Origin of the sequence: Pararhizobium arenae (genome assembly GCF_001931685.1) — a bacterium.
GTDB lineage: Bacteria > Pseudomonadota > Alphaproteobacteria > Rhizobiales > Rhizobiaceae > Pararhizobium > Pararhizobium arenae.
In genome coordinates, this window is sequence record NZ_MOOY01000007.1 from 285943 (window position 1) to 342681 (window position 56739).

Consider the following 56739-nt stretch of genomic DNA (forward strand, 5'->3'; position numbering starts at 1 on the left):
GCGCCTTGCTGTCGATGCGGCCGAGCGCATGGCTGGCCTTACCATCGACAGCCTGATCGTCAATGTTTCGGCCGGCCGCCTACAGAGCGACATCTACACCGCCTCCATCGATCTCGGTGGTCAGGAAGTTGAAGAGGCCGACCTGAAGAAGGTGCTGGCCGCTGCCGCCCACCAGTCCCAGCGCCAGGACCGTGTCGTCCTGCACTCGCTGCCGACCGGTTACTCGCTCGACGGCGAACGCGGCATCCGCGATCCCATGGCGATGTTCGGCGACCAGCTCGGCGTCGACATGCACATGCTGACGGCCGAGCGTGCAGCCCTCAAGAACCTCGAGCTCTGCATCAACCGCGCCCACCTCTCGGTCGAAGGCATTGTCGCCACCCCTTACGCCAGCGGCCTTGCTGCTCTGGTGGATGACGAAGTCGAACTCGGCTGCGCCGCCATCGACATGGGCGGCGGCACCACGACGATCTCCGTTTTCGCTGAAGGCAAGCTGGTACATGCCGACGCTGTCTCGCTCGGCGGTCATCACGTCACCACCGATCTGGCCCGTGGCCTCTCCACCCGCATCGAGGATGCGGAGCGTCTGAAGGTCGTGCACGGCTCGGCCCTGCCGGCAAGCGCCGACGAGCGTGACATCGTTACCGTGCCGCCGATCGGCGAGGACGAGCGCGACCAGCCGACCCATGTGCCGCGTGCACTCGTGTCGCGCATCGTCCGCGCCCGCATTGAAGAGACGCTGGAACTGATCCGCGACCGCATCCAGCGTTCGGGCTTCTCGCCCATCGTCGGCAAGCGCGTGGTTTTGACGGGCGGCGCCAGCCAGCTTACCGGCCTGCCGGAAGCAGCCCGCCGCATTCTGGCGCGCAATGTTCGCATCGGCCGTCCTCTCGGCGTCTCCGGTCTTCCGGCGGCTGCCAAGGGCCCGGCATTTTCTACCGCGGTTGGTCTGATGATCTATCCGCAGGTCGCAGAGATGGAAACCCACGCATCGCAGGGCGGTCTGCTCTCGTCGCTGTCGGGTGGACAGGGTCGCATCGCCCGCGTCGGGCAGTGGCTCAAGGAAAGCTTTTGAATGTCTCGCGGCCCGCTCAGGTAAAGCGGGCTCGGGGAAGGACTACTAAAGATTTGGCCGGCTCGGCAAGGCGGCCAGAAACCAGGAAGGAACGGGTACCATGACTATCAACTTGCAAAAGCCGGATATCACCGAGCTGAAGCCCCGCATCACCGTCTTCGGTGTTGGCGGCGGCGGCGGCAACGCCGTCAACAACATGATTACCGCTGGCCTCCAGGGCGTCGATTTCGTCGTCGCCAACACGGATGCCCAGGCGCTGACCATGACCAAAGCCGAACGCATCATCCAGATGGGCGTGCAGGTCACCGAAGGTCTCGGCGCAGGCTCGCAGCCGGAAGTCGGCCGTGCAGCCGCTGAAGAGTGCATCGACGAGATCATCGATCACCTGCAGGGCACCCACATGTGTTTCGTCACCGCCGGCATGGGCGGCGGCACCGGCACGGGTGCCGCTCCGATCGTGGCTCAGGCTGCCCGCAACAAGGGTATCCTGACCGTCGGCGTTGTCACCAAGCCGTTCCAGTTTGAAGGCGCACGTCGCATGCGTCTCGCCGATCAGGGCATCGCCGAGCTGCAGAAGTCGGTCGATACCCTTATCGTCATCCCGAACCAGAACCTCTTCCGGATCGCCAACGACAAGACGACCTTCGCGGACGCCTTCGCCATGGCCGACCAGGTTCTCTATTCGGGTGTTGCCTGCATCACCGACCTGATGGTCAAGGAAGGCCTCATCAACCTCGACTTCGCCGACGTCCGTTCGGTGATGCGCGAGATGGGCCGCGCCATGATGGGCACCGGCGAAGCATCCGGCGAAGGCCGCGCAATGGCCGCTGCGGAAGCCGCGATCGCCAACCCGCTGCTCGACGAAACCTCGATGAAGGGCGCCCAGGGCCTCTTGATCTCGATCACCGGCGGCCGTGACCTCACCCTCTTCGAAGTCGACGAAGCTGCAACCCGCATCCGTGAAGAAGTCGATCCGGACGCCAACATCATCCTCGGCGCAACCTTCGATGAAGAACTCGAAGGCCTGATCCGCGTTTCTGTTGTCGCGACCGGCATCGACCGCACGGCCGCGGAGGTGGCTGACCGTTCCGCCAGCTTTCGCCCGGTAGCAGCCGCAAAGCCGATCGTCCGTCCGTCGGCCGCCATCCCGGCCGCTCCGGTACAGGTCCAGCAGCCGACCGTGGCCCAGGTTCAGCCGGCTCCGGTTGCAGCGCAGCCTGCGCCTCAGCCGACTTCGGATGCCGACGCGATCGCCAAGGCCATCCGCGAAGCAGAACTCGAGCGCGAACTGTTCTTGCAGAATCACGCCCGTTCGGCTGCTCCGGTCGCCCAGCCGCAGGAAGAATTCCGCCCGCAGAGCCGTCTTTTTGCCGGCGCTGCCCCCGTCGAACAGGTCGCACCGCAGCCGGCTCCGGTTGCCCAGCGTCCGGTCGAAATGCCTGTGCAGCAGCCGGCCCCGCAGCCGGTTCTCCGTCAGGAACCCGTCGTCGCCCGCCAGGAGCCTGTCGCTCCGGTTATTCGTCAGCAGGCCGAGCAGGCCCGCATGCCGAAGGTCGAAGACTTTCCGCCGATGGTGAAGGCCGAAGCCGAGCATCGCGCTCAGCCGGCGCCGCAGGAAGATCGTGGTCCGATGGGTCTGTTGAAGCGGATCACCAATTCGCTGGGGCGTCGTGACGAGGAAGGTCACGCCGTTACCGCGGATATGACCGCCGGTGCGCCGACGGCGGCTTCCCAGCAGCGTCGTCCGCTGTCGCCGGAAGCCAGCGTCTATGCACCGCGTCGGGCATCTCTCGACGATCGTGCCCGGCTTGCTCCGCAGCCGCGCGCTCACGAGGACGATCAGCTCGAAATCCCGGCGTTCCTGCGCCGTCAGTCGAACTGATTTTCTACCCACCTTCCACCTTGCCGAATGCCCGGGTTAACGCCCGGGCATTTTTTATGAATTGATCAATGTTTTCATGGTCTAATTCCATGTGTCGATTGCGTAACAAACCGAAAGAAACAGTGATTTGGTTTGGCGCTCGCAGGCCATTATGTTGAGAGTCGGGACTATAGGGGCACATGCGATTTCATCTATCGCTGGCTTGAGATGATCCGGCTGGCAGCGCGAAGGCGTTGTCGATCGTGGGTTTCTTATGGCCAAGGCTTCGGTCCCGCTGAGATTCTGACTGGCGGTCCCTGATGCGGCCGCCGCGCATAATAAGGCAAAGAGCATGGTACTTGGAATTGGGCAGCTTGGTTTTCAGACGACGATCGCAAGCGCCGTCACATTGTCCGGTATTGGCGTGCATTCGGGCAGCGAAGTTTCCATCACCTTCCATCCGTCCGAAGCCGATAGCGGCATCGTCTTCCAGCGCATGAACGGCGACACCGTCGTCAGCGAATACAAGGCCGTGTCCTCCGAAGTCGGCAACACTGATCTCTGCACGATCCTCGGCTTCACGCCGGCAACCTTCATCGCAACGATCGAGCACGTCATGGCTGCGATCTACGCGCTTGGCCTCGACAACCTGCTGATCGAAGTGCAGGGCGCCGAGATGCCGATCATGGACGGCAGCTCCGCGCCGTTCATCGAAGCCTTCGAGCGGGCCGGTATCCGCGCGCTTGCCACCAAGCGCCGTTACATCCGAATCCTGAAGCCGGTTCGCATCGAATCGGGCGCTTCCTGGTCGGAGTTCGTTCCCTATGAGGGTGGCATGCGCTTCGAGGTGGAGATCGATTTCGATTGCCCGCTGATCGGCCGCCAGTCCTGGAAGGGCGACATGACCCCCTCGGCTTTCAAGAACGAGCTGTCGCGTGCCCGTACCTTCGGCTTCATGCGAGATGTCGAGAAGATGTGGGCCGCCGGCCGCGGTCTCGGCTCCTCGCTTGAAAACTCGGTTGTCATCTCCGACGACAACACGGTCATCAATGTCGAGGGCCTGCGCTACGCCAAGGACGAGTTCGTGCGCCACAAGACGCTTGACGCCGTTGGCGACCTTGCGCTCGCCGGCATGCCGTTCCTCGGCTGCTACCGTTCCTATCGTGGTGGCCACAAGATGAACGCCAACGCCCTGAAGGCGCTGATGAGCGATCCGACGGCTTACGAGATCGTCGAAAGCACGCCGCAGCGTCAGCGTCCAGCCGTTCGTGAAGCGATCGCTGCCAGCGCGCAGTAATCGTTTTTCGACGCCAAAGGTGCGTTGCATTCAAAGAGATACGAAAAGCCGGCTTTTTGCCGGCTTTTTCGCAAGATGCCTGCCACAAAATTGCGTTATTCGCTGATCATGACGTTGCGGGCGTGTTGCATCTTGATCTAAAACGCGGTTCATAGGCGGCGGTTGCCTTACCGGCGCACAAGTGGGATTTTCTAATGGTATTTGCAGGCCAGGTTGACATGAAGAAGATGGCGCGCGTTGCTTCAATCGCGCTTACAGCATCGATAACCGGCCTGTTGCTGACATCGTGCCAGAACGATCCCGACATCGACATCACGAAGCTGACCGCCGAAACCGACCCGCCGGAGGTCCTGTACAATCAGGGCCTCGCCAACCTGCAGGCCGGCAAGACGACGGAAGCGGCCCGCAAGTTCGATGCGGTGGATCAGCAGCATCCGTTCTCTGAATATGCACGCAAGGCGCTGGTGATGAAGGCCTTTGTTGCCTACCGCAATGGCCAGAACCAGGACGCGATCAACGCGGCCAACCGTTATCTCAATCTCTACCCGCAGTCGGAAGATTCCGCCTACGCCCAGTATATCGTCGGTCTTGCCTATTCCAAGCAGATCCCGTCGGTCACGCAGGACCAGAAGCCGGCCCAGAACACCATCGAAGCCATGCAGAAGGTCGTCGATAACTACCCGGACTCGGAATATGTCGAGGATGCGCAGGCCAAGATCCGTTTCGCCAAGGACCAGCTCGCCGGCAAGGAAATGCAGGTCGGGCGATACTATCTGGAGCGCAAGGAATATCTTGCGGCTGTGACGCGCTTCCGCACCGTCGTCGAGAAGTATCCGACCACGAACCAGATCGAAGAAGCGCTCGCACGCCTCGTCGAGACCTATTTCGCCATGGGCATCGTGAGCGAGGCGCAGACCGCGGCCGCGGTTCTCGGCAACAACTACCCGGACAGCCAATGGTACGCCGACAGCTACAAGCTCCTGCAGACCGGCGGGCTTGAGCCGCGTGAAAACTCGGGTTCCTGGCTCTCGCGTGCCGGCAAGAGGCTGATCGGCGCCTGAGGCGGCCTGCCGTTACCCTGTTGCGAATCGGGCTTGGCTGCGGCAGTTTGCGGCCGCAACTGGCCTTGGTTTGAAGCTCAATCTTCACAGACCGGGCCCTGGGAGAACTGAAACCGGATGCTTTCACAGCTCTCGATCCGCGATATCGTCCTGATCGAACGGCTTGATCTTTCCTTCGAGACCGGCCTTTCCGTGCTGACCGGCGAGACCGGTGCGGGCAAATCCATTCTTCTCGACAGTCTTTCGCTGGCCCTTGGCGGCCGCGGCGATGGTTCCCTCGTGCGCCATGGCGGCGACAAGGGGCAGGTGACGGCGGTGTTCGACGTCGCCGGCAATCATCCCGCGCGGCTGCTCGTGCGCGACAACGGTATCGATGACGACGGCGACCTGATCTTCCGCCGGGTGCAGAACACCGACGGCCGCACCAAGGCCTATATCAACGACCAGCCGGTTTCCGTGCAGCTCATGCGCCAGGCCGGCCAACTGCTTGTGGAGATCCACGGCCAGCACGACGACCGCGCGCTTGTCGATACCCACGCGCATCGCACGCTGCTGGATGCCTTCGGTGGCCTCGCCGAGGAGGCGCTGGGTGTGGCCGAGCTTTACCGCGTCTGGAAGGATGCCGAACGGACCCTGCGAAAGCACCGCGAAAAGGTGGAAGCCGCCGCCCGCGAAGCCGATTATCTGCGCTCCTCTGTTGAAGAGCTTGAAACCTTGTCGCCGCAGGATGGCGAAGAGGACGAACTGGCCGAACGCCGCGCCACCATGATGAAGGCGGAGCGTATCGCCGTCGATATCAACGAAGCCAGCGAGTTCCTGAACGGCAATGCGTCACCCGTGCCGCTGATCGCCTCGCTGGTCCGCCGGCTGGAGCGCAAGAGCCACGAGGCACCGGGTCTGCTAGAAGAGACCGTGGAATACCTCGACACGGCACTCAATCATCTTTCAGACGCGCAAATGGCGGTCGAAACTGCCTTGCGCAAGACGGAATACGACCCGAAGGAGCAGGAGCGGGTCGAGGAGCGTCTGTTCGCCCTGCGCGCCGCTGCCCGCAAATATTCGGTTCCGGTCGCCAACCTGCCGGCGCTTGCCGTCAAGATGATTTCCGATCTCGCCGATCTCGATGCCGGCGAAGAAAAGCTGAAGCAGCTCGAAGGCCAGCTGACGCTGACGAAATCCGTCTACGATTCCGCCGCCAAGCTTCTCTCGGAAAAGCGCCACAACACCGCCACGGCCCTGTCCGAAGCGGTCATGGCCGAGCTTCCCGCGCTGAAGCTGGAGCGGGCGCGCTTCATGGTCGAGGTCTCCAGCGATCCCGCCAATGCGGCCGCCGAAGGCATCGATATCGTCGAGTTCCACGTCCAGACGAACCCCGGAACCCGTCCGGGCCCGATCATGAAGGTGGCCTCCGGCGGCGAACTCTCGCGCTTCCTCCTGGCGCTGAAGGTGGCGCTTGCCGATCGCGGCTCGGCTCCGACCCTCGTCTTCGACGAAATCGACACCGGCGTCGGCGGCGCAGTGGCGGATGCGATCGGCCAGCGGCTGAAGCGCCTGTCGGACAAGGTGCAGGTGCTGTCCGTCACCCACGCCCCGCAGGTTGCAGCCCGCGCCGCAACCCATCTGCTGATTTCCAAGGGGCCGACGACTGAAAAATCCGAAACCATCGCCACCCGCGTTGCCCGCATGGACGACAAGGCCCGCACCGAGGAGATCGCCCGCATGCTCGCCGGCGCTTCCGTCACGGAAGAGGCGAGGGCGGCTGCGGCACGGCTGCTGGCGGGGAACGGGTAGGGAGCTGCATTCAGAGTTATGTGGAGACTTAATTTTGAGCGTGTTTACCAAGGCCCTTATTTTTTGGAAGTTTTCAAAAGCTGATGAGAAAGCGACCATCCTGTTTATACTGACAGGTATGGGGCTGTTGTACGTTAGATTTGTCGTAGATTACGATTCAATAAAATCGCCCGGTTTTGCATTTGTTTTACTGTGTGTGGGGACGCCATTTTTTGTAACCGCATCGGCTGTCTTTATTTATAAAGTGTACAGTGCGTCGCAACGTCGTTTTATTTCCAGCATGGCTGACGAAAAATAGTACGGCCTGCGGCATGGATTTGTGGTGGAAGCGCAAGTTGCGTGCGGAAGCAATGACCACAAAGCCCTCTTCCCATCCCCCCATTTTCCTCTAAAACCACTCCCGCATTCGAGGAGTCTCCGCAATGTCGACCGCCGTTGAAAATCTCACCTTGGAAGAGGCCGCAGCCGAGCTGGAGCGTCTGGCGAAGGAACTCGCCCGTCACGATGCGCTCTACCACGGCAAGGATGCGCCGGAGATTTCGGATGCCGACTACGACGCCCTGAAGCGGCGCAACGAGGAGATCGAGGCGCGTTTCCCCGAACTCGTCCGCACCGACAGTCCCTCGAAGAAGGTGGGTGCGGCGCCTTCTGGCATCTTCCAGCAGATCGTCCACGCCCGGCCGATGCTCTCTCTCGACAACACGTTTTCCGACGAGGACGTGCGCGATTTCATCAACAGCGTCTACCGCTTCCTCGGCCGCCTGCCGGACAATTCCATTGCCTTTACTGCCGAGCCCAAGATCGACGGCCTTTCCATGTCGCTGCGCTATGAAAACGGCAAGCTCGTCAGCGCCGCCACCCGCGGCGATGGCACGACAGGCGAAAACGTCACCGCCAATATCCGCACGATCAAGGAAATCCCTGACACCCTTCCGCCCGGCGTGCCTCCCGTCGTCGAAGTGCGCGGCGAAGTCTATATGGGAAAGAGCGACTTTCTCGCGCTGAATGCCCAGATGGAAGCCGAGGGCAGGCAGACCTATGTCAATCCGCGCAACACGGCCGCGGGCTCGCTGCGCCAGCTCGATCCGACGATCACCGCCAGCCGCAAGCTGAAATTCTTCGCCTATGCCTGGGGTGAAATTTCGGAGCCGAACGATCTGCCGAAGACGCAGTACGATATGGTGCAAACCTTCAAGACATGGGGTTTCCCGGTCAATCCGCTGATGAAGCGGCTGTCCTCCGTCGAGGCGATCATCGAGCATTACAATGAGATCGGTCTGAAGCGCCCCGATCTCGACTATGATATCGATGGCGTCGTCTACAAGGTCGATCAATTAGACCTGCAGCAGCGCCTCGGCTTCCGCTCCCGCTCGCCCCGCTGGGCGACGGCGCACAAATTCCCGGCCGAACAGGCCTTCACGACCGTTGAAAACATCGACATCCAGGTCGGTCGCACCGGCGCGCTGACCCCGGTCGCCCGGCTCACGCCCGTCACCGTCGGCGGCGTCGTCGTCACCAATGCGACGCTGCACAATGCCGATTATATCGAAGGCATCGGCAACAGCGGCGAGCGCATTCGCGAGCCGGACCACGATATCCGTATCGGCGATACCGTCATCGTCCAGCGGGCGGGGGACGTGATCCCGCAGGTGCTGGATGTGGTCATGGAAAAGCGACCGTCAGACGCTGTGCGCTACGAGTTTCCGAAAATCTGCCCCGTCTGCGGCAGTCATGCGGTGCGCGAACGCAATGAGAAGACCGGCAAGCTCGATTCCGTCACCCGATGCACGGGCGGCTTCGTCTGCCGGGCGCAGGCTGTCGAGCACCTGAAGCATTTCGTCTCCCGTAATGCCTTCGATATCGAGGGCCTGGGCTCCAAACAGATCGATTTCTTCTTCGAGGCGGACGATCCGGCTCTCTCGATCAAGACAGCGCCGGATATCTTCACGCTGCAAGCGCGTCAGGAGGCCTCGCTCACAAAGCTTGAAAACATCGACGGCTTTGGCAAGGTCAGCGTCAGGAAACTCTTCGACGCCATCAACAGCCGCCGCGAGATTGCGCTGCATCGCTTCATCTATGCGCTCGGCATCCGTCATGCCGGTGAAACCACGGCAAAGTTGCTTGCCCGCTCCTATGGCAGCTATGCCGCCTTTTCCGAGGCGATGGCGGCTGCGGCCGTGCCGGGTTCTGAAGCCTGGAACGATCTCAACACCATCGACGGCATCGGCGAGGTCGTCGCGCGCGCCATCGTCGAGTTCTTCAAGGAAGAGCGAAACATGGATGTCGTCTCGCGCCTGCAGCGCGAAGTAACGCCTCTTGACGCCGAAGCTCCCGTCGCAACGTCGAGCCCCGTCGCCGGCAAGACGGTGGTCTTCACCGGATCGTTGGAAAAGATGACCCGCGACGAGGCAAAGGCCATGGCCGAAAGGCTCGGCGCCAAAGTGGCGGGCTCCGTTTCCAAGAAAACGGACCTGCTGGTCGCCGGCCCCGGCGCCGGCTCGAAACTTGAAAAGGCCCGCGAACTCGGCGTTGAAACCACCGACGAGGACGGCTGGTTTACGCTGATCGGTGGGTAACCAGGTAACTTACGGCGGAAAAGCTTTCCTCGGTTTTGACCCTAACCCAGGCTTCCAGCGAAGCGTTCCGCCAGGCGCTTGCGCCGGAAGTGTTCGGCGACGAAATCGATGAAGGCGCGGGTGCGTGCCGGCAGCAGCGTCCGGTTGGCATAGTAGATGGAGATCGGCCCGGCATCGGCATACCATTGCGGCAATACGCGCACGAGCCTGCCGCTTTCCAGATGGGGCAGGGCATCCGGCACCGTGACGATGGTCACCCCAAGCCCCAGCAGAGCCGCGCGCACCATGGCGGCCGGATCGTTGAAGACGAGACTTTCCTTCATCTCCACCATAACCTCGTCACCTGCCACGTTGCGCATCGTCCGCCGCCGGATACGCCCGGTCCGCGTCGCGCGCATCACGATGCCGTCGAGCGCTGCAAGCCCTGATGGATCGAGCGGGTTCACGCGCCCCCGCATATAGTCGGCAGAGGCAACCGCAATCAGATGCGCCGGCGCAAGCGTGCGCGAAACGATGCCCGGCGCCAGATCGAAACCGCCGCCGATTGCCGCATCAAGCCCTTCGGCGATCAGGTCGCTCTGACGGTTCTCGAAGATCCAGTCCGCCCGGATAGCGGGGTAGCGTGCCAGAAAGCCCGGCAGGATCGGCAGAATATGGTCGATGCCGAAATTCGGGCTGAGGCTGACCTTGAGCACGCCGGCCGGTTCGCCCACTTCTCCGGACGCCCCTGAAATCGCCGCCTGCAACCCCTCCAGATTGTCGCGGATCGCCTCAAGGAAACGTTCGCCCTCTTCGGTCAGCGTCAGCTTGCGCGTGCTGCGCTGGAAGAGCCGGATACCGAGGTTCTTTTCCAGCATGGCGACGTTCCGGCTGACCGCCGCAGGCGTCAGCGCAAGCCGGCGGGCCGCCGCCGAGAAGCTTGCCGTCTCGGCGCTGCGGACGAAGGATTCGAGGTTTGCCAGCGTTTCCATTTTCAACGATCACTTGAATTTAATGAAAATCATTACCGACTAATCATAAGGGAATAATGGCGCGATATCTACTCCATCGAAACACCAAACGGAGTAATACACATGACCTCTTCCCTTGAAGGCAAGGTTGCCCTCGTCACGGGCGGTTCCCGCTCCATCGGCGCCGCTGTTGCCAAACGTCTGGCCGCAGACGGTGCTGCCGTCGCCATCACCTATCACGGCTCCCCGGACAAGGCGGCGGCAGTGGTCACGGACATCGAAGCGGGCGGCGGCAAGGCCATCGCGATCCAGGCGGATGCCGGCAACCCCGATGCGGTGCGCTCCGCCGTCGGCAAGACCGTCGAAAGCCTCGGTGGCATCGATATCCTCGTCAACAATGCCGGCATCGCCCTTGGCGGCCCGATCGGCGATATCTCCTTCGAAGATTATGAGCGCATGATCGCGGTCAATGTCACGGGTGTCTTCGTCGCGACGCAGGAGGCGAGCCGTCACATGAAGGAGGGCGGCCGCATCATCCATATCGGCTCCTCCATGGTGCGCTACGCCGCGTTCCCGACGGCCTCGCTCTACACACTGACCAAGGGCGCCGCCGCCGGCTTCAACCGCAGTCTCGTGCGCGATCTCGGGCCCCGCGGCATCACCGTCAACACCGTGCATCCCGGCCCGACCGACACCGACATGAACCCGGACGGCGGCCCGGTCTCCCAGATCGTTGGTCCCGGCATGGCCATCGGCCGTTACGGCAAGCCGCACGAGATCGCAAGCGTCGTTGCCTATATCGCCAGCCCCGAAGCGGCGTTCGTCACCGGCGCCGATATCGTCGCAGACGGCGGCTTCACGGCCTGATGGCCCGCACCGGCGGGCATGAGCCCGCCGGTCCCCGCATCCCCCACATCCATGGCAACCGGCGACGAGACGCTGTCTCCGCCCAGCAAAGGAACTCACATCATGACCATTGGTATCATCGGTTCCGGCAATATCGGTTCCGCCTTCGCCCGCGCGCTTGCCGGCAAGGGCATCGCCGCCACCATCGCAAACAGCCGCGGCCCGGCATCGCTTTCCGGCCTTGCAAACGAACTCAAGCCGCACATCAAGGCCGGCACGGTCGAGGAGGCGGCATCGGCCAATATCGTCCTTGTCGCGGTCAACTGGACAAAGCTGCCCGAGGCGCTTGCCGGATTGCCCGCCTGGAACAATCGCATCGTCATCGACGCGAACAACCCGATCGAGGCCCCGCTGTTCAAACCGGCGGAGCTCAACGGTCGCCTCTCCAGCGAAATCGTCGCTGATCTCGTTCCCGGCGCGCGGCTGGTCAAGGCCTTCAACCACCTCCAGCCACATCTTCTCACAGGGGATCCCGCCGCCGAGGGTGGCCGCCGCGTCCTGTTCTTCTCGGGAGATGCCGCCGCCGCAAAGGCAGATGTGGCCGCGCTGATCGAGCGCCTCGGCTTCTTCGGCATCGATCTTGGTGCCCTCTCCGTCGGTGGCAGGCTGGTCCAGTTTCCCGGCGGCCCGCTTCCCGCGCTAAACCTTGTCAGGTTTGGGTGAAAACCTATGTCGATGCCGCCGCAAGTATCCGTAGCGGCATCGAAAATCGCTGGCGACAGAGGCCATTCATGATGTCACTATGCAGGGCAGGCATCCGCAGAGATGCCGCCAACCGAGGAAACATTCATGAAGCTTGCCACCTTGAAGGATTCCACCCGTGATGGACGGCTCGTTGTCGTCTCCAAGGACCTGACCCGTTGCTCGGAGGTGGGGCACATCGCCCGAACCTTGCAGGCCGCCCTCGATGACTGGGCCCATGTCGGCCCGCGGTTGGAGCGGGTCGCCCAGGGGCTGGAGACCGGTTCTCAGCCGACGATGCGCTTCCATGAACATGATGCGGCCTCGCCCCTGCCGCGCGCCTTCGGGCCCGCTCTCGGCGGTTATTTCGCCGCACCGCGCGATGATCTTTCCGCCGCCTCGGGCAAGATCACTGTCGATGCCCATGGCGTGGTGATCGTCGATGATGTCGCAGCCGGCTCCGATGCGGCAAAGGCCAGCGAGGCGGTGGTTCTGGTAATGTTGGCGGCGACGGTCTCAGTGGATGGCGAGCAGGTCGAAACGGCCTTTTCCCCCGTCGCCGTGACGCCGGATGAGGTTTCCGGCCTTGCGCTCACGCTCAGCGTCAACGTCAAGCCGGTACGAGGCGGGGACGAGGGGCGGCACGGCTTTGGCGATGTTGTGGCGGCGCAGGTGAAGCATCGCGCGCTCGGTGCCGGCAGCATCGTCGATCTGGGAGCGCCGGCGGTCACGACATCGCTCGCTGCCGGTGATCTGTTGCGGCTGGAGGCCAAGGACAGCGCCGGCCACACCATCTTCGGCGCCATCGAGCGAAAAATAGCCTCATCCTAGCATTCGTCTTTGTGCAATCGCGGAATTGTCTTTTTGCAGTGCACGCGCTAGGACATGCCCGCCTGTCGCCGCGCATCGTCGTGAGAGCGGCAGGTCCGGCATTGTCCTTTGCCGGAAGACGGATTGGAGGATCCGGTTATGGAAACCATCACCACCATCGCTGAATTGCGTGCGCGCCTTGCGCCTCTCCGGCTTGCCGGCAAATCCATCGGGCTCGTGCCCACCATGGGATACCTGCATGTCGGCCATATGGAACTTGTGTCGCGCGCGCGTGCATCCAGCGATATCGTTGTCGTCAGCCTGTTCGTGAACCCGCTGCAGTTTGGCGCAAACGAGGATCTGGCGAAGTATCCGCGCAATCTCGAGCGCGATCAGGCGATGCTTGTCGAAGGCGGTGTCGATTTTCTCTTCGCGCCCGGCGTCACGGATATGTATCCGCGCCCCATGGAAGCGGTTGTCGATGTGCCGACCATCGGCAACGAGCTTGAAGGCTCCGTCCGCCCCGGCCATTTCGCCGGCGTGGCGACGGTCGTCACCAAGCTGTTCAACATCGTCCAGCCGGACCGCGCCTTCTTTGGCGAGAAGGATTTTCAGCAGTTGCAACTGATCCGTCGCATGGTCGCCGATCTGGCGCAACCGGTCGAGGTCATCGGCGTGCCGACGGTGCGGGAGGCAGATGGTCTCGCCTGCTCGTCGCGCAATGTCTATCTGACGCCGGAGGAGCGCGCTGCGGCAGTCATCGTCCCGAAGGCGCTGGACGAGGCTTCCCGCCTCATTGCCGAGGGCGTCAACGACGTCGGTGCACTGGAACTGGCGATCACCGAATTCATCGATACAGAGCCGCTGGCGAAGCCCGAGGTGGTCGCGATCCGCGATCCGGAAACGCTGCGAATTGTGAGTGAAATTGGCGAAAAGCCGGTTCTTCTGTTGCTTTTTGTCCGCTTCGGGAGCACGAAACTGCTCGACAACAGGGTTATCGACCCGAAACTTGCGAATTTCTCAAAGGTGGCTTGAATGAGTGTACATGCAGCGAAGCGGCGCCTGGCTCCGGCCGATATAAAGGCACTCAAGGGCGAGCGCCCCATCGTAAGTCTCACGGCCTATACCACGCCGGTCGCCAAGCTTCTCGATCCGCACGTCGATTTCATGCTCGTCGGCGATAGCCTCGGCATGGTGCTTTACGGTCTTGATTCTACCGTCGGCGTCACCGTCGAGATGATGATTGCCCATGGCCAGGCCGTCATGCGCGGCTCGTCCAATGCCTGTGTCGTCGTCGATCTGCCGTTCGGTTCCTATCAGCAGTCGAAGGAACAGGCATTCGAGACGGCGGCCCGTGTGCTCAAAGAAACCGGCTGTTCGGCGGTGAAGCTTGAGGGCGGCGGTGAGATGGCCGAAACGGTGCATTTCCTCACCCAGCGTGGCATTCCCGTGCTCGGTCATGTCGGCCTGATGCCGCAGCTCATCAACACAACGGGCGGCTACCGTTCGCTCGGCCGCAACGACAAGGAAGTCGAGAAAATCCGCAAGGATGCCGCCGCGATCGAGGAGGCGGGTGCCTTCGCCATCGTCATCGAGGGCACGGTCGAGCCCGTAGCGCGCGAGATCACCGCCCAGGTCAAGGTGCCGACCATCGGCATCGGCGCTTCGCCGGCCTGCGACGGCCAGGTGCTGGTGGTGGATGACGTGCTCGGCATCTTCACGGATTTCAAGCCGCGCTTCGTCAAGCACTTCGCCAATCTCGCGCCTTTGATGAGCGAAGCTTTCGCCACCTATGCCGCCGAGGTCAAGGCCCGCAGCTTCCCCGGGCCGGAGCATACGTTCCAGCTCAAGCGGTGATTGTTTCCTTCTCCCCGCTTGCGGGGAGAAGGTGCCCGAAGGGCGGATGAGGGGCGGAATCATCCGACCTCTCAAAGGATGAGAGTTTTGCCTCTCTCCCCGCGAGCGGGGAGAGAGGACGACAACGTTCGGCGCTTGTCCCTGCTCACCACCCCGCCGCCGTCCCGCAGCATCAGCGAAACGGATCGCTTCATCAAACTTATTCAATTGTCGCTTGAAGAAGATCGCCCTATCTCCGGCCCTTCATAACGACAGGGCAGGGCGTTGAGTCTGGTGTCCGTCTTCTCTGGAACCGTCCTCATGTCCAAAGACGAATTTCTACAGGGTGTCCGTCGCGGATTTCCGATCATGCTGGCGGCTTCGCCCTTCGGTGCGCTGTTTGGGGCGCTTGCCATCGATAACGGCTTTTCGATCTTCGATGCCGTTTTCATGAGCCTCACCGTCTATGCCGGCGCCAGCCAGATGGTCGGAATCGAGCTTTTCAATCACAGGGTCCAGCCCTGGCTGATCGTGCTGTCGATCCTCGCGGTCAATTTCCGCCACATCCTCTATTCGGCATCGATTGCCCGCTATATCGGCCACTTCACGCCGTTGCAGAAATTCGTCACCTTCTTCCTGCTGACCGATCCGCAATATGCGGAAACGGAAAAGCGCGGGGAGAGCGGTCTAGCCGTCAGCTTCGCGTGGTATCTTGGTTTCGGAACGATCATCTATGTGCCATGGCAGATCATGACCCTGATCGGCGCGATCTTTGGCCAGATGATCGGCGATCCCAAGGCGATTGGGCTCGATGTGCTGTTGCCGATCTATTTCATGGGGCTGGTTCTGGGTTTCCGCAAGCGTGACCACTGGCTGCCGGTCGTTGCGGTCAGCGCCGCCGCTTCGGTTGGTGCCATGCATTTCGTCGGCTCGCCCTGGCATGTCAGCATCGGTGCCATAGCCGGCGTCATTCTCGCCGCCTGCCTGCCGCTGAAGACGCCGGCCGAAGAGCCGGTCACGCTGGAGCATGAGGTTTAGGACGATGGAAACCGCCGATCACATGCACCTTATCTACATCATCCTCGCGGCGGCCGTTGCCACCTTCATCACCCGCATTGGCGGCTATGTGATGATAACCCAGATGAAGCGCATCCCGCCGCGCATGGAGGCGGCACTCAATGCCGTCCCGGCAGCCGTTCTGACCACACTGGTCGCGCCCGCTTTCGTCTATGGCGGCTGGGATGCCACAGCCTCCATGGCCGTCGCCTTCCTCGTCGGCCTGCGCTTCAGCTCGCTCTGGATGCTGCTGGCCGGCTGGCTGGTGGTGATGGCAATCCGGCATTTCGGCGGGTTTTGAGCGAGTGAACGGACTTAACATCTGCCGCATCACCCCCCTCTGTCAGCTTTGCTGACATCTCCCCCTCAAGGGGGGAGATCGGGAGCGAGAGGCGAACCCCAGTTGATCTCCCCCCTTGAGGGGAAGATGCCCGACAGGGCAGAGGGGGGTAAAGCGCCGCATATGAAGGCTGACTATTTCCGCGCAATCTCCGCCGTCGCAGCCTTCAGCCACTCGCGTGTCTTTTCATCATCCAGCAGCGGCAGTAGCTTTTCGCAGGTTTCGGCGTGATAGGCGTTCAGCCAATCCAGTTCCTCCGCCGTCAATAGCTCCGCTACCACAAGCCGCCGGTCGATCGGGCAAAACGTCAGCGTCTCGAAGCCGAGCATCGGCAGGTCGCCGCCCTCGATCATCTCGGCCGGCAGCACATGCACGAGGTTTTCGATGCGGATGCCGAAGGCGCCGGGGCGGTAGTAGCCGGGCTCGTTGGAGAGGATCATGCCGGGCAGCAGTTCCTGCATCGCCGCCCGCGAAATGCGCTGCGGCCCCTCATGCACGGAAAGATAGGAGCCGACACCGTGGCCGGTGCCATGGGCGAAGTCCGCGCCTGCCTTCCACAGCGCGATGCGGGCGAGCGGATCGAGATCGACACCACGCGAGCCCTTCGGGAAGCGCGCCACCGAAATCGCAATCATGCCTTTGAGGACCAGCGTGAAGAAGCGCCGCTGCTCCTGCGGCACGTTGCCGATTGCGACGGTGCGGGTGATATCGGTGGTGCCGTTGACATACTGGCCGCCGGAATCGATCAGGAACATGCTTCCATCGGCAATGGTGACGTCCGTATCCGTGGTGACGCGGTAGTGCATGATGGCGGCGTGGCCGCCGGCGCCGGCTATGGTGTCGAAGGAGATATCCTTCAGCGGGTTCTGCATGCGCTCGCCGACGCTGCGGCGGCAGGCCTCCAGCTTTTCCGTTGCGGCGATTTCCGTCACCGTTCCGGGCGTGGTCTGGTCGAGCCAGGCGAGGAATTCCACCATCGCCGCTCCGTCCTGCAGGTGGGCGCGCGCCGATCCGTCGAGCTCGGCCCTGTTCTTGCAGGCGCGGGGCAGGCGGGCAGGGTCGATCGCCTCGATGATGGTGCCGCCGCTTTCGCGAATACGCTCGGCCAGCGCGAACGGCGCATGGTCGGGATCAATCATGATGGCAACGCCGCCGGCGGCGAGCGCCGCAACCCGGTCTATGAAGCTTGAAGGTGGTTCGATCTTCGCGAGTTGGGTGAGATAGGCTTCCTCCTCGATCCCCGTCTTGCGCTTGTCGAGAAAGATTTCGGCTGTTCCATCGGCATGCACGATGCCGCGCGCCAGCGGATGCGGCGTGTGCGGCACGTCGCTGCCCCGGATATTGAAGGTCCAGGCGATGGAGGACGGGTCGGTCAGCACCACCGCGGCAGCACCAGCCTTGACCGTCTCTGCGGCCATCGTCGCGATCTTGTCCTTGGCAAGCTGGCCGGCATTTTCGTTGCTCTGGATTTTCACCCGGCCAAGGGGCGCATCTGGCCGGTTCGTCCAGAGGCGGTCGAGCGGATTGTGGTCGAGGAGGACGAGCTTGCCGCCGATCTTCTCCAGCGCCTTCTCCAGTTTGCGTACCTCGGCGCCCGTATGCAGCCAGGGATCGATGCCGAGGCGGAAGCCCTTGGTCCCATGCTTTTCCAGCCAGAGATGCGGCGGCTCGCCGACGAGGTCGCCCCCGGTAAAGACGCTGCCATCCACCTGTTCGGCAAGCTGGGTCACGTAACGGCCATCCACAAAGACAATGACCTGACTCGGCGTCAGCAAGGCGATCCCGGCGGAACCGGTGAAGCCCGTCAACCATGCCAGACGTTCCGCCGAGGCAGGCACATATTCGCCCTGAAACTCGTCAGCGCGCGGCACGAGAAAACCATCGACGCCAAGAGCAGCAAGAGCGGCACGGAGTGCGTCCGTGCGTTCCCGGCCGAATTGCGGGGTGGAGGTGACTTCGAAAGACTGGAACATCGGTTTGCCTGCGATCATGAGCGGGGGGCGATCCCGGCGCGGTCGCGAAAGGATCGTTGACGGCGCACTCTAGCGGACATTGCCCCCATCAAGAAAGTCGCGGCTTATGGCTGTCCTTGATAAATTTCCGGATGATGGCAGCCGTCAGGCGCTGGTTGTCGCGGTTCCATTCGTCGGTGGTATGAAACACCGGCTCGCGCTCATCCCAGCCACTGCAACTGAAATCGGACTGCCGGGCAAAGAAACCGACGAAATCCGTCTCGGTCTTCCATGTCGCCAGAGGCGATCCGGAGTAACTGCCGCCATCCTCCACCTCGCACAGCACGATGCCCTCCGGCCGGCGGAGCAGTCCGTGCCCGCAATAATCCCGATGAAACTGGTGTATTAGTCCCGAATCTTCGTCGCATTGCTGCAAGGCTTTCCAGAGCCCTTCAGCCAACTCCCTGCCAAAGGGCGCATGGCTCAGGCGGTCGCGGCATTCGATCCGTCGCCGCTGCATTTCCTCGCCGGAGGCATGGATAAGCGGGTAGGGCGGCCATGTCGGGTTTTTCGCGGGCCGCTTGCGCAGGCTGCGAAGGGTGACCGCAAGCGCGAAGACGATCACGGCAAGGCAGATCAGCGGTATGACGGTCGCCATGGATTATTCGGCTCAGATCGTTGTCGGCTAGGAAGCATTTATCATACTTATGCGCTCAGCGCATGGCACCTATTCCGACACGGCACTATTCCGCCGGAAAAAATAGTCTATAAACCCGCTCAACGAACTAAGGCAAACACTTCGGTTCCGGCAAATTGCCTGACGGCAACGTGCTGCATGGTTCAAACATAGTCGGTTATCCTTCTCCTCCTCCCTCCGGATGGCCGATTTTGAACCATGAAGAGTCCGCTTGAGCGCTCCTCCTCCTCCTCAAGCTCGCGGACATGGTCGGTTCGCCGACCAACGGGCGATGCTTCGGCATCGCCTTTGTTTTGAAAAGCCGCTTGCCATGATGGCGAGCGGCTTTTTAAGTTTCCGGGTTGCGCTGGCATGCGACAACCGAATTGTGGTTTTCCATATTCCAAGCTAGCTTGTTGAGAGGCAAGGAGATTGGCGCCGCAATGACCACCGAAACGGTTAATCTCGATTTTTTGGTAAAGCAGGCAAAGCTCAACATGGAAGAAATGCGTCTTCTTCGCAAAGACGTTACCGACATGATGATGTTGCTGAATGCCAATTATGAGCTGACAAGGCGGGTCGAGCGCCGGCACGCCGAGCTTCGGGACGATATCGAACTCATGGTGAAAATGGAGCTCGGTGGCTCACTTGCCAACATCCAGACGTCAATAGAGCATTCGCTCTCCCGCATAGACGCGGCCGTCGGCGAGATTTCTCAGCGGGTGGCAATGCTCGAAAGCAAGCCTTGATTGGCTCTCAAGCCCGGTCGAGATGGATCGTCACCCAGCCGTTGCGCCAGATGGTGCGCACATGGCGCAGGTGCTGGGCGTTGTAGGCAGACAGCACCTTCCAGCGCTGCGATGCCAGAATCCCTGAAAGAATGACAGAACCGCCCGGCGCCAAGTGGGCGGCGAGTTTCGGCGCCATCGAGATCAGCGGTCGCGCAAGGATATTGGCGATGATCAGGTCGAAGGGACCGTGGGTATCGAAGGCCGGTGAGTGAAACCCGGCGGCGGTGACGGTCTTGATGCCGGTGACGATGCCGTTGCGCCGGACGTTTTCGGCTGCCACGCGGGTCGCGATCGGGTCGATATCGGTCGCCAGCACCGGAATATGCTTCAGCTTGCGCACGGCGATTGCCAGCACGCCGCTGCCGGTGCCGAGATCGAGCGCGTTGGTCACCCGGCGCGAACGCACCACCTTGTCGATGACTTCAAGGCATCCGGCCGTCGTGCCGTGGTGACCGGTGCCGAAGGCCTGCCCGGCATCGATCTCGATGGCGAGATCGTTTTCCTTCACCTTGTCGCGGTCATGGGAGCCGTGGACAATGAAACGGCCTGCGCGCACCGGCTTCAGGCCTTCGAGCGACTTGGCGATCCAGTCGACATCCGGGATGATTTCGCGTTCAATGGCCGTACCGGGCATATGTGCCTCGATGAGATCGGCGAAACGCGGCCGCATCTCCTCTTCCTCTTCCAGAAGCAGGTAGAGCGAGGCTTCCCAGATATCCTTCTTCTCGTCGATCTCCATGGTGGCGATGGCATAGCCTTCGTCCTCGAAGGCATCGGTCATGTGTCCGAGAATGATCTCCGCCTGCTTTTCGGTCGTGGTGATGTAGAGGCGGATATCGGCCACGGCGGCGTCCTTTGCGTGGGATGGGATCGAAGTTGCGGCGGCTCTACCATGGCGGGCCGCCGAACGCAAAGAAGCGACGGCTATTTTGCGCCGGGAATCCAGGGCGGTGCGGGTGTATCCCTGCCTGAAATGGTGCGGAGCACCGCTCGCGTCGATGCCGGAAACAGCTTCATCCACGGCAGGACGAGCCGCCGTAGCGTCGTCAGGACAGGGTTGCTGAGCGTGACAAAAGCGGTGTTGCGCCGTGTCGCCTGGATCACCGTCTGGATCGCCGGCATTCGAAGGTCCGAATACTCGGCCTCGCGCCCCTCGGAGATCAGCCAGGCGAGCCAGCAGGCATCCTCGATGCCAAGGTTCATGCCGCGGGCGCCGATCGGCGAGTGCACATGCGCCGCGTCTCCGGCCAGAAACACATTGCCCCGCCCCATGGTCTCGACATGGCGAAAGCTGATGCGGAAGGAGGAGACCCAGGGCCGGTCCCTAACGTCGGTCGGATGCTCGATCAGCGTCTCGTAATCCTCCCGCGTCGAGATATAGCGAAGTGTGTCTTCGCTCACGGGAATGCGGGCAAGCACGCCCGGGTTGAGGAAGTTTCCTTCCGCGTAATTGGTCTCCACCGGGTGAATGTAGCGATAGTCCGCGAGGTAAAACGGCATATCCATGCTGTCGCCGGGAAAGGCGAAACCGCAGTTTTCCCGCACCACCGAATGGGCGCCATCGGCGCCAACGAGGATGTCCGGGGACACCGTTTCGGTAGCGCCATCTGCGCGGCGGAGGGTTACCTGCGGTTTTTCCACATCGCCGGACACCGCTTCAACCGCCGTCTGCCATTCGGGAGCGATATGAAGCCGGGAAAGCAGGCCGAGCAGGATGTTTTCCGTCTCTCCTTGAGGCAGGGCATAGAGGGGGGAATATCGCCAGCGCAGCCTTGCCGTATCGACGGTCAGAAGCTGTTTTCCGCGGGAAGCGATCCGGAACCGGTTGATCCGCCGCGCCTTGTGCAGAATCATCGGCGTGGCGCCGCATTCTTCAAGCAACGTCAGCGTGCGGGCGTTGACGCCGAGCGCACGGCTCTCGTTGGCAGGGGTCGGCCCCTTGGCCTTGGCGACGATGCGCGGCCGCAGGCCGCGTCTTGCAAGCTCCAGCGCGAGCGTAAGCCCGACGGGACCCGCGCCGGCGATCAGAATGGACCGTTCAGAGCCTTTCTCCATCGGTCCCCCACCGAAGTTTCGTTATCCCTTCAGCAGGTTCTCCAGCTTCTTGACGGCAACGTCAGGATTTTCACCGTAGGCGATGGTGCCGCTAAAACGGCCATTGGCGTCGAGCAGGAAAACGGATGCTGTATGATCCATCGTATAGTCACCATCCGGCTGGCTTTCGTCCAGCGGAATTTTCTTGGCATAGACGCGGAAGCCCTTGACCATTTCCATCACATCGTTCGCCGGGCCGGAAATGCCGGTGATGCGCTTGGAAACGTTTGAAACATACTGGCCAAGGATCTCCGGCGTATCGCGCTCCGGGTCCACGGAGACGAAGTAGGCCTGCAGCTTGTCACCCTGCGGGTCGACCTTCTCCAGCCAGCCGTTCAATTCGAAGAGGGTGGTGGGGCAGACTTCCGGGCAATGGGTGAAGCCGAAGAACACGGCCGTCGGCTTGCCGGTAAAAGCCTTCTCCGTGATCGGCTGGCCGCTTTGGGAAACCAGCGTGAACGGCACGCCGAACGGGCCGGAGGCCATTTCGCTTTTCGGCGAGGTCATTTCGTAGGTAAACCAGCCGAGGATGGCGGCAACGAAGGCGACAGCGGCCCAGAGTATGATGCGAAGTGTCTTCATGAAGGTGGGTCCGGCTTTCGTTTGGATGTCCCAAGGCGGGTTCGACCAGATAATCCCTAGGCCTCGGTTGCGCAATGCGTTGAAGCAAACGTGATCGGCTATGAAAGAGCGGCAAATTGCAGCACCGTCCGGTGGCCGGCTGCCTTCACATGCACCAGGAAAGGCCTGCGGCAGAAAGCGAGCGGACCATCTCCGCCCCATGGTTCACCCAGCCGATGAAACCCAGCGCAACGAGACCGATCATGGCAAGCGCCAGCGCCCCGCCGATGGCAGGTAGGAAGAGTGGGTGGCGAGCGACGTTCTGCTGCATCGCATGAGAATAGCCGATAAGCCGGGCGCTGAACAGCTTTCGGCCGCGCTCGCAATCACGAGAATTTGGTTACTATTTTAGCAAATGTTTAATTTCTTGCTGAGATCGTGGCAGGGCGCGAGGAGGCTGGTTCCACGTTCGACCTTCCAACGACATGACGTCGAGGGCTGCGCAGCCCAATGCTCAACTTATCGCCAATGTGCCATCGGGCGCCGCGCTGAATGGATATTGCATGACGACGTCACCCAAATTCGACAAGAAACTTTCTGTCAACAGCCGTCTGGCCACCCTTGGCGCCACAGCGCTGCTCGGCTTCGGCTCGATGATCGCCGTCGGCTGGTACGAGAGCAAGATCGTTGATGACGCCCTTGGCCGGGCGGCCGTTGCACAAGCCTCGATCGCTAAGGCCAGCGAACTGCGCCTCACCAGCGTCCAGCTGGTTCTGGTCGCCATGGATACGATCGTCGATCGCGAGGAAGGGGCTGTCGCGCCCGACCGGCTGAAGCAGATTGCCGATTCGATCGCGGCCCTGGAAGCGGGCCGAAACGATATGTTTGCGGTTGCGGAAACCGCGGGCAAACCGGAATTGATGAAGACCTTCGATGCCGATCTTGCCGAACTTAAGAAAGGTATCTCGGTCGATCTGAAAAATCTGGTCGAGACCCGTGCACCGACCGAGCAGTTCGACGCTATCGACGACTTGATCGATGGCGCCGGCGAACGCTTCACCACGACGCTCGGCGATCTCACCGGCGTTGCAGGCGAATTGCTGTCGGCCCGCGTAAAAGAGGCTATGGACAGTTCGTCAACCTCCATTGCCATTCAGATGGCACTCGGTTTCGCCGCCATGCTGTCGCTGCTCGGCATGTTCGTGTTCCACGGCAATGTGCTCCGACGCGGAATCTTTGCCGTGCGCGACAACATGCGCTCCATCCTCAGCGGCGATTATCAGACGACCGTCTCCGGCGTCACCCGCAGCGACGAGATCGGCGAAATGGCGCGCAGCGTCGAGGCGTTCCGACTTGCCGCCGTCGAGAAGCAGGCGCTCGAAGCAGCCGCCGCGGAAAATCGCGACCAGACGGAAGCCGAACGCAAGGAACGCGAGGCGATCCGCAATGCCGAGGCGCGCGATATCGACTATGCAGTCACCCATATCGGTGAGGGTTTGCGCCGCCTGTCGGAAGGCGATCTTTCCTCGACTATCCGCGACCCGTTCCGTCCGGATCTCGAATCGCTTCGCGTCAGCTTCAACCAGACCGTCGAAAAACTTCAGCAGGCACTCGTAAACGTCCGGGAAAACTCGATTTCCATCGATGCCAGCGGCCGCCAGATGCGCGGTGCCGCCGACGACCTTGCCCGCCGCACCGAACAGCAGGCCGCGTCGCTTGAAGAAACCTCCGCCGCTCTCGACCAGATCACGGTGACCGTGCGTACCGCGACCCATCGTGCCGAAGAGGCAAGCCAGATGGTCGAGACGACCCGCGCCAATGCGGAGGAATCCAGCCGCATCGTTGGCGAGGCCATGGATGCCATGAGCCGCATCGAGAATGCCTCGACCGAAATCGGCAAGATCATCAACGTCATCGACGAGATCGCCTTTCAGACCAATCTTCTGGCGTTGAATGCCGGTGTCGAGGCCGCGCGGGCAGGGGAAGCCGGCAAGGGCTTTGCCGTCGTCGCCCAGGAAGTGCGCGAACTCGCCCAGCGCGCGGCCGGTGCCGCAAAGGATATCAAGGCGCTTGTTACCCGCTCCAGCATGGAAGTGGGCACCGGCGTCCAGCTGGTTCAGGCAACCGGAGAGGCACTTGGTCGCATCGCGTCCGAAGTGGTGCGCATCAACGAACACATGGCCTCGATCGTTTCGGCGGCCCGCGAACAGTCGACCGGCCTGCAGGAAATCAACACGGCGGTCGGTCAGCTCGATCAGATGACCCAGCAGAACGCTGCCATGGTCGAGGAAACAAACGCCGCCAGCCACACGCTCGCCCAGGATGCCGAAAATCTCAGCGGCCTGATCGGCCAGTTCAACCTCGGGCAAGCTACGGCCGCCACCGTGACGTCCCGGGCTCCCGTTCGAGCCGCTCCGGCAAGTGCCGCGGCGCGACCCGTTCCGTCCCCCGCCAAGGCCCTGATGGGCAAGCTTGCGGGTGCCTTCAAACCAACCGCATCCCCTGTGCCGAAGGCATCGGGCTCCGCAGAAAATTGGGAAGAATTCTGATCATGTCCAACGCTATCAAACAAACCGGCGCTTATCTTGAAATCGTCTCGTTCCATCTGGGCGATCAGGAATTCTGCATCGACATCATGGCGATCCGCGAAATTCGCGGCTGGGCGCCGGTGACGCCGATGCCACACACTCCGCCCTACGTCCTCGGGCTGATCAACCTGCGCGGCGCCGTGATCCCCGTCATCGACATGGCCTGCCGTCTCGGCATGAAGATGACCGAGCCTTCCGAGCGCTCCGCCATCATCGTCACCGATATCGCCGGCAAGCTGGTTGGCCTGCTGGTCGAGCAGGTTTCGGACATGATGACGATCAAGAGCGAAGATTTGCAGCCGGCGCCGGAAATCATTCCGGAAGCCCAGCGCGCCTTCTGCCGCGGTATCGTCGCCCTGGAAAAGACCATGGTCTGCTTCCTCAACCTCGACACGGTCATTGCCGACGAACTGGCGCAGGCCGCTTAAGTCGCTATTCATCACCTCTGCCTTTCAAACGCCGCCCCTCGTGGGCGGCGTTTCGCCATGTTTGACCGTGGCAATTTCCTGCCTATGTTACGGGTGATTTTGTCTACGAGGATGATGCCCGTGAAATGCCTGCTTCTCATCGATATCCAGAACGGTTTCTGCACCGGCGGCAATCTTGCGGTGCCGGAGGGGGAGGCGGTCGTCCCCGTCGCCAATCGCCTGATATCTGAAGGCGGCTATGACCTGATCGTCGCCTCGCAGGATTGGCATCCTGCCGATCACGGCAGCTTCGCCTCTCAACATCCCGGCAAGGCGCCCTTCGAACTCGGCACGCTGGGCGGAAAGCCGCAGATGATGTGGCCGGATCATTGCGTGCAGGGCAGCGAAGATGCAGAGTTCCATCCCGATCTCGCCGTATCCGCCTTCAACCATGTCCAGCGCAAGGGCATGAATGTCGAGGTCGATAGCTACTCCGCCTTTCGCGATAACGACCGTGCGGCCCTCACGGGACTATCGGATTTTCTGAAGAAGCAGAATATCGATCGGCTCGATATCGCCGGGCTCGCCACCGATTACTGCGTGAAGTTCTCTGCTCTGGATGCCAAGGAAATGCTGCCCGGCGTGACCGTTCGCTTCATCGAGGATGCCAGCCGGGGCATCACCCCGGACGGGGTGAAACAGGCGGTAGACGAAATGACAAAAGCCGGTATTCAGGTCGTCACCAGCGACGAGGTCCTGGCAGCCTGACGGTCACTTCGGTGGGCCGTTTTTCCAGGTTACCGGCTCGTTGAATAGCGGCACGGTGGAGATCGACATCTTGGCCGAGCCATCCGTGAGTTCGCGGGAATGGGCGAGATAGATCAGCGTGTTGTTCGTCTTGTCGTAGATGCGGGTCACTACAAGCTTCTTCCAGACCAATGACAGCCCTTCGCGAAACACTTCCTCACCATCCGACGACAACTCAATGTCACCGATGGTGATGGGACCTGTCTGTTGGCAGGCGATCGCGTTGTTGGACGGATCTTCAAACCAGTTGCCGTTTTTCAGCCTGTCGACCACGCTGCGGTCGAAATAGGTGACATGGCAGGTGACGCCCTGTACCTCCGGGTCCATCACAGCGTCTATTCTTATGTCGTTGCCGAGCCAGTCCACTCCCACCTGGCCGACATTCTCGGCGGCAGCGGGCAAGGCAAAGGTGGTGGCCAGAAGGCCGGCGGCAAGAAGGCGGGTAGCAGAGGTCATGGACAGGCTCCGGGGTTGTCTGCTTGACATAGGCACTTCCCCGGTCGGCGCAAGTGTCAGCCGGTGTCCGAAAGCGGAGGAATGTAGGGACCTTCGCTCGCGGCGCGCATCTGGGCTGCGGCAGCGGCGAGTGCCCGCGCACTCGAGCTGGCGGAGACCGGGGTGCTTTCGGCGATGCTGTAGCGGTCGCGGCCTCGCGCTTTGGCTTCATAGAGCGCCAGGTCAGCCTGCGACATCAGCTCGATCAGCGAACACCTCGGGTCGGAGATCGCGACGCCGATGCTCACGGAGAGCTTGATTTCAGTCCCGTCCTCCAACCTGACGGGTTGCGAGCGCACGAGGCGGCAAAGAGCGTCTGCAAGTTCGGATATCTCGATGCGTCGCGCCCAGCCGAGTGCGATGCCGAATTCCTCGCCGCCGAGCCTGCCGAGCAGGCCGCGCGTTCCCAGGAATGATTTGATGGTATCGGTGAAATGGGCAAGCGCCTTGTCCCCGCCGGCATGGCCGTGACGGTCGTTGATCTGCTTGAAACGGTCGAGATCCAGCAGCATGAAGGCCATGGGCCGATTGGTGGTTATCGCCATGCGGTAAAGTTCCTCGGTCTCTTCCAGGAAGGCCCGTCTGGAAAGCGCTCCGGTCAGTTCGTCCCGTGCGACGAGATCCCTCAGATTGGCGATCAACCAGCCCTGCAGCATCAGGATAAGCCCAAGAAACAGGGCGGGGAGACCGAGCATGCAGGCGGTCTGCAGGTTGTGGGCAAGGACTATAGGATCATTGCCGGGAAACAATGTGTCGGCGGCGAGCACAAGCGTTGCGCCCCTAAGCCCATGGACGACGGCGACGGCAAATACGGTGGCGGCGCAGAAGATGAGATAGGCACTGATCGCCCGCTCCTTCGGCCATTGCAGGAGCATCATCAGGCCGGCGGCCAGGAAAAGGCCGCAGGCGGTGATGGAGGCAAGCGCTGGCAGCACGATCGTCGCATGGTAGGCGCCGGCAAGCCCGAACAGGGCGATGCTGCCGAGCGCGCCGGCAATATGGGCTGGCTTCAGGGCCGATTGCCCAAGGAATTGACGCAGCCCGGAAAGGATCATCAGGCAGGAGGCAACCATCATCAGCGTCGCGACCGGCAGGGTCATTTCATCCGGCAGGATGTCCGACAGAAGTTCGCTGGACACGGAAAGCAGCGCGAAGAGGCAGGCGAGCGCGAAGGCCAGCACGCCCGGCGCGCCGCTCTTCCGGAGCGAAACGAGAACGGGCAGCATCACGGCCAGGGACATGGCCGCTATGGTCAAGACGATATCCATGAATGCTGTTTCCTTGCGGAATCTGTTTCAAGGCCCTGCTGCTTCGGGGCGTGTGCGATTGGTAGTCAGCGACATTTAATTTTATCTTCGAAAATTCATTGCAATTTTAAGGAAAGGCTTTGCAAAGCCTCAATTTCCACCGGTTGCAGGGTTGTGGAAACGTTTTGACACAATCTCGCCTCCGAAGGGCTGGCAAACGAACGCCCCTAGCGAATTCTAGTGACCCATTTTCTGGGGTGCCGTCTTAATTTCTCCCCGATCGCAAGGCTAAACGCCTCCCATCCTTTTGGGCCCCATGTGCGCCCACCCCCGAAAGCCAGGGAGACTTGTAAAGGAATTGCTTACCATAAACTGTCATTCTTCCCGAAAGCCGGGGTTCGCAGGCGATGTCCACAAGGGCTCGCCAAAGTTCGTCTCCGGCGCCGGCGATGACGTGTGTGGTGGTCGTCCCGGGTCGAGTAACGCGTTTTCGGGTACGAGTATCATGGCGTCTGCGGTTCATACATCCTCGCGTGCCGGCGTGTCCGGCAAGTCGGCTGCCGGCGCCTTCGGGGCAGGGCGGCTCATCGGCGGCGGCGCGGCGCTCGGCATGCTCGTTGCGGCCTCCGCCTGGGCGATCGCAAGCTTTGCCAGCCTGCAGGGCATGGCGCCTTCCGCCTCCACCCGCTTCGAAACAACGCTCGGCCTCAAGGCCATCGACCGCGCGGCGCCTGAGATGCGCAGCGTGCAGCTTGCCAAGTTCTCGCGCCTTCCGGGCCTGAAGCTGGAGCTCGACGCACTGGCATCGGCGGCACCGGTCAAGGCGGTTGTGGCGACGGCGGGCGCCAAGCTCGAGGTCGCGGCGCTGACCAGGGCTCTTGCAGGCTCGATGATGGCGGCGGCTGAAGCCGAGGAGCGGCTGGCGACCGGGTCCATTCCCGCGACGCTTGACGGGAAGCCGGGCAGCATGGCGACGGCGCTTCTGGAGCCGGCCAAGATCGAGCCGGGCGGGCTTGCCAAGCCCTTCAACCTCGTGATGACCGACGCGGACCTGGAGGCCCATCGCGGGCTTCCGGGGGAAGGGCCGTTGCCGCTTCGCAAGCCGGCCTTGCCGAAGAGCCTTGCGGCCAAGGAGCTCGATGCGAGCCGGGGCGAGGAACAGCGGCAAAAGCCGAAGGTGTTGGCCTATGCCAAGCCCGACATCAAGGTCTTCGAGGACGATGACGATGATGCGGTGAAGCCGAGCGTCCGTGGACGCAAGGGGACCGCCTATTACGATATTTCCGCCGGCATCGTTTACATGCCGAACGGCGAGAAGCTGGAGGCCCATTCCGGCATCGGCAAGATGCGCGACAACCCGGATTTCGCCCATGTCAAGATGAAGGGTCCGACCCCGCCCGGCACCTACAGGGTGACGATGCGCGAGGCGCTTTTCCACGGCGTCGAGGCCGTGCGGCTGACGCCGACCAATGGCGTTGCCCCCCATGGCCGCGTCGGCCTGCTGGCCCACAGCTACCTGCTGCGCAAGCCGGGCGACAGCCACGGCTGCGTCGCCTTTGCCAACTATCCGCGGTTCCTGAAGGCCTTCAAGCGCGGCGAGATCACCCATATGGTGATCGTCGAGAGCATGAAGGGCGGCTTCTCGCCGGCGAAGAAAACGCTGGCCTCGCTCTTCCAGCGAAAATCCTAGAATCCCCGAATCTGGCCGCGATATCCGTCGTGGCCTTTTTCATCCGCCCGATATGCTCGCCATTATTCTATCTGCCGTTTAACGGCCGGGGAGATTACTTCTTGGCGGCGCGGCGTCTGGCGGGGGCCGGTTTCGGCTCGCTCAATTCCGCCTTCTCGCGCTCAAGGCGCAGGGCCCGCAATTTCTCGGTCTTGGTGTCGCGGGCGCTTGCCTCCGCGTCGATGATCGACCAGGCCTCCCGGTTCGTCACGGCCGCCTTGTCGCGGGCGGACAGTTTTACCGGCTTGTCTTCGACGATCGTTTCGTTCGAATCTGTCAAATCCTTCTCCTTTATCGGATGCTGGCTTTAGCGAATGCGGGCCGGCGCCGCGGATGCGGCGCGCGGCACTGACGGCTATCGCTTGCCGCCGGCGACGGCCTTCTTCGGCATGGGCAGCAGGCCTTCGCGCTGCAGCTGCTTGCGGGCGAGCTTGCGCTGGCGGCGAACGGCCTCGGCCTTTTCACGCACCCGCTTTTCCGAGGGCTTCTCATAGGCGCTCCGCGCCTTCATTTCGCGAAACACGCCTTCACGCTGCAACTTCTTCTTCAGCACGCGGAGAGCCTGATCGACATTGTTGTCTCGAACGATGACCTGCAAGTTGGTTCCTTTCAGTTGAATATAGGGCCTTATGCCCGGCCGGGGAGGCGGGCGGATGAAAAAACGTGACGTGGACGTCGCTCAGGCCCGGGGCTTGGTCGAGAGCGGCTTCAGCCAGGAGCGCGGGTAATCGGCAGTGGAGGCGATATCGCCGGAGGCAGGCGCCGTGTTCGGCAAATCGCCGGTCGCCTCGATATCGACATCGGTCTCGACCACGCGCCGCTCGAAATTTTCGTGTTCGAACCGGACGCGGTACTGGATGCGGCCGTAATCGCTGGGCAGCACGCCCAGCACCCGGCAGGTGCGGTTGGACCGCGACATGTGGGTGAGACCGCTGCGGATCACCAGCCTGTCGCCTTCGCTGTAACGGGCCTGTGGCATTGGAAAACTCCTGCCAAGCGTCGTTCGCGCCTGTCTCGAAAAAGGGGCCGGTCTCAAAATGTGGCCGGAAACAAAAAAGGCCGGGAACGACCCGACCTCCTTCCAATCATTCAGCGCCTGCTGCCAGTACATCCGTGGTCAGCTGTCGCGAACGAGATCTTCAATTATGCGTCGCGCAGATTGTCGGCAGAATTCTTGCCGGACTTCTTGTCGCGCACCAGGTCGTAGGTGACCTTCTGGCCTTCGTTCAAGCCACGCATGCCGGCGCGTTCAACGGCCGAAACGTGGACAAAAACGTCCGTCGAGCCGTCTTCCGGCTGGATGAAGCCAAAACCCTTGGTTCCGTTGAACCACTTGACTGTACCTGTATTCATAACGATTTCCTTTCAATCGTTCATTGCCGGCGTGATATATACCGGCTTCCATCGATGTTGAGAGGAAATCTGACGTCGCGCCGAAGCGCTTGAACAAACGTCGCAAGCAAGTGTCGATAACCGATATATAAACGTATTCTTTCGAGATGCAATGGATCGGCGGCGATAATTCTTTTTTCGGCATCCGAAATTCTGGCTGAAAGCCCTGAAAAAGCGGGAATATAAGCAAAAATATTTTCGCATTATTTCCTGTCCCTCGCTCAGAATGCGGGCGTGCGCAAGCCTTCACGCGACGGATTTCGCCCGTGGTTTGGCATGGAACTCGGCCGGGGCACATCGGGTGCCTCATGGAGTTAGTGTTAGGTGACACGCGATGTGCCCCGTCTCGGCTGTTTTTACCTGCAACTCCGCTTCCTCTGCAAAGACGGTACCCCTTTCGGTGGGACCTGAGTCAGGAGGCATTTGCGCCACCAGCCGTCTTCTTGTGTGCCTCACAGGCACGCCCCGCTCTCTTTCAAGCGAGAGGGAAAGCATTTTCTGCAGGCCCCCTTGATCGCGCCTGCGTTTCAAACACAGATCAAAGGCACCGGCCCCGCCTCGCCGGCAACGCTTTCCGGTGTATCCGATGGCGGGACGAGAGGAGTGTGTCACGGGTGGAGGGGGCGGGGATTTGCGGGGATGAAAAAACTCTGCGCGGGTCGGTCGCAAAATGCTGAGGAAATGGCTGCCTCGGGGCCGCAGGGGACTACTGCTTTTGTTCAATGAGACTATATAGCCATCGCCTCCGAAAAGATTGGCGATTTCGCCACTTTGAGGCCTTCCTGCCTAAGATGGCATGATATTTAGCAAGGCTGCCGGTCCGCCTTCTTTAGCCTATGGATCACAAGGTTCGAACATTATGAACGAACTATCGTAGATGGGGTTAGGTCAGACTCCGCGATGCACGCGTCCAGCAGGAAATCGGAGCGGCAGCGTGGAAGTGAAGCCTATCGCGATATTGTTGCGGACCAATCTCTGCTCAATTTTTCCTGACAACCTAGACAAGCATGGTTTCCGGGCCGATTGGGTCTTGATACGATTTCTCGTCGTCCGGATCGATCGCGCCACTGGCCTTAATCCAATTCTTGCCTACGCTCCATATTTGGGCGGCTTTATTGAAATAGCCCGCGTCCAAGGCACCTTGCCGGCAAATGAAATTAGCCGCAGGCGTTATTCTGGCTCCGGCAAAATTTCTGTCTGCTTTATAAGCTTGATCGACTCCAGGTTGAATTTGCTGTCTATTGGCTCTAAAGTAAAACCCTGCTCGGGGGGCTTGGCATGGGGAAAGAAATCTGTTTGCTACCTGTCCGTTGCGTCTGCCTGTTAGTGGGTTTGTTGTTCTACACTCATTCTTACGCACAAGTATCCACGGTTCCGGGCCGATGCTGGCTGTTTTCCGAGCTGAATGAACACTCCAGCGCGCAGGTTGACAAGCTTCTCTTGGAGATCGACGGTTTTGGTTCGACGGCAGACATGATCTCCGCCCATATGGAGCTGATGAAACAGGCGCAGGGCGCCCTGAATTTCTGCGAAATTGAGACCAGGTTGCGCAAACTCGGTGCCAAAACATACTTGCTGGCTATGCCGTACCAATTTGTGACCGGCTTGAAGGCGGCCAGAAATTACAGCCTGACGTACGTCAATCCAATATTCCAGACCACAAGTCCTATCCCTAAATTCGCGATATGATATGAAAGAGATGGACCTTTAAGAGCCAAACAGCTTTTATCCATGGTCGGTTTTGATGCCGAACAGAATATAAGCAATCTCAACTCCGCGGGTACGTTGATCACCGCGACGTCACAGCATCCGCTTTACAAGATAACGTCGAACAAAGATCAGGAATCAGATCCAGGAAAATATAAAAAACAGTTCGATTTACTGAAGCAATACGAAGCGGATGGGTTATTATCGTATAAATATAGTCCGATGCTCATGCATGTCATCGATCAATATATGCCTTTCATGAAGGAGAAAAACTACAGTATAAACACCACTCCCACGCCCGATGCGATTTCGTTCTTTGTCATCAACGAAGATCCGGGCCGCCTTCTGGTCGGCAACCGTTGCGGCTGCTCCTATCTCCCTAGCACAACGACAATCGTTTGCGATGAGCGGCTGATGGCTGCTTTGCAACAGTGGGTCAAATACGGAAGCGGAGATGACGCTCAGTTGAGCTATATCGTTCTGATGAACAATGCCATCGCCGATCTTTTGTTGCACTGGCTGATCGGTCACGAAATGGCGCACAACAAATATAGAGACAATTATGGCGCGATGTTCGCCTCCGATGGTGAGGACCGCCCTGTGCTTCCTGCTGACAATGCGCCTAAAAAGCCACTGCGCGACATGGAAAGCAGAGCCGACACATTCGCTTACGAACACTTGCCCCCGGCCGTTGCCAGCTGGTCGCACATGGCGACGAATTTTATAATTCAGCAATTGGCCGCAATCGCAAACCCTCAGGCGCTTGGCGACAAGTCGTCTCCGATTGTAGTGAACGAAACCCCTTACGGTCATCCTAATCTCTTGACCAGGGCGTATAGCCTGAAGAACGTGACGGGAGCCGTGGATTTTTTACTGGAAGAATACGAAGCCCGTACATTAATCGACGAGCAGAAAGGAACGAAATATGCCGGCATATGCTCGCTTGTTCATTAGCTTTCGAACGATTTGGGCGATATGCCTATCTCTGTGTCCTGCCCTTCTTATCGCATTTCCCGCCACGGCCATGGACTATCGGGATGTCGGCGTGGGTGAGATCAAAGGTGTCGTGACCATCCAGTGGTTAGAGCCGGATGTGTTCCTTTTTATTCCCGACAATGAGAAGCCACTGACCTTCATCAGGCCGAACGGCCAAGTCATCACGCCGAAGCGGATGATCACGGATGGGGGATCCATTCCCCGCCCGATGTGGGCCTTTCGCAGTTATTCACCATGGGGCTATGCGCCGGCCTTTATTATTCACGACTGGCTATTTCACGCTAAGAACTGCGATCTGGCAATTGCGAAAGATTATGATCTGGACAGCGCCGGTTTGACGATGGGTGAAGTCATCAAGACCCTAATGGAGACCAAGCGAGCGGAAAAGGACGAATTTACCGTCGGCGTGATGATGGCAGCAGTGACTAGCCGGTTCGCGCGAAGCGCATGGGAAACAGGAGCCTGCATTCCCGCGCCTGCGGCTTTCAACACCGCGCCGACGATGGAATATCGCCTAGAGTTCAAGTAGGTGCGGAGCAACTTTCGCCGGCTCCACGCCATAGGTCCCCATGGCCAGGCGCCACCGCTGGCTCCGGCCAGTGGCGCCCAGGAAACGTGCGCATTTCATGATGCCACGCTGAGCACGCTGCCCTCATATTGGCAACGGCGGTTCTGAAGGCGCATTGCCGTCATAGATGGAGTTGGATGTTTGCTCTTGGAAAGATGTCAGAGCCGTCCCGACGGCTGATATGAGGGCGCAAAAATGGAAATCTAGGTGGGTGTCTGTTGTTCCCTCAAACCCGCTCCACAAACCCGTCCAGCACGCGCTTCTGCCCCGCCCGATCAAAATCGATCGTCAGCTTGTTGCCTTCTATTGCCGCAATGTTGCCGTTGCCGAACTTGATGTGGAAGACGCGGTCGCCGAGGTTGAATTTCGAGGGGGTGTCGACCGTCGATTTGGCAACCAGTTCGCCATCGATGGTGCGGGCCTTGGGGCCGCTTTCGCCATAGCCGATGCGCTCGATCGAAACGCCGGAGCGATTGCCCCAGTTGTCGCGGGTCGCATCCGTGCGGTTTGCCTGGGCGCGTTTCCAGCCGGGGGTGGAATAGCTGTTGGCAAACGGCTCCTGCTTGTCGAAGCGCGACTGGCCGTAACCGCCGCGGTTATAGCCGCCATAGGACTGTTCCGTCTCGGCGACATCGACATGGCTGACCGGCAGCTCATCGAGGAAGCGTGAGGGCAGGGTCGATTGCCAGAGGCCGTGGATGCGGCGGTTCGAGACGAACCAGATGTGGCAGCGGCGTTTTGCGCGCGTCAGCCCGACATAGGCGAGGCGGCGTTCTTCCTCCAGCCCCGAGCGGCCGCCTTCATCCAGCGAGCGCTGGTGGGGGAAGAGGCCTTCTTCCCAGCCGGGCAGGAAGACCGTTTCGAACTCCAGACCCTTGGCCGAATGCAGCGTCATGATGTTGACGGCATCGAGGTTTTCGTTCTGCTCGGCATCCATGACGAGCGCCACGTGTTCGAGGAAGCCGCGCATGGATTCGAAGCTTTCCATCGAGCGGATGAGTTCCTTGAGGTTTTCCAGCCTTCCCGGCGCTTCGGCCGATTTGTCGGCCTTCCACATATCGGTGTAGCCGGATTCCTCCAGGATGGTTTCGGCAAGCTCGGTGTGGGGCGTGGTTTCCAGCAGGCCTTGCCAGCGCTTGAACATGGTGACGACATCGAACAGCGATTTGCGGGCCTTGGCCTTCATCTCGTCGGTTTCGATGAGATCGGCGGCGGCCGCGAGCATGGGGATATCGCGGGCGCGGGCGTAATCATGCAGGGCGCGGACGGAGGTGTCGCCGAGGCCGCGCTTGGGGGTGTTGATGATGCGCTCGAAGGCGAGATCATCGGCCGGCTGGCAGACGAGGCGGAAATAGGCCATGGCATCGCGGATTTCCATGCGCTCGTAAAAGCGCGGGCCGCCGACGACGCGGTAATTGAGGCCGAGCGTGACGAAGCGGTCTTCGAACTCGCGCATCTGGAAGGAGGCGCGCACGAGGATCGCCATGTCGTTCAGATTGTGCTTTTTGCGCTGGAGCTGCTCGATCTCCTCGCCGACGGCGCGGGCTTCCTCTTCCGAATCCCAGGCGGCGTGGACCTGTACCTTCTCGTCTTCGGGATCGTGGCGATCGGTGAACAGGGTCTTGCCGAGGCGGCCTTCGTTATGGGCGATCAGGTGGCCGGCGGCGCCCAGGATATGGGCGGTCGAGCGGTAGTTGCGCTCGAGCTTCACGACCTTGGCGCCGGGGAAATCCTTTTCAAAGCGCAGGATGTTGTCCACCTCCGCGCCGCGCCAGCCATAGATCGACTGGTCGTCGTCGCCGACGCAGCAGACATTCTGCGGCTCGCCCTTGGGGCGCTGGGCGAGCAGGCGCAGCCACATGTATTGGGCGGTGTTGGTGTCCTGATACTCGTCGACGAGGATATAGCGGAAGCGGGCGTGATATTCCTTCAGCACATCCGGATAGGCGCGGAACATGCGGATGGGATGAAGCAGCAGGTCGCCGAAATCGCAGGCGTTCAGCGTCTTCAGGCGGGCCTGATAGGCCTCGTAGAGTTCGCGGCCCTTGCCGTTGGCAAAGGCGCGGGCATCACCTTCGGGGATGTCGGCGGGGCTCAAGCCCTTGTTCTTCCAGCCGTCGATGAGCTGGGAAAAGGTTTTTGCCGGCCAGCGCTTGTCGTCGAGGCCTTCGGCCTGGATCAGCTGCTTGATGAGGCGCACGACATCGTCCGTATCGAGGATGGTGAAATCCGAGCGCAGGCCGACGAGCTCGGCATGGCGGCGCAAGAGCTTGACGCCGATGGAGTGGAAGGTGCCGAGCCAGGGCATGCCCTCGACCGCGCCGCCGACGAGCACGCCGATGCGCTCCTTCATCTCGCGGGCGGCCTTGTTGGTGAAGGTGACGGCGAGGATCTGGCTGGGGTAGGCGCGGCCCGACGCGAGAATATGGGCAATGCGGGTGGTGAGCACGCGGGTCTTGCCGGTGCCCGCACCCGCGAGCACGAGGACGGGGCCTTCGATGGTTTCGACCGCTTCGCGCTGTTCGGGATTGAGGCCGGAAAGATAGGCTGCGGCCGGGCGGGCGCCATCGCGCGCGGCCATGGCGCGGGCAGCTATGCCGCCTGCAGCCGCCGGTGGCGGGGCCGGCTGGTTGCGCTGCGGGCGCGCGGCCGGCTCCTCGTCGAAGAAGGGAATATCGTCAAAACCGTTGCTCATGCGGCTCAATGTAGTGATTCGGGGGCGAAAGGCCAGAATGGCGTTCTGCTTTTATTCCGGGAGCGTGGCGAAGAGCGAATGGATGCGAGGGCTTGCGGGCGAGGCGGGATCGTTGGACGCTGGTATTAGCGTCTATCGCCGATTGCCTACCGACCACTGCCTTCAAATCCCCGAAATCCGCTTTTATTACAATTGCGTAATGATGGCCCTGCGGGATTGTGCGCAGGCGCACAAAAGCCGATAGTTCGTCACGAAACGTTTCTGGCCCGCATGCGTTGTGGCCGGGTTTTGCGATAATCGATGTGGAGAAGTGAATGCGAATCTGGAAGCAGTTTGCGATATGCGCCGTCGTGCTTGTCGGTGGTGTGGCTGCCTTCGCGCATTTCGTGCCGGGGGCGGGGCAGACGCTTGCGGGCTTCGGCGTTCCCGAAAATCTGGTCGCGCTGGTCGCCAAGCCTCGGGCCGACGGCGAGGGTGCCGCCCGCAGCGGCAACGGTCAGGGCCAGGGCGGGCGCGGCGGCTTTGCCAGCCAGCCGCCGCTGGTGGTGACCGAGCCGGTCGGCGAAGCGGTGATCAACGACCGGCTTTCGGCGATCGGCAACGGTGACGCCATCCTCTCCGTCACGGCGACGCCGCTGGCATCGGGAAACCTGACCGAGGTGCTGATCAAGTCCGGCGACCGGATCGAGAAAGGCCAGGTGATCGCCCGGCTCGACAGCGACGATCAGAAAGTGGCCGCCGATCAGGCGCGTGTCGCACTTGACAGCGCCAAGGAGAAGGTCGAGCGCAACCGGCGTCTCGGCAATGCGGTTTCCGTCGCCGTGCTGCGGGATGCCGAGTTTGCCGAACAGGCCGCACAGCTGGAGCTGCAGAAGGCGGAGCTTGACCTGAAGCGCCGCGATATCGTGGCGCCGTCCAAGGGCATCGCCGGCATCATTACCGTCAATCCCGGCGACTACGTGACGACCGAAACGGCGATCGCGGTCATCGACGACCGGTCGCAGATCCTTGTCGACTTCTGGGTGCCGGAGCGCTTCTCCAACAAGATTTCGGTCGGGCAGGAGGTCTCCGCCTCGGCGATCGCTATTCCCGGCTCCGAATTTTCCGGCGTGATCCACGCCATCGACAACCGGGTGGACGAGGCGAGCCGGACGCTTAGGGTCCGCGCGCGCCTGGAAAACCCTGATGACACGTTGCGTGCCGGCATGTCCTTCTCGGTCGTCGCGCGTTTCGCCGGCGACACCTATCCGACGGTCAATCCGCTGGCGGTGCAATGGAGCTCGGAAGGCTCCTTCGTCTGGCGCATCGAAGACAACAAGGCGCAGCGCGTTCCGGTAACGATCGTCCAGCGCAACTCCGACAAAGTGCTGGTGGATGCCGAGCTTGCCAGGGAGCAGGCGGTCGTCATGGAAGGCGTGCAGCGCCTGCGCGACGGCGGCGAGGTGCGCATTGCCGGCGAGCAGCGCCAGCCGCAGGAGAAAAAGCCGGAAGGCGATAACGAACAGAAGGTTTCGGAAGCGGAGGTGGCCAAGTGAGCGGCGGTCACTCTTCCGGCCCGAAGACCGGCGGCACGGCGGGCTTTACGGCGCTTTTCATCCGGCGGCCGATTTTTGCCCTTGTCGTCAACACCCTGATCGTGGTGGCGGGGCTTGCGGCCCTGAACGGCATCGAAATCCGCGAACTGCCGGAAGTCGATCAGCCCGTCGTCTCCATCAATACCACTTTTGACGGCGCGGCACCCGAAACGATCGACCAGGAGGTGACATCCGTCATCGAGGGCGCCGTGTCGCGCGTGCAGGGGATCAAGAACATCTCCTCGACCTCGCAATACAGCCAGAGCCGCGTCACGCTGCAGTTTTCCGACACGACCGACATCGGGCAGGCGGCAAACGATGTGCGCGATGCGGTCGGCCGCGTTGCCGGCCAGCTGCCGGACGATGCCGACGAGCCGACCATCGTGAAGGCCGATTCCGACAGCCAGCCGATCATGCGGCTTGCGCTGACATCCGACACGCTGTCGACGGAAGACCTGACGCTGCTGGCCGAAAACGAGATTACCGACCGGCTTGCCGCCGTCGAAGGCGTGGCCGACGTGCAGATCAACGGCGAGCAGGAAAAGATATTCCGCATCGACGTCAACCAGTCGAAGCTCGCCGGCCGCGGGCTGACCATTGCCAACCTGCGCAACGCACTCGCCACGGCGTCGCTCGATGTTCCCGCCGGATCGCTCACATCCGCCAATCAGGACATTTCGGTTCGCGCCACCGCAGACCTGCAGACGCCGGAACAGTTCGAGCAGCTGATCATCGGCGACAACGTGCGTCTCGGCGACATCGCGACGGTGACGATGGGCCCGGATATCGGAACGTCTTCGCTCAGATCAAACGGCCGGCAGGGCATCGGCCTCGGCATTATCCGGCAGGCGCAATCCAACACGCTGGATATTTCCGAGGGTGTGAAGAACGCCGTCGGCACCATCAAGCAGATCCTGCCGGAGGGCACGCAGCTCGCAATCACCAGCGATGACGCGGTGTTCATCGACGGCGCCATTCACGAGGTCGAGATCGCGCTTGGCGCATCCGTCGTGATCGTGACCATCGTCATCTACCTGTTCCTTCTCGACTGGCGGGCGACGCTCATTCCCGTCATGACCATGCCGATCGCGCTGATCGGCACCTGTGCGGCAATCTATCTTGCCGGCTTCTCGATCAACATCCTGACGCTGCTCGCCATCGTGCTGGCGACCGGGCTTGTGGTGGATGACGCGATCGTGGTGCTGGAGAACATCGTTCGACGACGCTCCGAGGGGCTTGGGCCGCGTGCGGCGGCGGTGCTCGGGACGCTGGAAGTGTTCTTTGCCGTCATCGCGACGACGGCGACACTAGTGGCGGTCTTCGTGCCGCTTTCCTTCCTGCCGGGCCAGACGGGCGGGCTCTTCCGCGAATTCGGCTTCGTGCTGGCCTTCTCGATCATGCTCTCGGCGTTCGTCGCGCTGACGCTCTGCCCGATGCTGGCGTCCCGCATGCTGACGGCCCACAGCGAGCATCATCACGGCGGCGTGCTGGGCAAGATCGGCGGCTATGCCGCGGGCTTCTATCGCTACAGCTTGCGGGCCTGCCTCAACGCGCCGCTGGTCGTTTTCATGATCGCGATCATGGTGACGGCGGCCGGCGCGGGCGCCTTCACGCTGTTGAAATCCGAGCTGACGCCGACCGAGGACCGGGCGCGCATCATGATGCGCATACAGGCGCCGCAGGGCGTTTCGCTGGAATATACCCAGGCGCAGATGCGCCGACTCGAAGACGGCCTGAAGGCGATGGTGGAGAGCGGCGAGATCGAAAACGCCTTTTCGGTGTCCGGGCAGGGCGGATCGGCCAATACCGGTTTCATGGTGCTGACGCTCGCACCCTGGGACGGACGTGAGCGGACGCAGCAGCAGATCGCCGCCGACATCACCCGGATGGCCAACAACATTCCCTCCGTCCGCGTCTTTCCCATGCAGCCGAACAGCCTCGGTATCCGCGGTGCCGGCAACGGCCTGCAGGTGGCCCTCGTCGGCAACGACTACGGCAAGCTCGGCGATGCCGCCAGCAAGCTGGTGCGGCAGATGGAAGACAGCGGCCGGTTCCAGAACGTGCGGCTGAACTACGAGCCCAACCAGGCGCAGCTTTCCGTCACCATCGACCGTGAGCGGGCCTCCGACCTTGGCATCGATATTGTCGGCCTGTCTTCGGCGATGCAGGCCATGCTCGACGGCAACAGTGTGCTGGACGTCTATGTCGACGGCGAATCCTATCCGGTAAAGCTGATTTCCACCACCAATCCCGTCAACGACCCGACCGACCTGCAAAACATCTTTCTCAAGGCGGGGGATGGCCGGATCGTTCCGATGTCGACCATTGCCTCGGTCGAGGAAAAAGCGATCGCGCCGCAGCTTTCGCGGGAGGCGCAGCTGCGCGCGGTGTCGCTCTCGGCAAGTCTGAACGACGATCTGGCGCTGGGCGATGCTCTTTCCATGGTCGAACAGATGGCCGAACCGCTTCTGCCGCCGGGCTCGCGCGTCGTGCCGCTTGCGGAGGCCGCAACGCTGGACGAGAACGCCAACGGCATGATGGTGACCTTCGGCTTTGCGCTGGTGATCATCTTCCTCGTGCTGGCGGCGCAATTCGAAAGCCTGATCAGCGGCGTCATCATCATGGCGACGGTGCCGCTTGGGCTCGCCTGCGCCGTGTTTGCGATGCTGCTGACCGGCAATACGCTCAACATCTACAGCCAGATCGGACTGGTGCTGCTCGTCGGCATCATGGCGAAGAACGGCATCCTGATCGTCGAGTTCGCCAACCAGCTTCGCGACCGTGGCGAGGATCTGCGCTCGGCCATCGAGAATGCCGCCAATATCCGCCTGCGGCCGGTGATGATGACGATGATCGCCACGATCGTCGGCGCGCTGCCGCTGGTTCTGGCAAGCGGCGCCGGCGCCGAAGCGCGCGTCGCGCTTGGCTGGGTGCTGGTCGGCGGTCTGGGGCTTGCGACGGTCGTGACGCTCTATCTGACGCCGGTCGCCTATCTCGTGATCGCCCGCTTTACCAAGCCGCAGGTGGACGAGGAACGACGCCTGCAGCGGGAGCTGGAACTGGCCGAGGAAATGCAGCCGATGGCGGCTGAGTAGGCGAGGTTTGCCGCACATCCAACGCTGTCTTGTGCCTCTTTTCCCGTTGGAGAGAAGAAGGCGCAAGGCGACGGTTGGGATAGCCGCCGCCAATCCGGCGACGGGCGCCATTCCGCCCTTTGACGGGATGGGCTGCGAGCATCCTCATCGTTCTGTGTGGATTTGCCTTGCTTAGTTGGTGGTTCGGGCGCAGGGTCTTTTGTCGATGGCATTTGAAGCGGGCGCCATTGCCTAAAGGTTTAACACCTTCGCCCCAACCAAAGGAGGACCCCGATGTCTTCCAACAATCTCCATAACTATCTCGAAACGTCGCACATAATCATGCTTAATCGCGTTCTCGAACGGGCAGACTACTTTGGTCCGGAATCCAAGGTCGATGTCGATACCACTAGGCAGGCGGCGCGGTTTCTGCTGAAGATTTTCCAAAGTGGAGTAGATTCCGAAGACGACCTCGTTGCGGCACTCGACGCGCGAGGTAAAAGCGTCGAGGATGGAGGCGATACGCCCAGGCAGGTGCGGTTGGAAGCGGTCAACCGCTGGGCCGATGACGGGGGGCAGAGTGAGTAGCCGAGGCGGTAAAGGCTTATTCGTACGTTCAGGGAACAAAACCAAACTTAAGCGCTCTGGTTGTGGGCTCTCTCGGTTTTCGAAGCTGGGGGCCTACCTTTCGCCAGGCGGCGATCGCCCTTCTAGAAGCGTATCTGCTTTGTCACGATAACGGAGACAGAGCATGGTCGATAAATCGGCGTCTGCTAAAAAGTCGATCGTCCGCGTGGAGATGTATGATTTCGGCAGAGCTTGGGTCGTCTCGATTCTGTTCCTCGGGATTACCGAGCACCACGGTTTTGCCACCGAGCGAGAGGCCCGGGCCTACGCAGTCGAGCGCGCACGACTGTTGCTGGATGATCAACCAGAACCTTGATGCGTTCGAGGGCGATCTCGGCTTTTCCACCGCCAGACACATATGATGGAACCGCCAGAACTGGACGCAATCGCAATTTCATCGTGACGGTCGCCAGCGAACGCTGAGCTTCCGCCACAGAAAGGAGGCAGCGATGCCTAGATTTTTTTTCCATACCAGAAACGGCAGGATGGCCGTCGATCGCGAGGGACTTGTGTTCGAGACCGAAGAGGAGGCGCGGGCAGAGGCGATGCGCGGCGCAAGCGCCATGATATTCGACAACGAAATAAGCCTCTGGCTGGGTAATTCGTGGGTCATGACAGTCGTCGATGAGGACGGTCTCGTACTCTACAATCTCAGCTTCTCTATAGACCGGCCAAACCGCCAGCCGAGGAACGCGCTTCAGTAGGGTCAGAGCCAACCGGGCTGCATCGAGGCCGGCCTAGGGCTGGTGCGGTCAAAGGTGCCTTGCGACTGGGGGGCGGGGATCCGCGTTGTGTCGCGTCACGCGAATAAGTTTCCCTTCGCGCTGTTAAAGGAGCATCATCGTGGATCGCTACCGTTCGTGGGCATAGGCGACTGGAAGATCGTTGTGCTTTCGCCCGGAAGAGGAGGCGAACCATGCCCCGACACAGAGAGTCTATCGGCGACCAATCCTTGCTGATGATGAAGCAAGTTCTCACCGAAGAATGTGCCCGACGGGGAATCAGCTCCGACGGGACGCAAGGCCAGGACCTTTCCCGTGTGTTGATGCACGCCTTTCGCAGCGGGATGACGGAGAAAAAGGAGCTTGTCGTCCTGGTCCGGAACCTGACGGACTTGTTGCGCTAAGGCTAACGGCCCCGGCGGTGTCGGTGCCAGGCTCTACAGAATAGATAGCTCATGTAGCCTCTGCTGATTGATGCAGAGACGCGAGAGCGTATTCGGTCGGCCGCTTGTGTCCACAAGGCCGCACCATCTACGGAAAGCGCTTTGCCACCATGAAGTTGCGGGTGAGGTGCTGGACAAAGTGATTCCGATTTGCACAGTACCGCCTTGAAAAGAGCGGATATTTCCTTTTCCCTTGTTGGCGTGGGAAGGAAGCCCGGCAGCCTTGGGCTGCAGGCAGGGAGCAGGCGGGATGGGACTGGACGCAATCAAGGCCGGGAAACGCAACGAGAGCGGCATCGGCCTTGTCGTCAAAGCCCTGTCGGAGCGCTTCGGCACACGGTTGCAGACCGGCGAGGCGATGCGGGCGCAGCATGCGCACACCACCACCTATATCCCCGCGCAGCTTCCTGACGCCGTGGTGTTTCCGGAGAATGCCGCGGACGTGCAGGCGATCGTTGCGCTGGCGAGCGAACACAAGGTTCCGCTGATTGCCTTCGGCACCGGTTCTTCGCTCGAGGGCCATATCAACGCGCCGCATGGCGGCATCAGCATCGACATGGGCCGGATGAACCGGGTTATCGAGGTCAATGCCAGCGATTTCGACTGCACGGTCGAACCGGGCATCACTCGTGAGGAGCTGAACATCTATTTGCGGGACACGGGCCTATTCTTTCCGATCGATCCCGGCGCCAATGCCTCCATCGGCGGCATGGCATCCACCCGCGCATCCGGCACCAATGCGGTGCGCTATGGCACGATGAAGGACAATGTGCTGGCGCTGACGGCGGTGACGGCGGGTGGAAAGGAAATCCGCACGGCGCACCGGGCGCGGAAATCCTCGACCGGCTATGATTTGACGCGGCTTTTCGTCGGTGCCGAGGGTACGCTCGGCATCATCACATCGATCACGCTGAAGCTGCAGGGTATCCCTGAGACCATTGCCGGCGGGGTGTGCTCATTTCCGACGACGGCGGACGCCTGCAATGCGGTTATCCTGACGATCCAGTCGGGTATTCCGGTGGCGCGCATCGAGCTTCTGGACGAAACGCAGATACGGGCAAGCAATGCTTATTCCGGCCTTTCCCTGCCCCAGCAACCGACGCTGTTCGTGGAATTTCACGGCAATCCGGAAACGGTCGCGCTGCAGTCGCGCCAGTTTGCCGAAATCGTGGCCGAATATGGCGGCAGCGCGTTCCGTTCGACAGCGAATCTTGAGGAGCGCAACCAGCTGTGGAAGGCGCGGCACAATGCCTATTGGGCGCAGAAGAGCCTGATGCCGGGAGCCGCGATCATCTCCACGGATGTCTGCGTACCGATCTCGCAGCTGGCCGATTGCGTCGAGGCGACGCGCGAGGATATTCGCGTCCACGGGCTTCTGGCGCCGATCGTCGGCCATGCCGGCGACGGGAATTTTCATGTGGGCCTGCTGTTCGACGACAAGGATCCGGCCGATATTGCGCGGGCCGAAGCCTTCGTTGCGCGGCTCAACGACCGGGCGTTGTCGATGGATGGCACATGCACCGGCGAACACGGCATCGGCCAGGGCAAGATGCCGTTTCTCGAAAACGAACTTGGCGATGCGCTGGACCTGATGCGGCAGATAAAGCGCGGACTGGACCCGGACAATATCTTCAATCCGGGCAAGATTTTTGCCATGTGAAAATGCATGGTCGATGTTAAGGAGGGAATATGCGTCCGTCGCGCATCTTTCCCCACATTGAGACGTTGTGGATCATGGCAGGTGCGGTGCGCATTCAAGACGAACATGGGCTGACCCTCCATCCGGAGAAAAGGCTGAAGAACGGGATCGGATTTTAGAACTGGTGCTTTCGCGAATTCTGGTTTTTGTCGGCAGTCTTCTGGTGGCGGCGCTGTTTGCGGCGCTCATCGCCCCGCTGTTCATTGACTGGACCGATTTTCGCCAAGAGTTCCAGCGCGAAGCCAGCCGCATCATGGGGCGTCCGGTTGTCGTCCATGGCAGCGTCGATGCAAGGCTCATTCCGTTCCCCTCGGTGACGCTGAACGATGTGCGCGTCGGCGAGAACGAGGCCGGCGAGCCGCTGATACAGGTCGAGCATTTCTCCATGGATGCCGAGCTTGCGCCTTTCCTCAGCGGCGAGGCGCTGATCTTCGATATGCGGCTCGATGCGCCCAAGGCCAAGATCAGGTTGCTGCCGGACGGCACGCTTGACTGGGCGCGGGGGCGCAGGGCCGATATTCCGGCCAAGGTCGTGGTTCTGGAAAATGTCGAGATCAGCAACGGCCAGATCGATTTCATCGACGAGCAGACCGGGCGCACGCGCCGTGTAACTGACCTCAACGCCGATCTATCCGCCCGTTCCCTGGCGGGACCGTGGAAGGTGGAGGGGCGCGCGGCGCTGGACGGCGAGGCGGGCAACTTCCTGTTTTCGAGCAGCGAGCTCGATGACAAGGGCGAGCTTGGCCTGCGTGCAAGGCTGGTGCCGGACAAGCGGCCCTTTGGCGTCGAGCTCGACGGTAACTTGAAGATCGTCGATTTCAAGCCGGTCTACCAGGGCAAGTTCACGCTAACCGAAAACCGCTCCGCCGAGGCGCAGAAGGCCGACGATGCGGCGGCGCTGCGGGTGAATGGCGAATTCGAGCTGACCAATGAGCGTATCCGGGTCCCGGACTACCGGCTCGAAGTCGGGCCGAAGGACGATCCCTATCTGGTGACAGGCGAGGCGACACTCGACACCGGCAAGGAGCCGGAGTTCCTTTTGCTTGCCGACGGCCAGCAGATCGATGTGAGCCGCATCGGCAACACCGGCGAGGCGGGAAAGACAGGGCGCGACCCGGCGATTTCCGTGCGCCAGAGACTGGCTGCGGCGCTGGCGATTGCGGCCGATATTCCCATTCCCAGGGTCCCCGGGCGGGCGAACCTGAAACTGCCTGCGATCGTGATCGGCGATACCACCGTGCGCGAGGTGAGGCTCGATCTACGCCCGGACGGCAGCGGCTGGATCATCGACAATGCGGTGGCGCAACTGCCGGGCCGCACGCAGCTGGAAGCCAAGGGGCGGCTTGATCTTTTGGGCACGCGCGCCTTCCGGGGCGACCTGCTGATTGCTTCCAACCAGCCTTCCGGGCTGGCGGCGTGGCTTGCGGGCTCGGTCGATCCGGCGCTTCGGACGCTGAAGACAGCCGGCTTTTCGGCGACCGTCAATCTTACCGACACCTTGCAGCAGTTCGAGCGGCTGGAGATCGCGGCCGGGCCCGCGGTGCTTACCGGGCGGATCGAACGACAGTCGCTGGAGGGCGTGCCCCCCAGCCTGTCGATCAAGCTCAAGGGCAACGAGATCGACCTCGATGCGCTGCGGGCGCTGACCGGGCTGGTGGCGGGCGACGCCTCGAACGAAACGGTGCTGGCGCACACCATTGCCGCCGATCTCTCCGCCGACCGCTTTTCCGCCTTCGGGGAGACGGCGGGCGACGTGCAGATGATCGTGACGCTGAAGAACGGTCAGTTGCAGGCCGAGCGGGTTTCCATCGGCGATCTCGCAGGCGCGCGGCTGGCGCTTTCCGGGCGCATGAGCGGCGATATGTCTTCGCCGGTGGTCTCGGCCAAGATGAAGCTTGCCTCGCCTGACCTCACCCCGTTCCTGGCGATGATCGCGCGCCACGCGCCGTCCCATCCGATCCTGAGCCGTGCAATTGTCGCCGGACCATATTACACCGATACGGCGCTGGACCTGACGCTGACGGCGGGGGGACAGGAGGGGCAGGCGCCGGCGGCTTTCGGCATCGTCGGCACGGCCAACGGCTCGAAGATCGCGGCGAACTACCTGGCTCCCAGCATCGCGCAGGCGCTTTCCGGGGACAGCATCACTCTGGAGGCGACGCTCGAGAATCCTTCGACGCCGGTGCTGTTGGGGCAGGCGGGGCTCGACCCGCTGCCGTTCGACGCTGACGCCAACGGCGTGCTCTCCCTGAAGCTGCAGGGCACGGATGGTAGCCGCGCCAACGCCAGTCTGAACTTCAATTCCCAGCAGAGCGCGCTTGCCGCCAATGGCGAGGTCGATCTTGCAAGCGGCAATTTCCTGGTCGGCAAAGGATCCTTCTCGCTGGAAAGCCAGGACATCGAGCCGTTCCTGCTCTTGAAGGGCATCGGATTGCCGCAGATGGGCACCGGGTTGCCGATTTCGCTCAAGGCCACCGTCGAGAGCACCGCCCAGGCTGTTGCCGTCTCCGGGATCGAAGGCCGCGCCGACGGCAATGCCTTCAGTGGCGCGGTTTCCTTCGATCGCGCCGCCCCCGGCAAGGCAACGGGCGATCTGGCCTTCGATACGATCGATCTCGGCTGGCTCGGCGAAACCGTGCTCGGGCCGGTTAACGATATCGTCGACGGCGGATTGTCGGAGAGCCCGGTTGCGCTTTCCGGCTGGACGGGGTTCGACGTTTCGCTCGGGATTACGGCCAAGCGCTTCTGGCCGGGCATCTACGGCGCAATCGGCGATATGTCCGGTAAGATCGCCTGGAAAGGTGACCAGATCGAGCTTTCGGACATCGCCGGCTCCTGGCTCGGCGGCAAGGCGACGGGACGGGTGCTTGTCAGTTCCGGAGACGGGTCCGGCTTCCTGCAGACCAGGATCGGGGTGCAGGACGGCGACCTTGCGTCGGTGCTCTGGACGAAAGCGGGAGCGGCGGTCGCCACCGGACGCTTCGACCTCGACATGGGCGTTGAAACGTCCGGCGCCTCGGTTCGGGCCATGGCCGAGGGCATGACGGGTTCGGGTACGGCGACGTTGCGCGATTTCGTGATCCGGGGCATCGACACGGGCGCGCTGCCGGCCGTGATGGCCGCGGCCGATGCGATGCAAGGCGAGATTTCCCCCGCCACGATCGAAGAGGCTGTGCGGCGTTCCGTGCTGGCCGGTCAATCCGCAATCGGAAATGTAACGGTGCCGTTCAACATCGCCGGCGGAACGCTGAGGGCACAGAACGTGACCGCGGCAAATGAAAGCGCAAGCCTTTCCGCCGACGCCGAAATTGCGCTGGCCGACCAACGCATGACGGCTTCCGCAACCGTGAAATTCAATGCCGGTGAAGCCGCCCTTGCCGGGGCGGAACCGCAGGTGCGGCTTGATTATGCGGGCCTTCTGGAGGCGCCGGGGGTGACGATGGATGTCACCGATATCTCCAATTTCCTGTCGCTGCGGGCCTTCGAGCGCGAGCGCCGTAGGGTCGAGACGTTGCAAGCCAATGTGCTGGAAAAGCAGCGCCTTCGACGCGAGGTGGCGCTGTACAAGGCCAACGCCGCTGAACGGGCGGCCGAGAAGTTGCGGGCGGAAGAAGAGGCCCGCCGCCGCGCCCTTGCGGCCGAACTGGCGGCCAAGCAAAAGGCGGAGGCCGCGGCCCGTGCGGCGGCGGAAAAAGCTGCCGCAGAAAAAGCCGCAGCCGAGAAAGCTGCCGCGGAAGCGGCGGCAAAGGCCGCAGAGGACGCCGCCCGACAGCCTGATGTCGTTCCCTTCCAGATGCCAGCCCCACAGGGCGGTGAGGTAGAGCGCGAAACCCTGCCGGACGTTCCGTCCACGGATGGCCCTTCCGCAAATCCGGGGCAAGGCATAGGCACCGCGCCTGCCCTGGATTTCAATACGCTGCCCGGCGTGGGCCTGCAGTAGTAACCGGTTTCAGACACGTCACGCTGGCCGGTCTTTTCCTTCGTGCGAATTTTCGATGCGTTTCTGCTCCTCCATCCGGAACCTTTTGTGATTTTCGGCGTTTGAACCTTGTTGCGCAGCAGGGAGGGTTCGATGCAGATCGTCGATACAAAAAACATTGAAGAGACGGTGGCAAAGCGGATGTGGTCCGTGGCGGAATTCTGCAAGCGCTACCGCCTCGATCAGGCCGAGGAAACACGTCTTCGCAAATTGCTGGGCGACTTCGCAAGTCAGCATGAGCTTCTGATGAACGCCCGGCGAAAGGCAAGTTTTGCCTGAGACCTTATATACCGTTCGATAAGGTTCGGTCAGTCGCGATGTATACGCTGAACCAGCGGGCACCCGGCCGACCCGATCTCTCGGGGACATACTTTTCCCCCGTCATCTCTCCGCCAGTTGCTGTTTTACCCACATCAACACATGCACCCTCAGGGCTGACGAAAGATTGGTGTCGGCTTCACGCGCATCGTCTATTTCTGCGATGAGGCGGGCAAGCGGGATGTCGCGATGTTCGGCGATCTGCTTCAGTTCCTGCCAGAAAGGCCCCTCAAGGGTGAAGCTGGTGCGATGGCCGTGGAGGGTGGCGGAATGCTTGCGGATCACGAGCGACTTCGCATTCTGATTCAACTGGATGGGAAACTGATTCCGGTTTTCCCGATAAACTTTTGAATTGTCGCGCTTTTATTCGGTTTCTTCTGAGGTTTCGCGCTTTCCCGCTTCATGCAGGCGGGTGGCTTTGTCGTTGAGCGTACGCGTCAGCTCTTTTTCGGCCTTGGTGCGGCCGAAGGAGATGCGGTTTTGCTCGGCATTCTTTTCCTTTTCGCCGCGCGCCTTGCGCTTTCGAAACTGCCGGAGATTGACGACGTCGCCTGTCATGTCCTGTTCCTGTACCGTCGTGGCCGATGCGGCCCGCAGGCTCAGTTCTTCTTGCGGAAGCTGTCGAGCGATACGATTGAGGCGCCGGCCTTGCCGCCATCATCCGCAGGCTTTGCCTCTGCTTCGGCATCCGCCGGCCGTTCCACGGATGCGACCGGATAAGCGGTGATTTCGGCGCTTTCGATCTCTTCTTCGTCTTCCATCGTGGCGACGTCGAATTCCAGCTCGAAATTCACCGAAGGATCGTAGAAGCCCCGGATGGCATTGAACGGGATGACGAGCTTTTCCGGCGTGTCGGAGAAGGAGAGGCCGATTTCGAACAGGCTCTCGGTGACCTTCAGATCCCAGAACTGGTGCTGGACCACAATGGTCATCTGCTCGGCGTACTTGGCTTTCAGGTGCTGCGAGATGCGCACACCGGGGGCGCCGGTGAGGAAGGTGATGAAGAAGTGATGATCACCCGGCAAATGGCCGACGGCTGCGACTTCCGTCAGGACCTTGCGGATGACACCACGCAGGGCGTCCTGGGCGAGAATGTCGTAGCGAATATGATCTTGGCCCATCAGGTTCCTGTTCCTTCATTGCAACTCAATACGCAGCGTGCAAATGGCGCGGTCGCTGATTATACACCGAAGCCGAGTCATCTAAAACAGCTATAGACCATTTCAAGCGCTTGGAGAAGTTGGCGTGCTTGAGCGGTCTGTTGAATAACGTAAGCAGGCGCAATCACAGCAATTTGCCTGAAAGATCCTGGACGCCGGAATGCGGGGGAGAAGTGGAGGTTTCTGTTGCCAGGTACCTCCGAACCCCGCCTAAGAGTGCGACCCCTTAGGACTTGATTTGAAGTGTCACACTGCGATTAAGCAGCGAGACGAGCTTCCGCATAGTTGTCGTTTGCAACTACTATTTTGACCCGATAACGGTGGTATCATGCCGAGCAAAAGTTCGATCTTTACGCCCTTGTCGATCCTATTTCGCCCCCATCAAAAGCCGGTCATTGCGACCGACCGGTTTTTGGTGGAGGCGCCGGGTACCGCCCCCGGGTCCAATAGGTTTATTACACCGACCGTTTATTGCCATAGCCGCCCGAGGACGGCAGCTGTCATATAAGTCTTTCGATGCGTCGAGAAAAGGGCAGATTTCGAAAATAGGCTGAAATCGAAAATCATGGCACCGCTTCTGGGGATCGTTATGCTTTTGCATTGGTTCTGATCGCCATTGCGACTATTTTAGCACCATCAGGAATCGGCATTGGACCCCATGAAGCAATATCTCGACCTTCTCAAGCATGTCATGGAGCACGGTTCCGACCGCGGAGACCGCACGGGTACCGGCACGCGCTCGGTGTTCGGCTACCAGATGCGCTTCGATCTCTCGAAGGGTTTTCCGGTCACGACGACCAAGAAGCTGCACCTGCGCTCGATCATCCACGAGCTTTTGTGGTTCCTCAAGGGCGACACCAATATCGGCTATCTCAAGGACCATGGCGTGACCATCTGGGACGAATGGGCCGATGAGAATGGCGAACTCGGTCCGGTCTACGGCTACCAGTGGCGCTCATGGCCGACCCATGACGGTCGTCACCTCGACCAGATTTCCGCGCTGGTCGACAGCATCCGCAGCAATCCAAATTCACGCCGGCATATCGTCACTGCCTGGAACCCGGCGCTGGTGGACGAGATGGCGCTGCCGCCGTGTCACTGCCTGTTCCAGTTCTACGTGGCCGACGGCAAGCTGTCGTGCCAGCTCTATCAGCGGTCTGCCGATATCTTTCTGGGCGTGCCCTTCAACATTGCATCCTATGCGCTGCTGACGATGATGGTGGCGCAGGTCTGCGATCTGGAACCGGGTGACTTCGTTCATACGCTGGGTGACGCGCATATCTACAAGAACCATTTCGAGCAGGCGAAATTGCAGCTCTCGCGCCAGCCGAAGGCTCTTCCGAAGATGGAAATCAATCCGGATGTGAAGGATCTTTTTTCCTTTGTATTCGAGGACTTCAAGCTGGTTGGCTATGAAGCTGATTCAACGATCAAGGCGCCGATCGCGGTTTGAGGGTAAGCGGTAGGTGCCGCTTGTCCCTTCTCCCCGTGTACGGGGAGAAGGTGCCCGAAAGGCGGATGAGGGGCTCTTCTCGATACCCTCTCGATGAGGAGAGTTTTCCGCTCACTCCAGCCCTCTCACTGCAGGCGGGAAGAGTGGATGACCGCGAGTGACGCTTAGGTCGTGGAACCAAATATTTAGCGCTTTCAGGGAGGAAACATGCTGACCTTGTTTCATGCGCCGATGTCGCGCTCGTCGCGTATGCTCTGGCTGCTGGAGGAGCTTGGGGCGGAATACGAGGTGCGTTACGTGAGCATACGCCGGGGCGATGGCTCCGGCGGGCCGGATGAGGCAAACCCGCATCCGCACAAGCAGGTGCCAGCTTTGCTGCATGGCAAGACGCTGATCACGGAATCGTCCGCTATCACGCTGTATCTGACGGACCTTTTTCCGGATTCACTGCTCGGGAGGCCGATCGGACACGCCGAGCGGGGGCCTTATCTCTCCTGGCTTGCCTATTATTCCGGCGTCGTCGAGCCGGTGGCGACGATGAATTTCATGGGCCTCACAGCTTCCAATCCGCAATTTGCCCACGTTTACGAGGATATGGCTGCGCATGTGATCGGCACCTTGACGCAACAGCCCTATCTTCTCGGAGAGCGCATAAGTGCCGCAGATATCCTGCTCGGCAGCGCGCTCGGCTGGATGCGGCGCCTGCTGCCGGAGAGCGACGCGGTCGACCGTTATGTGGCGACGGTGAATGCGCGGCCGGCGCTGACCAGAGCACGCGAAATCGACAGCAAGCCGGATGGGTTTCATGACTGATGTAAAGGGCCGGGTGCCGGTCGAGATCGTTGTCGCGGTGGCGCAAAACGGGGTGATCGGCCATGAGGGTGATCTGCCCTGGCAGCTGCCAACGGACCTCAAGCGCTTCAAGGCGCTGACGATGGGAAAGCCGATCGTGATGGGGCGCAAGACCTGGGTCTCACTAGGGCGGCCCTTGCCGGGCCGGCCGAACATCGTGGTGACGCGTGACACCTCTTTCGCCGCGGAAGGCGCGATTGTGGTCAATACGATCGAGGCTGCCCTGGCGATGGGGCAGGACCTTGCTGGAGAAACCGGAGCGCCAGCGGTGGCCATCATCGGCGGCGGCGAAATTTACCGGCAGGCGATCGACCGCACGGATACGCTTTACGTGACGGAGGTGGACGCGGACGTGGCCGGCGATACGCGGTTTCCGCCCATCGATCCCGACATCTTCGAAAAGATCTCGGAAGAGCCGATGCCGAAGGTCGAGAAGGACAGCCATGCGATGAAACTCGTCGTCTGGCAGCGAAAACAGCCCCTGCGCTAACTATTTTTGGCGTTTTACGGTGAACTTGAAGACGCCGCGTTGAAAGCGGTTCGTCGGATACCTATAACGGGACAACCTCGCCCTCGCGGTGCATCCGCGGGCGTGATGTCATGGCAGTTTCAACGGAAGAGGTATTGATGCCCTGGAGCAATCAAAACGGCGGCGGCGGTGGCCCATGGGGCGGCGGCGGCGGCGGAAACAAGGGGCCCTGGGGCCAGGGGCCGAAACGCCCAAGTGGCGGCGGTGGTCGCGGTAATGGCGGTCCCCCGGATCTCGAGGAAATCTTCAGGCGCGGCCAGGACCAGCTCAAGGGCGTCGTGCCCGGCGGCTTCAATGGCGGCGTTGCCGTCATCATCGGGCTCTTGATCGTCGGCTTCTTCCTGATCAATTCGATCTACACCGTCCAGCCGGACGAGCGCGGCGTCGAGATGCGCTTCGGCAAGCCGAAGGATGAAGTTTCGATGCCGGGCCTGCACTATCATTTCTGGCCGCTTGAAACGGTGGAGATGGTCAAGATTACCGAGCAGCAGCAGAATATCGGCAGCCGTTCGGCGACCGGCGACCAGGCGTCCGGCCTGATGCTGTCGGGCGACCAGAACATCGTCAACGTACAGTTTTCGGTCCTCTATTCCGTGACCGACCCGAAGGCTTTCCTCTTCAACGTCGAGAACCCGACGGAAACCCTGCAGCAGGTTGCCGAAAGCGCCATGCGCGAGGTTGTCGGCCGTCGTCCGGCACAAGACATCTTCCGCGACAATCGTCAGGCAATCGCGGCCGACGTGAAGACGACGATCCAGGCGACGATGGATACCTACGGCGCGGGCGTTTCCGTCAACACCGTGGCGATCGAGGATGCGGCTCCGCCGCGCGAAGTCGCCGACGCCTTCGACGAAGTGCAGCGCGCCGAACAGGACGAGGATCGTCTGGTCGAGGAATCCAACCAGTATTCGAACCGCATTCTCGGTGGCGCCCGCGGTCAGGCCGCGCAGATCCGCGAAGAGGCGGCAGCCTACAAGGACCGTATCGTCAAGGAAGCCCAGGGTGAGGCGCAGCGCTTCATCTCGGTCTACGACGCCTACAGCCAGGCGCCGGACGTGACGCGCAAGCGGCTCTATCTCGAAGCGATGCAGGATGTTCTCGGCAAGTCCAAGAAGATCATTCTCGACGAGAAGAACGGCCAGGGCGTGCTGCCCTATCTGCCGCTCAATGAAATCACACGACCTGCACCGGCGACGGGAGTGGCACAATAATGAGCAACCGCCTTCCCTATTTTCTCATCGGCATCGCGGTCATCATGATCGCTGCCTATTCGTCGGTCTTCGTGGTGAATGCACGCCAGCAGGCGATCGTCGTCCGCTTCGGTCAGATCAAGGATGTGAAGTCCGAGCCGGGCCTTTACTTCAAGCTTCCGTTCGCGTTCATGGATGCCGACCGGGTTCAGTATGTCGAGAAGCAGGCCCTGCGCTTCGACCTCGACAACATCCGCGTTCAGGTTTCGGGCGGCAAGTTCTACGAGGTCGATGCTTTCGTCGTCTATCGTATCGCCGACGCCCGTCGCTTCCGCGAAACGGTTTCGGGCGACCGAGATTCGGCTGAATCGCGCCTGCGCACCCGTCTCGATGCCTCGCTGCGTCGGGTCTACGGTCTGCGTGGCTTCGAATCCGCCCTTTCCGACGAGCGCGCCTCGATGATGCGCGAAGTTCGCGCCGACCTGAAGACGGACGCCGAATCGCTCGGTCTCAACATCGAGGACGTTCGCATTCGCCGCACGGATCTCACGCAGGAAGTCTCGCAGCAGACTTTCGACCGCATGAAGGCCGAGCGTCTGGCCGAAGCCGAGCTGATCCGCGCCCGCGGTAACGAAGAAGGCCAGCGCCGCCGCGCGATCGCCGACCGTCAGGTCGTGGAGTTCGTGGCGGAAGCGCAGCGCGATTCGGAAATCCTGCGCGGTGAGGGCGAAGCCGAACGGACCAAGGTGTTTGCCGATGCGTTTGCGCGCGATCCGCAGTTCTTCGAGTTCTATCGCTCGATGACGGCCTATCAGCAGGCGATCGGAAGCCCCGATACGACGCTGGTCCTGTCGCCGGATTCGGAATTTTTCCGTTATTTCAATAACTCGGAAGGTACCGAGGCGCCGGCCACGACCACACCGGCACCGGCTGCGACCGGAAACTGAAAAAGGCGATGACCGATTTTCTTTTGGGAATCGCGTTCTTCCTGATTATCGAGGGGCTGGTGTACGCACTGGCCCCTCTTCTTTTGGTGGAAATGGCGAAGCGTTTGCCGCATATACCGGAGCAGCAGCTCCGGCTGTTCGGGCTCGTGTCGGTGGCTTTCGGCGTCGGGCTGGTCTGGATTATCAGAGGATAAAGAATGCCACGGAAATTGCTTATCCGCCTCGTGGACGCCGAGTATGCGATCACGCGGCTCAATGTCGGTACCCCTATCCCGGAGTGGCTGCCGGGCGCGGGGTTCTGGACCATATCCAGTTCGCGCGAGGAAATGACTCTCGTCTGCCGGGCGGCGCGCATTCCCAACGGCGTTCAGTCTTCGCTCGGCTGGCGCTGCCTGCGCATCGAGCAGCATTTCGCCTTCGACGTGCCGGGCGTGCTCGAATCGGTGCTGACGCCGCTCGCGAACGCCGGTGTCGGCGTTTTTGCCAACTCGACTTTCAGCACCGACTACGTCTTTATCAGCGGCTCAAGCGTCGACAAGGCCGTGGAGGCGCTCAAGGCCGCCGGCCACGAGATCACCATCTGATCATTCGCGCTTGCCAGAAAAGTTGCATTCTGACTGAAAATATTGCAGAAATTCAAAATGTTACAGCCAACTCCAGGATCACGCCCGGGGCATCGGCTGTAACAAAAAGATGACTGGACGCTTCCCAAAACCGCCTTATCTTCGGCTAGAATACGTCCGGTTCTGGCGTGACAGCGCAGCGTGCTGACGGGCGGGCCTTATTCCGCAATCGAGAGGATTTCCATGGGCTTGTCCATCCGTTCCTGTTTCTTCCGGTCCACCGTTGCGGCGCTGGCAGTGACCTTGTCTCTTTCGCCGGCCGTTGCGCAGACCGAGATGGCGCAAGCGGGCGCTAACCCGGCGGTCGGCAATGCGCCCCTGCAGGTCGTTCCCGGAAAATCCGCCGCCATTGCCGCGCAAGGCCCTGATTCGGTTGCCGATCTCGCGGCAGGACTGCTCGATGCGGTGGTCAACATCTCGACATCGCAGAACGTCAAGAGCGACGATAATGCCCCAGCACCGCAGGTGCCGGAAGGATCGCCGTTCCAGGACTTCTTCGACGAGTTCTTCAAGGGGCAGGGCGGTGGAGGCGGACGCGAACGCACAGTCAGTTCGCTCGGCTCCGGCTTCGTCATCGATCCCAGCGGCTATATCGTGACGAACA

General features: G+C 61.3%; 55 protein-coding genes and 1 other RNA gene (2 of these 56 cut by a window edge). 38 read left to right on the plus strand and 18 right to left on the minus strand.

Features of this window, described 5'->3' with window-relative positions:
- The 7 genes from ftsA to ligA form a co-directional block, all read left to right on the plus strand.
- A protein-coding gene (gene ftsA / locus BLX89_RS17400) for a cell division protein FtsA (RefSeq protein WP_075292218.1) crosses the window boundary here: on the plus strand, positions 1-1075 show its 3' portion. The gene continues 257 nt to the left of window position 1, outside the view; only the last 1075 of its 1332 coding nucleotides appear in the window; the start codon falls outside the window, past its left edge; its stop codon occupies positions 1073-1075.
- Positions 1076-1175: 100 nt separating this feature from the next.
- Entirely contained in the window at positions 1176-2957 is a 1782-nt protein-coding gene (gene ftsZ / locus BLX89_RS17405; protein WP_075292219.1) for a cell division protein FtsZ, read from the plus strand.
- A 331-nt stretch (positions 2958-3288) separates the two neighbouring features.
- On the plus strand, positions 3289-4233 hold the full coding sequence (lpxC, locus tag BLX89_RS17410; RefSeq protein ID WP_075292220.1) for a UDP-3-O-acyl-N-acetylglucosamine deacetylase: 945 nt from the start codon (positions 3289-3291) through the stop codon (positions 4231-4233).
- 194 nt (positions 4234-4427) lie between these two features.
- Positions 4428-5294: an outer membrane protein assembly factor BamD gene (locus BLX89_RS17415; protein ID WP_075292221.1), complete on the plus strand. Its 867-nt coding sequence runs from the start codon at positions 4428-4430 to the stop codon at positions 5292-5294.
- A gap of 117 nt (positions 5295-5411) precedes the next feature.
- Complete coding sequence (gene recN / locus BLX89_RS17420) at positions 5412-7085, plus strand: DNA repair protein RecN (protein ID WP_075292222.1); 1674 nt, start codon at positions 5412-5414, stop codon at positions 7083-7085.
- Between the two features lie 34 nt (positions 7086-7119).
- On the plus strand, positions 7120-7383 hold the full coding sequence (locus BLX89_RS17425; protein ID WP_075292223.1) for a hypothetical protein: 264 nt from the start codon (positions 7120-7122) through the stop codon (positions 7381-7383).
- Positions 7384-7507: 124 nt separating this feature from the next.
- Positions 7508-9661, plus strand: coding sequence for an NAD-dependent DNA ligase LigA (gene ligA / locus BLX89_RS17430; protein WP_075292224.1), 2154 nt, complete (start codon positions 7508-7510; stop codon positions 9659-9661).
- Positions 9662-9702: 41 nt separating this feature from the next.
- Here ligA and BLX89_RS17435 read toward each other — a convergent pair whose 3' ends face one another.
- Positions 9703-10632 (minus strand): LysR family transcriptional regulator, encoded by a 930-nt coding sequence (locus tag BLX89_RS17435; protein WP_075292225.1) that lies wholly within the window; start codon positions 10630-10632, stop codon positions 9703-9705.
- Positions 10633-10734: 102 nt separating this feature from the next.
- On the opposite strand from BLX89_RS17435, the gene BLX89_RS17440 reads away from it, so the two are divergent.
- From BLX89_RS17440 to BLX89_RS17470, 7 genes are all read left to right on the plus strand, one after another.
- Positions 10735-11478, plus strand: a complete 744-nt coding sequence (locus BLX89_RS17440) for a 3-oxoacyl-ACP reductase family protein (protein WP_075292226.1) — start codon at positions 10735-10737, stop codon at positions 11476-11478.
- 102 nt (positions 11479-11580) lie between these two features.
- The gene (locus BLX89_RS17445; protein ID WP_245292850.1) at positions 11581-12180 is read left to right on the plus strand and encodes an NADPH-dependent F420 reductase; all 600 of its coding nucleotides are present in this window, start codon (positions 11581-11583) and stop codon (positions 12178-12180) included.
- A gap of 126 nt (positions 12181-12306) precedes the next feature.
- Positions 12307-13029, plus strand: a complete 723-nt coding sequence (locus BLX89_RS17450) for a fumarylacetoacetate hydrolase family protein (RefSeq protein ID WP_075292228.1) — start codon at positions 12307-12309, stop codon at positions 13027-13029.
- Between the two features lie 138 nt (positions 13030-13167).
- Positions 13168-14043, plus strand: a complete 876-nt coding sequence (panC, locus tag BLX89_RS17455; RefSeq protein WP_075292229.1) for a pantoate--beta-alanine ligase — start codon at positions 13168-13170, stop codon at positions 14041-14043.
- The gene (gene panB, locus BLX89_RS17460) at positions 14044-14865 is read left to right on the plus strand and encodes a 3-methyl-2-oxobutanoate hydroxymethyltransferase (protein ID WP_075292230.1); all 822 of its coding nucleotides are present in this window, start codon (positions 14044-14046) and stop codon (positions 14863-14865) included.
- A 300-nt stretch (positions 14866-15165) separates the two neighbouring features.
- Positions 15166-15882 carry an AzlC family ABC transporter permease gene (locus BLX89_RS17465; RefSeq protein WP_075292231.1) on the plus strand — a complete coding sequence of 239 codons (717 nt, stop codon included), beginning with the start codon at positions 15166-15168 and terminating at the stop codon, positions 15880-15882.
- A gap of 4 nt (positions 15883-15886) precedes the next feature.
- A complete protein-coding gene (locus tag BLX89_RS17470) occupies positions 15887-16201 on the plus strand; it encodes an AzlD family protein (RefSeq protein ID WP_075292232.1) in 315 nt (104 codons plus the stop codon).
- 173 nt (positions 16202-16374) lie between these two features.
- Here BLX89_RS17470 and BLX89_RS17475 read toward each other — a convergent pair whose 3' ends face one another.
- Both BLX89_RS17475 and BLX89_RS17480 read right to left on the minus strand, forming a co-directional pair.
- Entirely contained in the window at positions 16375-18213 is a 1839-nt protein-coding gene (locus BLX89_RS17475) for an aminopeptidase P family protein (RefSeq protein ID WP_075292233.1), read from the minus strand.
- Positions 18214-18301: 88 nt separating this feature from the next.
- On the minus strand, positions 18302-18850 hold the full coding sequence (locus BLX89_RS17480; RefSeq protein WP_075292234.1) for a hypothetical protein: 549 nt from the start codon (positions 18848-18850) through the stop codon (positions 18302-18304).
- Positions 18851-19311: 461 nt separating this feature from the next.
- On the opposite strand from BLX89_RS17480, the gene BLX89_RS17485 reads away from it, so the two are divergent.
- Positions 19312-19617 (plus strand): hypothetical protein, encoded by a 306-nt coding sequence (locus tag BLX89_RS17485; RefSeq protein WP_075292235.1) that lies wholly within the window; start codon positions 19312-19314, stop codon positions 19615-19617.
- Positions 19618-19624: 7 nt separating this feature from the next.
- Here the strand turns inward: BLX89_RS17485 and BLX89_RS17490 are convergent, their stop codons facing one another.
- The 4 genes from BLX89_RS17490 to BLX89_RS24815 all read right to left on the minus strand — a co-directional run bounded on the left by BLX89_RS17490 (position 19625) and on the right by BLX89_RS24815 (position 22645).
- Complete coding sequence (locus BLX89_RS17490) at positions 19625-20503, minus strand: 50S ribosomal protein L11 methyltransferase (RefSeq protein ID WP_075292236.1); 879 nt, start codon at positions 20501-20503, stop codon at positions 19625-19627.
- Between the two features lie 80 nt (positions 20504-20583).
- The gene (locus tag BLX89_RS17495; protein WP_075292237.1) at positions 20584-21714 is read right to left on the minus strand and encodes an FAD-dependent oxidoreductase; all 1131 of its coding nucleotides are present in this window, start codon (positions 21712-21714) and stop codon (positions 20584-20586) included.
- 21 nt (positions 21715-21735) lie between these two features.
- The gene (locus BLX89_RS17500; RefSeq protein ID WP_075292238.1) at positions 21736-22335 is read right to left on the minus strand and encodes an SCO family protein; all 600 of its coding nucleotides are present in this window, start codon (positions 22333-22335) and stop codon (positions 21736-21738) included.
- Between the two features lie 145 nt (positions 22336-22480).
- Positions 22481-22645, minus strand: coding sequence for a hypothetical protein (locus BLX89_RS24815; protein WP_198935161.1), 165 nt, complete (start codon positions 22643-22645; stop codon positions 22481-22483).
- 232 nt (positions 22646-22877) lie between these two features.
- On the opposite strand from BLX89_RS24815, the gene BLX89_RS17505 reads away from it, so the two are divergent.
- The 3 genes from BLX89_RS17505 (at position 22878) to pncA (ending at position 26077) form a co-directional block, all read left to right on the plus strand.
- Positions 22878-24863, plus strand: a complete 1986-nt coding sequence (locus BLX89_RS17505) for a methyl-accepting chemotaxis protein (RefSeq protein WP_075292294.1) — start codon at positions 22878-22880, stop codon at positions 24861-24863.
- Positions 24864-24865: 2 nt separating this feature from the next.
- Positions 24866-25330 (plus strand): chemotaxis protein CheW, encoded by a 465-nt coding sequence (locus tag BLX89_RS17510; RefSeq protein WP_075292239.1) that lies wholly within the window; start codon positions 24866-24868, stop codon positions 25328-25330.
- Between the two features lie 120 nt (positions 25331-25450).
- Entirely contained in the window at positions 25451-26077 is a 627-nt protein-coding gene (gene pncA / locus BLX89_RS17515; RefSeq protein ID WP_075292295.1) for a bifunctional nicotinamidase/pyrazinamidase, read from the plus strand.
- 3 nt (positions 26078-26080) lie between these two features.
- Here the strand turns inward: pncA and BLX89_RS17520 are convergent, their stop codons facing one another.
- A complete protein-coding gene (locus BLX89_RS17520; protein WP_075292240.1) occupies positions 26081-26572 on the minus strand; it encodes a CreA family protein in 492 nt (163 codons plus the stop codon).
- A 56-nt stretch (positions 26573-26628) separates the two neighbouring features.
- Positions 26629-27879: a GGDEF domain-containing protein gene (locus BLX89_RS17525; RefSeq protein ID WP_075292241.1), complete on the minus strand. Its 1251-nt coding sequence runs from the start codon at positions 27877-27879 to the stop codon at positions 26629-26631.
- Between the two features lie 484 nt (positions 27880-28363).
- On the opposite strand from BLX89_RS17525, the gene BLX89_RS17530 reads away from it, so the two are divergent.
- On the plus strand, positions 28364-29548 hold the full coding sequence (locus BLX89_RS17530) for a DUF2778 domain-containing protein (protein WP_083637615.1): 1185 nt from the start codon (positions 28364-28366) through the stop codon (positions 29546-29548).
- Positions 29549-29642: 94 nt separating this feature from the next.
- Here BLX89_RS17530 and BLX89_RS17535 read toward each other — a convergent pair whose 3' ends face one another.
- The 4 genes from BLX89_RS17535 to BLX89_RS17550 all read right to left on the minus strand — a co-directional run bounded on the left by BLX89_RS17535 (position 29643) and on the right by BLX89_RS17550 (position 30940).
- Entirely contained in the window at positions 29643-29867 is a 225-nt protein-coding gene (locus BLX89_RS17535) for a hypothetical protein (RefSeq protein WP_245292851.1), read from the minus strand.
- Positions 29868-29942: 75 nt separating this feature from the next.
- Positions 29943-30185, minus strand: coding sequence for a 30S ribosomal protein S21 (gene rpsU, locus BLX89_RS17540; RefSeq protein WP_075292242.1), 243 nt, complete (start codon positions 30183-30185; stop codon positions 29943-29945).
- Positions 30186-30266: 81 nt separating this feature from the next.
- Positions 30267-30566, minus strand: a complete 300-nt coding sequence (locus BLX89_RS17545; RefSeq protein WP_075292298.1) for a hypothetical protein — start codon at positions 30564-30566, stop codon at positions 30267-30269.
- A gap of 164 nt (positions 30567-30730) precedes the next feature.
- A complete protein-coding gene (locus BLX89_RS17550; RefSeq protein ID WP_075292243.1) occupies positions 30731-30940 on the minus strand; it encodes a cold-shock protein in 210 nt (69 codons plus the stop codon).
- 1317 nt (positions 30941-32257) lie between these two features.
- Between BLX89_RS17550 and BLX89_RS17560 the strand changes: the two genes are divergently transcribed.
- The 3 genes from BLX89_RS17560 (at position 32258) to BLX89_RS17570 (ending at position 34211) form a co-directional block, all read left to right on the plus strand.
- Entirely contained in the window at positions 32258-32668 is a 411-nt protein-coding gene (locus tag BLX89_RS17560) for a hypothetical protein (RefSeq protein WP_143523665.1), read from the plus strand.
- Positions 32669-32710: 42 nt separating this feature from the next.
- Positions 32711-33640 (plus strand): hypothetical protein, encoded by a 930-nt coding sequence (locus BLX89_RS17565; RefSeq protein WP_075292246.1) that lies wholly within the window; start codon positions 32711-32713, stop codon positions 33638-33640.
- A gap of 91 nt (positions 33641-33731) precedes the next feature.
- Entirely contained in the window at positions 33732-34211 is a 480-nt protein-coding gene (locus BLX89_RS17570) for a DUF1353 domain-containing protein (RefSeq protein WP_158025964.1), read from the plus strand.
- A 265-nt stretch (positions 34212-34476) separates the two neighbouring features.
- Here BLX89_RS17570 and BLX89_RS17575 read toward each other — a convergent pair whose 3' ends face one another.
- Positions 34477-36945: an ATP-dependent helicase gene (locus BLX89_RS17575; RefSeq protein WP_075292248.1), complete on the minus strand. Its 2469-nt coding sequence runs from the start codon at positions 36943-36945 to the stop codon at positions 34477-34479.
- Between the two features lie 314 nt (positions 36946-37259).
- On the opposite strand from BLX89_RS17575, the gene BLX89_RS17585 reads away from it, so the two are divergent.
- The 8 genes from BLX89_RS17585 to BLX89_RS17625 all read left to right on the plus strand — a co-directional run bounded on the left by BLX89_RS17585 (position 37260) and on the right by BLX89_RS17625 (position 49342).
- The gene (locus tag BLX89_RS17585) at positions 37260-38480 is read left to right on the plus strand and encodes an efflux RND transporter periplasmic adaptor subunit (protein ID WP_075292250.1); all 1221 of its coding nucleotides are present in this window, start codon (positions 37260-37262) and stop codon (positions 38478-38480) included.
- On the plus strand, positions 38477-41614 hold the full coding sequence (locus tag BLX89_RS17590; RefSeq protein ID WP_075292251.1) for an efflux RND transporter permease subunit: 3138 nt from the start codon (positions 38477-38479) through the stop codon (positions 41612-41614). The genes BLX89_RS17585 and BLX89_RS17590 overlap by 4 nt, the downstream gene beginning before the upstream one ends.
- A 273-nt stretch (positions 41615-41887) precedes the next feature.
- A complete protein-coding gene (locus BLX89_RS17595) occupies positions 41888-42181 on the plus strand; it encodes a hypothetical protein (protein WP_075292252.1) in 294 nt (97 codons plus the stop codon).
- Between the two features lie 163 nt (positions 42182-42344).
- Positions 42345-42536 carry a hypothetical protein gene (locus BLX89_RS17600; protein ID WP_075292253.1) on the plus strand — a complete coding sequence of 64 codons (192 nt, stop codon included), beginning with the start codon at positions 42345-42347 and terminating at the stop codon, positions 42534-42536.
- Between the two features lie 133 nt (positions 42537-42669).
- Positions 42670-42924, plus strand: a complete 255-nt coding sequence (locus BLX89_RS17605) for a DUF6894 family protein (RefSeq protein WP_075292254.1) — start codon at positions 42670-42672, stop codon at positions 42922-42924.
- Positions 42925-43635: 711 nt separating this feature from the next.
- Positions 43636-45045 (plus strand): FAD-binding oxidoreductase, encoded by a 1410-nt coding sequence (locus BLX89_RS17615; protein ID WP_075292256.1) that lies wholly within the window; start codon positions 43636-43638, stop codon positions 45043-45045.
- Between the two features lie 163 nt (positions 45046-45208).
- Entirely contained in the window at positions 45209-49024 is a 3816-nt protein-coding gene (locus tag BLX89_RS17620) for an AsmA family protein (RefSeq protein WP_075292257.1), read from the plus strand.
- A gap of 132 nt (positions 49025-49156) precedes the next feature.
- Positions 49157-49342 (plus strand): hypothetical protein, encoded by a 186-nt coding sequence (locus tag BLX89_RS17625; RefSeq protein ID WP_075292258.1) that lies wholly within the window; start codon positions 49157-49159, stop codon positions 49340-49342.
- A 102-nt stretch (positions 49343-49444) separates the two neighbouring features.
- On the opposite strand, the gene BLX89_RS17630 is transcribed toward BLX89_RS17625, so the two are convergent.
- The 4 genes from BLX89_RS17630 to ssrA all read right to left on the minus strand — a co-directional run bounded on the left by BLX89_RS17630 (position 49445) and on the right by ssrA (position 51075).
- Positions 49445-49666 (minus strand): ribbon-helix-helix domain-containing protein, encoded by a 222-nt coding sequence (locus tag BLX89_RS17630; RefSeq protein ID WP_075292299.1) that lies wholly within the window; start codon positions 49664-49666, stop codon positions 49445-49447.
- Between the two features lie 78 nt (positions 49667-49744).
- The gene (locus BLX89_RS17635) at positions 49745-49939 is read right to left on the minus strand and encodes a DUF4169 family protein (RefSeq protein ID WP_075292259.1); all 195 of its coding nucleotides are present in this window, start codon (positions 49937-49939) and stop codon (positions 49745-49747) included.
- A gap of 41 nt (positions 49940-49980) precedes the next feature.
- Complete coding sequence (locus BLX89_RS17640) at positions 49981-50502, minus strand: SspB family protein (protein WP_075292260.1); 522 nt, start codon at positions 50500-50502, stop codon at positions 49981-49983.
- A 211-nt stretch (positions 50503-50713) separates the two neighbouring features.
- Positions 50714-51075, minus strand: a transfer-messenger RNA (tmRNA) gene (ssrA, locus tag BLX89_RS17645).
- A 124-nt stretch (positions 51076-51199) separates the two neighbouring features.
- Between ssrA and BLX89_RS17650 the strand changes: the two genes are divergently transcribed.
- The 8 genes from BLX89_RS17650 to BLX89_RS17685 all read left to right on the plus strand — a co-directional run.
- Positions 51200-51994, plus strand: coding sequence for a thymidylate synthase (locus BLX89_RS17650; protein ID WP_075292261.1), 795 nt, complete (start codon positions 51200-51202; stop codon positions 51992-51994).
- 207 nt (positions 51995-52201) lie between these two features.
- Complete coding sequence (locus BLX89_RS17655; RefSeq protein ID WP_075292262.1) at positions 52202-52807, plus strand: glutathione S-transferase family protein; 606 nt, start codon at positions 52202-52204, stop codon at positions 52805-52807.
- Complete coding sequence (locus BLX89_RS17660; RefSeq protein WP_075292300.1) at positions 52800-53336, plus strand: dihydrofolate reductase; 537 nt, start codon at positions 52800-52802, stop codon at positions 53334-53336. Before BLX89_RS17655 ends, BLX89_RS17660 begins: the two co-directional genes overlap by 8 nt.
- 137 nt (positions 53337-53473) lie before the next feature.
- Positions 53474-54586: an FtsH protease activity modulator HflK gene (hflK, locus tag BLX89_RS17665; RefSeq protein ID WP_075292263.1), complete on the plus strand. Its 1113-nt coding sequence runs from the start codon at positions 53474-53476 to the stop codon at positions 54584-54586.
- Positions 54586-55512, plus strand: coding sequence for a protease modulator HflC (gene hflC, locus BLX89_RS17670; protein WP_075292264.1), 927 nt, complete (start codon positions 54586-54588; stop codon positions 55510-55512). Before hflK ends, hflC begins: the two co-directional genes overlap by 1 nt.
- 8 nt (positions 55513-55520) lie before the next feature.
- Entirely contained in the window at positions 55521-55706 is a 186-nt protein-coding gene (locus BLX89_RS17675; RefSeq protein ID WP_075292265.1) for a DUF2065 domain-containing protein, read from the plus strand.
- Between the two features lie 3 nt (positions 55707-55709).
- Complete coding sequence (locus BLX89_RS17680) at positions 55710-56096, plus strand: ACT domain-containing protein (RefSeq protein ID WP_075292266.1); 387 nt, start codon at positions 55710-55712, stop codon at positions 56094-56096.
- Positions 56097-56324: 228 nt separating this feature from the next.
- Positions 56325-56739, plus strand: partial view of a DegQ family serine endoprotease gene (locus BLX89_RS17685; protein WP_425348618.1) — the 5' portion only. Its footprint extends 1157 nt past the window's final position; only the first 415 of its 1572 coding nucleotides appear in the window; the start codon lies at positions 56325-56327; its stop codon lies off the right edge, out of view.

Bases quoted from the DNA above. Each gene is read 5' to 3' on its own strand.
- recN (WP_075292222.1), top strand. From the start codon at position 5,412: ATGCTTTCACAGCTCTCGATCCGCGATATCGTCCTGATCGAACGGCTT.
- BLX89_RS17625 (WP_075292258.1), top strand. From the start codon at position 49,157: ATGCAGATCGTCGATACAAAAAACATTGAAGAGACGGTGGCAAAGCGG.
- BLX89_RS17485 (WP_075292235.1), top strand. From the start codon at position 19,312: ATGACCACCGAAACGGTTAATCTCGATTTTTTGGTAAAGCAGGCAAAG.
- BLX89_RS17585 (WP_075292250.1), top strand. From the start codon at position 37,260: ATGCGAATCTGGAAGCAGTTTGCGATATGCGCCGTCGTGCTTGTCGGT.
- BLX89_RS17505 (WP_075292294.1), top strand. From the start codon at position 22,878: ATGACGACGTCACCCAAATTCGACAAGAAACTTTCTGTCAACAGCCGT.
- panC (WP_075292229.1), top strand. From the start codon at position 13,168: ATGGAAACCATCACCACCATCGCTGAATTGCGTGCGCGCCTTGCGCCT.
- BLX89_RS17530 (WP_083637615.1), top strand. From the start codon at position 28,364: ATGGCGTCTGCGGTTCATACATCCTCGCGTGCCGGCGTGTCCGGCAAG.
- BLX89_RS17415 (WP_075292221.1), top strand. From the start codon at position 4,428: ATGGTATTTGCAGGCCAGGTTGACATGAAGAAGATGGCGCGCGTTGCT.
- BLX89_RS17575 (WP_075292248.1), bottom strand. From the start codon at position 36,945: ATGAGCAACGGTTTTGACGATATTCCCTTCTTCGACGAGGAGCCGGCC.
- BLX89_RS17450 (WP_075292228.1), top strand. From the start codon at position 12,307: ATGAAGCTTGCCACCTTGAAGGATTCCACCCGTGATGGACGGCTCGTT.
- BLX89_RS17675 (WP_075292265.1), top strand. From the start codon at position 55,521: ATGACCGATTTTCTTTTGGGAATCGCGTTCTTCCTGATTATCGAGGGG.
- ftsZ (WP_075292219.1), top strand. From the start codon at position 1,176: ATGACTATCAACTTGCAAAAGCCGGATATCACCGAGCTGAAGCCCCGC.
- BLX89_RS17545 (WP_075292298.1), bottom strand. From the start codon at position 30,566: ATGCCACAGGCCCGTTACAGCGAAGGCGACAGGCTGGTGATCCGCAGC.
- BLX89_RS17560 (WP_143523665.1), top strand. From the start codon at position 32,258: ATGGGGAAAGAAATCTGTTTGCTACCTGTCCGTTGCGTCTGCCTGTTA.
- ligA (WP_075292224.1), top strand. From the start codon at position 7,508: ATGTCGACCGCCGTTGAAAATCTCACCTTGGAAGAGGCCGCAGCCGAG.
- BLX89_RS17680 (WP_075292266.1), top strand. From the start codon at position 55,710: ATGCCACGGAAATTGCTTATCCGCCTCGTGGACGCCGAGTATGCGATC.
- BLX89_RS17440 (WP_075292226.1), top strand. From the start codon at position 10,735: ATGACCTCTTCCCTTGAAGGCAAGGTTGCCCTCGTCACGGGCGGTTCC.
- BLX89_RS17595 (WP_075292252.1), top strand. From the start codon at position 41,888: ATGTCTTCCAACAATCTCCATAACTATCTCGAAACGTCGCACATAATC.
- BLX89_RS17600 (WP_075292253.1), top strand. From the start codon at position 42,345: ATGGTCGATAAATCGGCGTCTGCTAAAAAGTCGATCGTCCGCGTGGAG.
- BLX89_RS17475 (WP_075292233.1), bottom strand. From the start codon at position 18,213: ATGTTCCAGTCTTTCGAAGTCACCTCCACCCCGCAATTCGGCCGGGAA.
- BLX89_RS17470 (WP_075292232.1), top strand. From the start codon at position 15,887: ATGGAAACCGCCGATCACATGCACCTTATCTACATCATCCTCGCGGCG.
- hflC (WP_075292264.1), top strand. From the start codon at position 54,586: ATGAGCAACCGCCTTCCCTATTTTCTCATCGGCATCGCGGTCATCATG.
- panB (WP_075292230.1), top strand. From the start codon at position 14,044: ATGAGTGTACATGCAGCGAAGCGGCGCCTGGCTCCGGCCGATATAAAG.
- BLX89_RS17525 (WP_075292241.1), bottom strand. From the start codon at position 27,879: ATGGATATCGTCTTGACCATAGCGGCCATGTCCCTGGCCGTGATGCTG.
- BLX89_RS24815 (WP_198935161.1), bottom strand. From the start codon at position 22,645: ATGCAGCAGAACGTCGCTCGCCACCCACTCTTCCTACCTGCCATCGGC.
- BLX89_RS17660 (WP_075292300.1), top strand. From the start codon at position 52,800: ATGACTGATGTAAAGGGCCGGGTGCCGGTCGAGATCGTTGTCGCGGTG.
- BLX89_RS17435 (WP_075292225.1), bottom strand. From the start codon at position 10,632: ATGGAAACGCTGGCAAACCTCGAATCCTTCGTCCGCAGCGCCGAGACG.
- BLX89_RS17640 (WP_075292260.1), bottom strand. From the start codon at position 50,502: ATGGGCCAAGATCATATTCGCTACGACATTCTCGCCCAGGACGCCCTG.
- BLX89_RS17615 (WP_075292256.1), top strand. From the start codon at position 43,636: ATGGGACTGGACGCAATCAAGGCCGGGAAACGCAACGAGAGCGGCATC.
- lpxC (WP_075292220.1), top strand. From the start codon at position 3,289: ATGGTACTTGGAATTGGGCAGCTTGGTTTTCAGACGACGATCGCAAGC.
- BLX89_RS17520 (WP_075292240.1), bottom strand. From the start codon at position 26,572: ATGACCTCTGCTACCCGCCTTCTTGCCGCCGGCCTTCTGGCCACCACC.
- BLX89_RS17655 (WP_075292262.1), top strand. From the start codon at position 52,202: ATGCTGACCTTGTTTCATGCGCCGATGTCGCGCTCGTCGCGTATGCTC.
- BLX89_RS17480 (WP_075292234.1), bottom strand. From the start codon at position 18,850: ATGGCGACCGTCATACCGCTGATCTGCCTTGCCGTGATCGTCTTCGCG.
- BLX89_RS17445 (WP_245292850.1), top strand. From the start codon at position 11,581: ATGACCATTGGTATCATCGGTTCCGGCAATATCGGTTCCGCCTTCGCC.
- BLX89_RS17495 (WP_075292237.1), bottom strand. From the start codon at position 21,714: ATGGAGAAAGGCTCTGAACGGTCCATTCTGATCGCCGGCGCGGGTCCC.
- BLX89_RS17510 (WP_075292239.1), top strand. From the start codon at position 24,866: ATGTCCAACGCTATCAAACAAACCGGCGCTTATCTTGAAATCGTCTCG.
- hflK (WP_075292263.1), top strand. From the start codon at position 53,474: ATGCCCTGGAGCAATCAAAACGGCGGCGGCGGTGGCCCATGGGGCGGC.
- BLX89_RS17500 (WP_075292238.1), bottom strand. From the start codon at position 22,335: ATGAAGACACTTCGCATCATACTCTGGGCCGCTGTCGCCTTCGTTGCC.
- BLX89_RS17635 (WP_075292259.1), bottom strand. From the start codon at position 49,939: ATGACAGGCGACGTCGTCAATCTCCGGCAGTTTCGAAAGCGCAAGGCG.
- BLX89_RS17565 (WP_075292246.1), top strand. From the start codon at position 32,711: ATGGTCGGTTTTGATGCCGAACAGAATATAAGCAATCTCAACTCCGCG.
- BLX89_RS17550 (WP_075292243.1), bottom strand. From the start codon at position 30,940: ATGAATACAGGTACAGTCAAGTGGTTCAACGGAACCAAGGGTTTTGGC.
- BLX89_RS17465 (WP_075292231.1), top strand. From the start codon at position 15,166: ATGTCCAAAGACGAATTTCTACAGGGTGTCCGTCGCGGATTTCCGATC.
- BLX89_RS17650 (WP_075292261.1), top strand. From the start codon at position 51,200: ATGAAGCAATATCTCGACCTTCTCAAGCATGTCATGGAGCACGGTTCC.
- BLX89_RS17605 (WP_075292254.1), top strand. From the start codon at position 42,670: ATGCCTAGATTTTTTTTCCATACCAGAAACGGCAGGATGGCCGTCGAT.